The organism is Pseudomonas sp. KK4 (assembly GCF_001984065.1).
Classification (GTDB): Bacteria; Pseudomonadota; Gammaproteobacteria; order Pseudomonadales; family Pseudomonadaceae; genus Aquipseudomonas.
In genome coordinates, this window is the sequence record NZ_LYVP01000023.1 from 1 (window position 1) to 56,682 (window position 56,682).

General features: G+C 60.9%; 54 protein-coding genes (1 of these 54 only partly in view). 28 read left to right on the plus strand and 26 right to left on the minus strand.

The annotated features are described in order from the left end of the window. The first annotated feature begins 204 nt into the window (after window positions 1-204). From B0W55_RS10770 to B0W55_RS10795, 5 genes are all read left to right on the plus strand, one after another. Entirely contained in the window at window positions 205-684 is a 480-nt protein-coding gene (locus tag B0W55_RS10770) for an NYN domain-containing protein (protein WP_077045982.1), read from the plus strand. 22 nt (window positions 685-706) lie between these two features. Then, the gene (locus tag B0W55_RS10775; protein ID WP_077045983.1) at window positions 707-1,318 is read left to right on the plus strand and encodes a PolC-type DNA polymerase III; all 612 of its coding nucleotides are present in this window, start codon (window positions 707-709) and stop codon (window positions 1,316-1,318) included. Between the two features lie 538 nt (window positions 1,319-1,856). Next, the gene (locus B0W55_RS10785) at window positions 1,857-2,261 is read left to right on the plus strand and encodes a Bro-N domain-containing protein (RefSeq protein WP_256576262.1); all 405 of its coding nucleotides are present in this window, start codon (window positions 1,857-1,859) and stop codon (window positions 2,259-2,261) included. Between the two features lie 223 nt (window positions 2,262-2,484). Beyond that, window positions 2,485-3,411, plus strand: a complete 927-nt coding sequence (gene yedA / locus B0W55_RS10790; protein WP_077045985.1) for a drug/metabolite exporter YedA — start codon at window positions 2,485-2,487, stop codon at window positions 3,409-3,411. 66 nt (window positions 3,412-3,477) lie between these two features. Next, complete coding sequence (locus tag B0W55_RS10795; RefSeq protein ID WP_077045986.1) at window positions 3,478-4,815, plus strand: DEAD/DEAH box helicase; 1,338 nt, start codon at window positions 3,478-3,480, stop codon at window positions 4,813-4,815. 116 nt (window positions 4,816-4,931) lie between these two features. Here B0W55_RS10795 and B0W55_RS10800 read toward each other — a convergent pair whose 3' ends face one another. Both B0W55_RS10800 and B0W55_RS10805 read right to left on the minus strand, forming a co-directional pair. Further along, entirely contained in the window at window positions 4,932-6,173 is a 1,242-nt protein-coding gene (locus tag B0W55_RS10800; protein ID WP_175645493.1) for a TIGR03862 family flavoprotein, read from the minus strand. Window positions 6,174-6,455: 282 nt separating this feature from the next. Beyond that, a complete protein-coding gene (locus B0W55_RS10805; protein ID WP_077045988.1) occupies window positions 6,456-7,376 on the minus strand; it encodes a histone deacetylase in 921 nt (306 codons plus the stop codon). A 77-nt stretch (window positions 7,377-7,453) separates the two neighbouring features. Here B0W55_RS10805 and B0W55_RS10810 point away from each other — a divergent pair, with 77 nt between their 5' ends. From B0W55_RS10810 to B0W55_RS10820, 3 genes are all read left to right on the plus strand, one after another. Continuing rightward, window positions 7,454-8,023, plus strand: a complete 570-nt coding sequence (locus B0W55_RS10810; protein WP_077045989.1) for a GNAT family N-acetyltransferase — start codon at window positions 7,454-7,456, stop codon at window positions 8,021-8,023. A 106-nt stretch (window positions 8,024-8,129) separates the two neighbouring features. Next, the gene (gene tesB / locus B0W55_RS10815; protein WP_077045990.1) at window positions 8,130-8,999 is read left to right on the plus strand and encodes an acyl-CoA thioesterase II; all 870 of its coding nucleotides are present in this window, start codon (window positions 8,130-8,132) and stop codon (window positions 8,997-8,999) included. Next, window positions 8,996-9,589, plus strand: a complete 594-nt coding sequence (locus tag B0W55_RS10820) for an HAD family hydrolase (RefSeq protein WP_077045991.1) — start codon at window positions 8,996-8,998, stop codon at window positions 9,587-9,589. Before tesB ends, B0W55_RS10820 begins: the two co-directional genes overlap by 4 nt. Window positions 9,590-9,699: 110 nt before the next feature. On the opposite strand, the gene B0W55_RS10825 is transcribed toward B0W55_RS10820, so the two are convergent. The 5 genes from B0W55_RS10825 to B0W55_RS10845 form a co-directional block, all read right to left on the minus strand. After that, a complete protein-coding gene (locus B0W55_RS10825) occupies window positions 9,700-10,659 on the minus strand; it encodes an alpha/beta fold hydrolase (RefSeq protein WP_077045992.1) in 960 nt (319 codons plus the stop codon). Beyond that, a complete protein-coding gene (locus tag B0W55_RS10830; RefSeq protein WP_077045993.1) occupies window positions 10,660-11,553 on the minus strand; it encodes a neutral zinc metallopeptidase in 894 nt (297 codons plus the stop codon). A gap of 147 nt (window positions 11,554-11,700) precedes the next feature. Next, complete coding sequence (locus B0W55_RS10835) at window positions 11,701-12,525, minus strand: neutral zinc metallopeptidase (RefSeq protein ID WP_077045994.1); 825 nt, start codon at window positions 12,523-12,525, stop codon at window positions 11,701-11,703. Between the two features lie 96 nt (window positions 12,526-12,621). Then, the gene (locus tag B0W55_RS10840) at window positions 12,622-13,455 is read right to left on the minus strand and encodes an aldo/keto reductase (protein WP_077045995.1); all 834 of its coding nucleotides are present in this window, start codon (window positions 13,453-13,455) and stop codon (window positions 12,622-12,624) included. Further along, window positions 13,439-15,187 (minus strand): FAD-dependent oxidoreductase, encoded by a 1,749-nt coding sequence (locus B0W55_RS10845; protein WP_077045996.1) that lies wholly within the window; start codon window positions 15,185-15,187, stop codon window positions 13,439-13,441. The genes B0W55_RS10840 and B0W55_RS10845 overlap by 17 nt, the downstream gene beginning before the upstream one ends. Window positions 15,188-15,360: 173 nt before the next feature. On the opposite strand from B0W55_RS10845, the gene B0W55_RS10850 reads away from it, so the two are divergent. The 3 genes from B0W55_RS10850 to B0W55_RS10860 all read left to right on the plus strand — a co-directional run bounded on the left by B0W55_RS10850 (window position 15,361) and on the right by B0W55_RS10860 (window position 18,099). Continuing rightward, window positions 15,361-16,137 carry an IclR family transcriptional regulator gene (locus B0W55_RS10850; protein ID WP_077045997.1) on the plus strand — a complete coding sequence of 259 codons (777 nt, stop codon included), beginning with the start codon at window positions 15,361-15,363 and terminating at the stop codon, window positions 16,135-16,137. A gap of 231 nt (window positions 16,138-16,368) precedes the next feature. After that, window positions 16,369-17,184 carry a sugar phosphate isomerase/epimerase gene (locus tag B0W55_RS10855; RefSeq protein ID WP_077045998.1) on the plus strand — a complete coding sequence of 272 codons (816 nt, stop codon included), beginning with the start codon at window positions 16,369-16,371 and terminating at the stop codon, window positions 17,182-17,184. 36 nt (window positions 17,185-17,220) lie between these two features. Next, window positions 17,221-18,099 (plus strand): DMT family transporter, encoded by an 879-nt coding sequence (locus B0W55_RS10860; protein WP_077045999.1) that lies wholly within the window; start codon window positions 17,221-17,223, stop codon window positions 18,097-18,099. A gap of 131 nt (window positions 18,100-18,230) precedes the next feature. Here B0W55_RS10860 and B0W55_RS10865 read toward each other — a convergent pair whose 3' ends face one another. Further along, window positions 18,231-19,568, minus strand: coding sequence for an MFS transporter (locus tag B0W55_RS10865; RefSeq protein ID WP_077046000.1), 1,338 nt, complete (start codon window positions 19,566-19,568; stop codon window positions 18,231-18,233). 315 nt (window positions 19,569-19,883) lie between these two features. Here B0W55_RS10865 and quiC point away from each other — a divergent pair, with 315 nt between their 5' ends. Together quiC and B0W55_RS10875 are read left to right on the plus strand one after the other, a co-directional pair. Then, window positions 19,884-21,785: a 3-dehydroshikimate dehydratase QuiC gene (quiC, locus tag B0W55_RS10870; protein ID WP_077046001.1), complete on the plus strand. Its 1,902-nt coding sequence runs from the start codon at window positions 19,884-19,886 to the stop codon at window positions 21,783-21,785. Between the two features lie 102 nt (window positions 21,786-21,887). Next, complete coding sequence (locus B0W55_RS10875) at window positions 21,888-22,565, plus strand: TetR/AcrR family transcriptional regulator (RefSeq protein ID WP_077046002.1); 678 nt, start codon at window positions 21,888-21,890, stop codon at window positions 22,563-22,565. Between the two features lie 59 nt (window positions 22,566-22,624). Here B0W55_RS10875 and B0W55_RS10880 read toward each other — a convergent pair whose 3' ends face one another. The 3 genes from B0W55_RS10880 to B0W55_RS10890 form a co-directional block, all read right to left on the minus strand. After that, window positions 22,625-23,479 carry a shikimate dehydrogenase gene (locus B0W55_RS10880; protein WP_077046003.1) on the minus strand — a complete coding sequence of 285 codons (855 nt, stop codon included), beginning with the start codon at window positions 23,477-23,479 and terminating at the stop codon, window positions 22,625-22,627. Then, window positions 23,476-23,925 (minus strand): type II 3-dehydroquinate dehydratase, encoded by a 450-nt coding sequence (gene aroQ / locus B0W55_RS10885; protein ID WP_077046004.1) that lies wholly within the window; start codon window positions 23,923-23,925, stop codon window positions 23,476-23,478. Before aroQ ends, B0W55_RS10880 begins: the two co-directional genes overlap by 4 nt. 139 nt (window positions 23,926-24,064) lie before the next feature. Next, a complete protein-coding gene (locus B0W55_RS10890) occupies window positions 24,065-24,976 on the minus strand; it encodes a LysR family transcriptional regulator (protein WP_077046005.1) in 912 nt (303 codons plus the stop codon). A 116-nt stretch (window positions 24,977-25,092) separates the two neighbouring features. Between B0W55_RS10890 and B0W55_RS10895 the strand changes: the two genes are divergently transcribed. The 3 genes from B0W55_RS10895 (at window position 25,093) to B0W55_RS10905 (ending at window position 26,381) form a co-directional block, all read left to right on the plus strand. After that, window positions 25,093-25,299, plus strand: a complete 207-nt coding sequence (locus tag B0W55_RS10895; protein WP_047533558.1) for a 4-oxalocrotonate tautomerase family protein — start codon at window positions 25,093-25,095, stop codon at window positions 25,297-25,299. A 204-nt stretch (window positions 25,300-25,503) separates the two neighbouring features. Continuing rightward, on the plus strand, window positions 25,504-25,932 hold the full coding sequence (locus B0W55_RS10900) for a DUF4160 domain-containing protein (protein ID WP_077046006.1): 429 nt from the start codon (window positions 25,504-25,506) through the stop codon (window positions 25,930-25,932). Then, window positions 25,929-26,381: a DUF2442 domain-containing protein gene (locus B0W55_RS10905; protein WP_077046007.1), complete on the plus strand. Its 453-nt coding sequence runs from the start codon at window positions 25,929-25,931 to the stop codon at window positions 26,379-26,381. Before B0W55_RS10900 ends, B0W55_RS10905 begins: the two co-directional genes overlap by 4 nt. A 56-nt stretch (window positions 26,382-26,437) precedes the next feature. Here B0W55_RS10905 and trmA read toward each other — a convergent pair whose 3' ends face one another. Together trmA and B0W55_RS10915 are read right to left on the minus strand one after the other, a co-directional pair. Beyond that, entirely contained in the window at window positions 26,438-27,517 is a 1,080-nt protein-coding gene (gene trmA / locus B0W55_RS10910; RefSeq protein WP_077046008.1) for a tRNA (uridine(54)-C5)-methyltransferase TrmA, read from the minus strand. Further along, entirely contained in the window at window positions 27,514-28,809 is a 1,296-nt protein-coding gene (locus tag B0W55_RS10915) for an NCS2 family permease (RefSeq protein ID WP_077046009.1), read from the minus strand. The genes trmA and B0W55_RS10915 overlap by 4 nt, the downstream gene beginning before the upstream one ends. A 219-nt stretch (window positions 28,810-29,028) precedes the next feature. On the opposite strand from B0W55_RS10915, the gene B0W55_RS10920 reads away from it, so the two are divergent. Both B0W55_RS10920 and B0W55_RS10925 read left to right on the plus strand, forming a co-directional pair. Further along, on the plus strand, window positions 29,029-29,466 hold the full coding sequence (locus B0W55_RS10920; protein WP_077046010.1) for a DUF4879 domain-containing protein: 438 nt from the start codon (window positions 29,029-29,031) through the stop codon (window positions 29,464-29,466). Between the two features lie 94 nt (window positions 29,467-29,560). After that, a complete protein-coding gene (locus B0W55_RS10925) occupies window positions 29,561-30,112 on the plus strand; it encodes a DJ-1 family glyoxalase III (RefSeq protein WP_077046011.1) in 552 nt (183 codons plus the stop codon). A 6-nt stretch (window positions 30,113-30,118) separates the two neighbouring features. Here B0W55_RS10925 and B0W55_RS10930 read toward each other — a convergent pair whose 3' ends face one another. Next, window positions 30,119-31,357, minus strand: a complete 1,239-nt coding sequence (locus tag B0W55_RS10930; protein WP_077046041.1) for an MFS transporter — start codon at window positions 31,355-31,357, stop codon at window positions 30,119-30,121. Window positions 31,358-31,841: 484 nt separating this feature from the next. Here B0W55_RS10930 and B0W55_RS10935 point away from each other — a divergent pair, with 484 nt between their 5' ends. From B0W55_RS10935 to B0W55_RS10945, 3 genes are all read left to right on the plus strand, one after another. Continuing rightward, window positions 31,842-33,278, plus strand: a complete 1,437-nt coding sequence (locus B0W55_RS10935) for a cytochrome ubiquinol oxidase subunit I (protein WP_077046012.1) — start codon at window positions 31,842-31,844, stop codon at window positions 33,276-33,278. A 3-nt stretch (window positions 33,279-33,281) separates the two neighbouring features. Beyond that, entirely contained in the window at window positions 33,282-34,289 is a 1,008-nt protein-coding gene (gene cydB, locus B0W55_RS10940; RefSeq protein WP_077046013.1) for a cytochrome d ubiquinol oxidase subunit II, read from the plus strand. An 80-nt stretch (window positions 34,290-34,369) separates the two neighbouring features. Further along, window positions 34,370-34,537 carry a DUF2474 domain-containing protein gene (locus B0W55_RS10945; protein WP_077046014.1) on the plus strand — a complete coding sequence of 56 codons (168 nt, stop codon included), beginning with the start codon at window positions 34,370-34,372 and terminating at the stop codon, window positions 34,535-34,537. Between the two features lie 72 nt (window positions 34,538-34,609). Here B0W55_RS10945 and B0W55_RS10950 read toward each other — a convergent pair whose 3' ends face one another. Together B0W55_RS10950 and B0W55_RS10955 are read right to left on the minus strand one after the other, a co-directional pair. Beyond that, entirely contained in the window at window positions 34,610-35,734 is a 1,125-nt protein-coding gene (locus B0W55_RS10950) for a methyltransferase (RefSeq protein ID WP_077046015.1), read from the minus strand. Between the two features lie 160 nt (window positions 35,735-35,894). After that, window positions 35,895-36,626: a LuxR family transcriptional regulator gene (locus tag B0W55_RS10955; RefSeq protein WP_077046016.1), complete on the minus strand. Its 732-nt coding sequence runs from the start codon at window positions 36,624-36,626 to the stop codon at window positions 35,895-35,897. Between the two features lie 349 nt (window positions 36,627-36,975). On the opposite strand from B0W55_RS10955, the gene B0W55_RS10960 reads away from it, so the two are divergent. Next, entirely contained in the window at window positions 36,976-37,752 is a 777-nt protein-coding gene (locus B0W55_RS10960) for a ferredoxin--NADP reductase (protein WP_077046017.1), read from the plus strand. 113 nt (window positions 37,753-37,865) lie between these two features. On the opposite strand, the gene mscL is transcribed toward B0W55_RS10960, so the two are convergent. Further along, window positions 37,866-38,279: a large-conductance mechanosensitive channel protein MscL gene (gene mscL / locus B0W55_RS10965; protein ID WP_077046018.1), complete on the minus strand. Its 414-nt coding sequence runs from the start codon at window positions 38,277-38,279 to the stop codon at window positions 37,866-37,868. Continuing rightward, the gene (locus B0W55_RS29885) at window positions 38,263-38,463 is read right to left on the minus strand and encodes a hypothetical protein (RefSeq protein ID WP_139340893.1); all 201 of its coding nucleotides are present in this window, start codon (window positions 38,461-38,463) and stop codon (window positions 38,263-38,265) included. The genes mscL and B0W55_RS29885 overlap by 17 nt, the downstream gene beginning before the upstream one ends. 422 nt (window positions 38,464-38,885) lie before the next feature. Here B0W55_RS29885 and radA point away from each other — a divergent pair, with 422 nt between their 5' ends. Further along, the gene (radA, locus tag B0W55_RS10970; RefSeq protein WP_077046019.1) at window positions 38,886-40,253 is read left to right on the plus strand and encodes a DNA repair protein RadA; all 1,368 of its coding nucleotides are present in this window, start codon (window positions 38,886-38,888) and stop codon (window positions 40,251-40,253) included. Between the two features lie 129 nt (window positions 40,254-40,382). On the opposite strand, the gene B0W55_RS10975 is transcribed toward radA, so the two are convergent. Then, complete coding sequence (locus B0W55_RS10975) at window positions 40,383-40,751, minus strand: PilZ domain-containing protein (protein ID WP_077046020.1); 369 nt, start codon at window positions 40,749-40,751, stop codon at window positions 40,383-40,385. A 156-nt stretch (window positions 40,752-40,907) separates the two neighbouring features. Here B0W55_RS10975 and B0W55_RS10980 point away from each other — a divergent pair, with 156 nt between their 5' ends. From B0W55_RS10980 to yjiA, 3 genes are all read left to right on the plus strand, one after another. Then, on the plus strand, window positions 40,908-42,974 hold the full coding sequence (locus B0W55_RS10980) for a carbon starvation CstA family protein (protein WP_077046021.1): 2,067 nt from the start codon (window positions 40,908-40,910) through the stop codon (window positions 42,972-42,974). Between the two features lie 14 nt (window positions 42,975-42,988). Beyond that, complete coding sequence (locus B0W55_RS10985) at window positions 42,989-43,186, plus strand: YbdD/YjiX family protein (RefSeq protein WP_077046022.1); 198 nt, start codon at window positions 42,989-42,991, stop codon at window positions 43,184-43,186. Window positions 43,187-43,347: 161 nt separating this feature from the next. Continuing rightward, complete coding sequence (gene yjiA / locus B0W55_RS10990) at window positions 43,348-44,319, plus strand: GTPase (RefSeq protein ID WP_077046023.1); 972 nt, start codon at window positions 43,348-43,350, stop codon at window positions 44,317-44,319. A 62-nt stretch (window positions 44,320-44,381) separates the two neighbouring features. Here yjiA and B0W55_RS10995 read toward each other — a convergent pair whose 3' ends face one another. The 4 genes from B0W55_RS10995 to B0W55_RS11010 all read right to left on the minus strand — a co-directional run bounded on the left by B0W55_RS10995 (window position 44,382) and on the right by B0W55_RS11010 (window position 51,035). After that, window positions 44,382-44,948: a hypothetical protein gene (locus B0W55_RS10995; protein WP_077046024.1), complete on the minus strand. Its 567-nt coding sequence runs from the start codon at window positions 44,946-44,948 to the stop codon at window positions 44,382-44,384. A 22-nt stretch (window positions 44,949-44,970) separates the two neighbouring features. After that, complete coding sequence (locus B0W55_RS11000) at window positions 44,971-45,501, minus strand: hypothetical protein (protein WP_077046025.1); 531 nt, start codon at window positions 45,499-45,501, stop codon at window positions 44,971-44,973. Between the two features lie 203 nt (window positions 45,502-45,704). Beyond that, window positions 45,705-46,958: a serine hydroxymethyltransferase gene (gene glyA / locus B0W55_RS11005; protein WP_077046026.1), complete on the minus strand. Its 1,254-nt coding sequence runs from the start codon at window positions 46,956-46,958 to the stop codon at window positions 45,705-45,707. A gap of 228 nt (window positions 46,959-47,186) precedes the next feature. After that, a complete protein-coding gene (locus tag B0W55_RS11010) occupies window positions 47,187-51,035 on the minus strand; it encodes a bifunctional diguanylate cyclase/phosphodiesterase (protein WP_077046027.1) in 3,849 nt (1,282 codons plus the stop codon). A 285-nt stretch (window positions 51,036-51,320) separates the two neighbouring features. On the opposite strand from B0W55_RS11010, the gene ettA reads away from it, so the two are divergent. Next, the gene (ettA, locus tag B0W55_RS11015) at window positions 51,321-52,985 is read left to right on the plus strand and encodes an energy-dependent translational throttle protein EttA (protein ID WP_077046028.1); all 1,665 of its coding nucleotides are present in this window, start codon (window positions 51,321-51,323) and stop codon (window positions 52,983-52,985) included. A gap of 373 nt (window positions 52,986-53,358) precedes the next feature. Further along, complete coding sequence (gene gdhA, locus B0W55_RS11020; RefSeq protein ID WP_077046029.1) at window positions 53,359-54,696, plus strand: NADP-specific glutamate dehydrogenase; 1,338 nt, start codon at window positions 53,359-53,361, stop codon at window positions 54,694-54,696. On the opposite strand, the gene B0W55_RS11025 is transcribed toward gdhA, so the two are convergent. From B0W55_RS11025 to B0W55_RS11035, 3 genes are all read right to left on the minus strand, one after another. Continuing rightward, window positions 54,693-55,187 (minus strand): GreA/GreB family elongation factor, encoded by a 495-nt coding sequence (locus B0W55_RS11025; protein ID WP_077046030.1) that lies wholly within the window; start codon window positions 55,185-55,187, stop codon window positions 54,693-54,695. The genes gdhA and B0W55_RS11025 overlap by 4 nt on opposite strands. 70 nt (window positions 55,188-55,257) lie before the next feature. Next, the gene (locus B0W55_RS11030) at window positions 55,258-55,611 is read right to left on the minus strand and encodes a hypothetical protein (protein ID WP_077046031.1); all 354 of its coding nucleotides are present in this window, start codon (window positions 55,609-55,611) and stop codon (window positions 55,258-55,260) included. A gap of 96 nt (window positions 55,612-55,707) precedes the next feature. Then, on the minus strand, window positions 55,708-56,682 hold the 3' portion of the coding sequence (locus B0W55_RS11035; RefSeq protein ID WP_077046032.1) for a DUF4105 domain-containing protein. It continues 879 nt past the right edge of the window; only the last 975 of its 1,854 coding nucleotides appear in the window; its start codon lies beyond the right edge, outside the window — the gene reads right to left on this strand; its stop codon occupies window positions 55,708-55,710.

Consider the following 56,682-nt stretch of genomic DNA (forward strand, 5'->3'; position numbering starts at 1 on the left):
GAGCGGGGGCCGCTTCGCGACCCAGCGCGAGCAAGCTCGCTCGCCACAAGTTTCATCTTCAGGATGTGATTCACAGCCTGCCATTCGTCCGACCCACCCAACCTCTTCAAGCCGATTATTCGCGGAACATTCCTCCAGGCTGGCATACTGGGCGACTTTCGGGCCGGGTGCCTGAGCCTGCCTGCGCGCCAAGGGGATGTTGCGGTGAAGAAAATCGCTGTGTTCGCCGATGTCCAGAACCTCTATTACACCGTGCGCCAGGCTTATGGCTGCCACTTCAACTACGCCGCCCTGTGGGCTGAAATCAGCAAGCAGGGGCAGATCGTCGAGGCGTACGCCTACGCCATCGATCGCGGCGACAGCAAGCAGCAGCAATTTCAGCAGATCCTGCGCAACCTGGGCTTCACCGTGAAGCTCAAGCCCTACATCCAGCGCAGCGACGGCTCGGCCAAGGGCGACTGGGACGTGGGTATCACCCTGGACATCATGGACGCCGCCGACCACGTCGACGAAGTGGTGCTGGCCTCCGGCGACGGGGATTTCGACATGCTGCTCGAGCGCATCATCGCCAAGCACGGCGTGCAAGCGGTGGCCTATGGCGTGCCGGGCCTGACCGCCAATTCGCTGATCCGCGCCGCCAGCCGTTACGTGCCGATCGAAGGCGCATTGCTGCTCAAGAATTGATTTTTACGGAGTTGAAACAGGTTTGGAACGCATCGCAGTCATCGACTTTGAAACCACCGGGATCTCCCCGAGCAGCAGCTGCCGGGCCACGGAAATTGCCGTGGTCATCCTTGAACAGGGGCGCATCGTCGAGCGTTACCAGAGCCTGATGAACGCCGGCGTGCGGGTGCCGGCCTTCATCGAACAACTCACCGGCATCAGCAACGCCATGTTGCGCACCGCGCCCTCGGCCGAGCAGGTGATGAACGAGGTCAACGAATTCGTGGGCATCACGCCGCTGCTGGCGCACAACGCCGCGTTTGACCAGAAGTTCTGGGACTTTGAGCTGGGGCGCATCAAACGCACCCGTCTGCAGAACTTCGCCTGCTCGCTGTTACTCGCTCGCCGCCTGATGCCCGCGGCGCCGAACCACAAGCTCGGCACCCTCACCACCTTCGCCAACCTGCCCCACACCGGCAAGGCTCACCGGGCCATGGCCGACGCCGAAATGGCCGCCAACCTGACCGCGCACCTGGCCGACGAACTGCGCCAGAAGCACGGTTTGCGCGAGTTGTCCCATGACCTGCTGTGCACGTTGCAGAAAGTGCCGGCGGCGAAAGTGGGCGAACACCTCAAGCGCTACCGCGAGTTTTGAGTCAGAGATAAACCCTGTGGGAGCGGGCTTGCTCGCGAAGGCGGTCTGTCATTCAACATTGATGTTGCCTGACACTCCGTCTTCGCGAGCAAGCCCGCTCCCACAGGGTTGGTGTGCGGTTTTATTTCTGTGTTTAACGACAGTTCGGAATCGACGATCCATCCTACCGAAACTTCAGGATTGTCTGTCTTGCTCGCCCTGAGCCTGCTCTCTAACCTGTCGGTGTCGCTGCCTATGCAGCGATCGGGACTGCAAGCCCGCCGACAGTTTGATAGGCAACTACAGCCGCACCTATAATCGCGTCGCTTTGGCGACCATCGATTTATGGTGGCTGTGTGGGGGAGACCTTCGGGTCTGCCGGGGTTGCCTATTGACTCGGTCTTGCAGACCTTCACACAGCTGCCACCCATCATCTGCAAGTGATGAAGGCAGTTCCAACTTTCAATAGGAATGTCGTCATGATCAAAGTTACCCCCACCCCCCCAGAACACTTCACCCCCAAACCTTCATCCGTCATCACATCCAACTGCGTGCACTTGTGCTGCACGCCGAAGCCTGGTTCTGCGCCCGCGACATCGGCCGGCTGATGGGGGTGGATATCAACGGCAGGCACGCGCTCAAGCTCGACGCGGATCAGCGGCGGGTGATGGTTTTATCCGGACGTGAGGACTCGCAAGAAACCCTGATGCTCAGTGAATCCGGCGTGTACGCGATGCTGGTCTATCACTACTGCCCGGAAAACCGCCATCTGCGGCGCTGGTTGACCCATCACGTCATCCCGATGTTGCGCGAGGGGGCTGGAGCGGTTTCCCATCAAGTCCCGAGGGTGCGTTCGATGGAGTGGACGGGCGGGACGCTGAAACTGCTGCACTGGCGCAAGGAACCGTGGATACGCCTGCGGGATATGCCGGGGTTGCTGTCTGCCGGCTACAGCGGCGCCTGATACAACCCCTGTGGGAGCGAGCCTGCTCGCGATAGTGGTTGATCATTCAACAGTGATGTCGACTGACACTTCCTCATCGCGAGCAGGCTCGCTCCCACAGGTGGTGGCCATGTCGTTCAAATTCTGAAAAGTGTACCGGCGCTATAAACACGTTTTGTAACTTAATTTCCGCCCTTCGCCTTCCTAAAATAGCCGCTCTTGTCCTGCCCTCGAGCTGCCCCTCATGCCCGGGCTACGTCGCTTTCCCCTGCCGCTGATCGCTGCCTTTTTTGCCTTGTACGTGATCTGGGGCTCGACTTATCTGGTGATCCGCATCGGCGTGGAGTACTGGCCGCCCTTGCTGCTCGCCGGTATCCGCTTCGTCATCGCCGGCACCTTGATGTACGCCTTCCTGCGCTGGCGCGGGGCGCCGGCACCGACCTGGGCGCAGTGGAAGGCCGCGGGCATCATCGGCATTTTGCTGCTGGCGGGCGGTAACGGTGGGGTCAGCGTGGCCGAACACATGGGGGTGGCGTCCGGTGTCGCCGCGCTGGCGGTGGCGACGGTGCCGCTGTTCACCTTGCTGTTCGGTTACTTCTGGGGCGCGCGCAACACTCGCCTGGAATGGGCCGGCATCGCCCTCGGGCTGATCGGCATTGCCATGCTCAACCTCGGTTCCAACCTGCAATCAAGCCCCTTGGGCGCGCTGCTGCTGATTCTGGCGGCGGCCAGTTGGGCGTTCGGTTCGGTGTGGAGCAAACATCTGCCGCTGCCCCAGGGCGCAATGGCCAGTGCCGTGCAAATGCTGGTCGGAGGGGCGGTGATGCTGATCGGCAGTGTTGCCAGCGGCGAACACCTTGAGCAAATACCGCCGGTCGAAGGCTGGATCGCCCTGGCTTATCTGACGATCTTCGGCTCGATCATCGCTTTCAACGCCTACATGTACCTGTTGAAAAACGTACGACCGGCGGCCGCTACCAGTTACGCCTACGTCAACCCGGCGGTGGCGGTGTTGCTGGGGATCGTGTTTGTCGGCGAGACCATCGGTATCGAAGAGGCCTTGGCCATGCTGGTGATCATCAGCGCCGTGGTGCTGATCGGTTTGCCGCAGTGGCGGCGGGCGCCCGTTCGACCGGTTGCCGCGGCGCCCACAGAATCCCGTGTGAATTAGGGTAAACTGCGCGCCATTGCACACTCGTTTCGCACAACCGCGCTGAATTTTTCCTACGGTAATCCCATGACTTTCGCCACCCTTGGCCTGATCGAACCCTTGCTGCGCTCCCTCGAGACGCTCGGCTACCAGACTCCGACGCCGGTTCAGGCGCAAGCCATTCCGGCGGTGCTGGCCGGTCGCGACCTGATGGCCGCGGCCCAGACCGGCACCGGCAAGACCGCCGGTTTCGCCTTGCCACTGCTGCAACTGCTGGCCATGGAAGGGCCGAAAGTCACTGCCAACTCGGTGCGTGCGCTGATCCTGGTGCCGACCCGCGAACTGGCCGAGCAGGTTCACGAAGCCGTGCGCCAGTACGCCGAGAACCTGCCGCTGCGCACTTATGCGGTGTACGGCGGCGTGAGCATCAACCCGCAAATGATGAAGCTGCGCAGCGGCGTGGATTTGTTGGTGGCGACCCCGGGCCGTTTGCTCGACCTGTTCCGCCAGAACGCACTGAAGTTCAACCAGCTGCAAACCCTGGTGCTGGACGAAGCCGACCGGATGCTCGACCTGGGCTTTTCCGAAGAGCTGGCGAACATTTACCGCGCCCTGCCGAAGAAACGTCAGACGCTGCTGTTCTCCGCGACCTTCTCCGATGACATCCGCCTGCTGGCCGGGCAGATGCTCAACGACCCCCTGAGCATCGAAGTCAGCCCGCGCAATGTGGCGGCCAACACCGTCAAGCAGTGGGTGGTGACGGTGGACAAGAAGCGCAAGCCGGAACTGTTCGTGCACCTGATGCGCAAGGGCAAATGGAAGCAGGTGCTGGTGTTCGCCAAGACCCGTAACGGCGTGGACGCGTTGGTGGAAAAGCTTCAGGGCCTGGGCATCAACGCCGACGGCATTCACGGCGACAAACCCCAGGCAACCCGTCAGCGCGCGCTGGACCGTTTCAAGGCCAGCGACGTGCAGATCCTGGTGGCCACCGACGTCGCGGCCCGAGGCCTGGACATCGAAGACTTGCCGCTGGTGGTCAATTTCGATTTGCCGATCGTGGCCGAGGATTACATCCACCGCATCGGCCGCACCGGGCGCGCGGGCTCCACCGGCGAAGCGATTTCGCTGGTGTGTGCTGATGAAGTGAATCTGTTGTCGGCGATCGAGATGCTGACCCGCCAGACGCTCAAGCGCCAGAACGAACCGGACTTCGAGCCCGAGCACCGGGTGCCGGACACCGATGCCAGCGGCCAGGTGATCAAGAAGCCGAAAAAACCGAAGAAGCCCAAGACGTCCGGTGGCGGCGGCAAGCGCAACCTCGGCAAGTGGGTGGACAGCGGCGAAGTGGCGCCGGCGGAGCCTTCGGTCAAGCCTGTGCGTAAGGTGCCGGTGTTCAATACTGGGCCGCGTAAGCGTAAACCTTGATGTACTGCGGCGGCTGTTAGGCCGCCTTCGCGAGCAAGCCCGCTCCCACATTGGATTTGTATACGACGCAGATCAAATGTGGGAGCGGGCTTGCTCGCGAAGGGCGCGCCACGGTCTCAAGCCTTGCGCTGTAACCATTCAATGATCCCCAACCCCGCCGCTCGCCCGCTGGCAAAACACGCCGTCAGCAGATACCCCCCGGTCGGCGCTTCCCAATCCAGCATTTCCCCCGCACAGAACACCCCCGGCAACGACTTGAGCATCAATCGCTCATCCATCGCTTCGAACAACACACCGCCCGCGCTGCTGATCGCTTCGTCCAATGGCCGGGTTTTTACCAAGGTCAGCGGCAAGGCTTTGATCGCCTGAGCCAGCCGCGTCATGTCTGTGAAGGTTTCCGCATCTGTGAGCTCGCGCAGTAAAGCCGCCTTCACCCCATCAATCCCCAACTGACTGTGCAAATGCTTGGCCATCGAGCGTGAGCCTCGAGGCTTGCTCAGCGCGGCCTGGATTTTATCCACAGGCCGGCCCGGCAGCAGATCGATATGGATGGTCGCCGAGCCTTGTTGATTGATGGCCTCGCGGATTGGTGCCGACAGGGCGTAAATCAAACTGCCTTCGATGCCGGTGGCGGTGATCACGCATTCGCCCAGCCGTGGAAGGTCATCGTTCAAGCCGATGGCGATGTTTTTCAACGGCGCGCCGGCGAATTTGCTGACCATCAAGTCGCTCCAGGCCTGCACCTCGAACCCGCAATTGCTCGGTTGCAGCGGCGCCAGTCCTACGCTGCGCTGCTCCAGGGGCAGCATCCACGCGCCGTCGGAACCCAGGCGCGCCCAACTGCCGCCGCCGAGGGCGAGCAGGGTGGCGTCGGCCTGGACGGTTTTTTCGCCGTCGGGGCTGTGGATAAGTAAATCACCCTGGGCATCCCAGCCGAGCCAGCGGTGGCGGGTGTGGATAACCACGCCGCTGTCTCGCAGGCGCTTGAGCCAGGCGCGCAGCAGGGGCGCGGCTTTCATGTCGGTGGGAAACACCCGGCCGGAGCTGCCGATGAAGGTGTCGATGCCCAGGGTGTGAATCCACTGGCACAGCGCGTCGGCGCCGAACGCGCGCAGCAGCGGCGCGATCTGCGGGGCGCGTTCGGCGTAGCGCGAGAGGAAGGCCGGGTAGGCTTCGGAGTGGGTGATGTTCATGCCGCCGACGCCGGCGAGCAGGAATTTACGCCCCACCGAGGGCATGCCGTCGTACAGGTCGACCTTGATCCCGGCCTGGCTCAACACTTCGGCCGCCATCAGGCCGGCGGGGCCGCCGCCGATGATGGCGACGCGGGAAGGGGAAGAGGTCGAGGGCTGGGTCATGGTAGGCGCTGCGGTCTGGCGGGATAAGGCGCGCATTCTACCAGCACGAATCCCTGTGGGAGCGGGCTTGCTCGCGAAAGCGGTGGTTCAGCCGGCATCCGTGTTGAATGTGAAACCCCATTCGCGAGCAAGCCCGCTCCCACAGGGGGCTACGGTGGAGTTGAAAGGGTGATTAAAAAACAACCAGCGCTCTGTAACCCACACCCGACATGGCCTGCAGTCCCTTTCACTCAGGTTATCCACAGGCGGTTCCACAGCCATTGTGGGTAAAGCATCCACACCTCAGTGACAACCTGATGACGTCCACACCCGCTGGGCGCTGTGATGGAGGATGCCGTGACGCCGGGCCAGGGCCTTGCGGTCCTTGCTGTAGCCGCCGCCGATCACCCCGACCACCGGAATGTCACGGCCCAGGCAATGGCGCATCACGCTTTCATCCCGGGCGGCGACGCCTTCGTCCGTCAGCTTCAGATACCCCAGCGCGTCATCCTTATGCACATCCACCCCGGCGTCGTACAACACCAGGTCCGGCTGATAAAGCGGCAGCAGGTAGTTGAGCGCATCGTCCACCACCTTCAGGTAATCGGCGTCGCCCATGCCGTTGGGCAACGGGATGTCCCAGTCACTTTCGGCTTTGCGTGCAGGAAAATTCTTTTCGCAGTGCAGGGAAACGGTAATCGCCTCCGGGGTGTTGTGCAGGATGCGTGCGGTGCCGTCGCCCTGGTGCACGTCGCAGTCGAAGATCAGCACGCGGTTGACCCGGCCGCTTTCCAGCAGGAAATGGCTGATCACCGCCAGGTCATTGAAGATGCAGAACCCCGCCGGGTAATCGTAATGGGCGTGATGGGTGCCACCGGCCAGATGACAGGCCAGGCCATGTGCCAAGGCTTGCTCGGCGGCCAGCAAGGAGCCCCCGACCGCCCGCACCGTGCGCCGGGCCAGGGCTTCGCTCCAGGGCAGGCCCAGGCGCCGCTGATCTTCGCGGGACAATTCACCGCTCATGTAGCGCTCGATATACGAAGGGTCATGGGCGAGGGCGAGAATATCCGCAGGGCACAGCTCGGGGCGCAGCAAATCGGCGTCGCGGGTCAGGCCGCTCTCGACCAGGTGATCACGCAACAAGCGAAACTTGTCCATCGGGAAGCGGTGATCCGCCGGAAACTCGGGGCTGTAGTCTTCGTGGTAAATCAGCGGTAACGGCATGGTCATTTCATACAGGAATGAGTGAAGGATCCTACCAGCGTTGTAGACTTGCGGCATGGAAATGGGGGAGGGGCACGATGGAGCCGATACTGGAACTGGAGAGCGCACGGCTGGTGATGCGCCAGTGGCGGGACGAGGATCTGCCGGCGTTCGCCGCCCTGTGCGCCGACCCGCAGGTGATGCGCTATTTTCCGGCGCCTTTGACTCGTCTGGAAAGCGCTTCGGTGATCGGGCGAATCAGAGGCCATTTTGCCGAGCACGGCTTCGGCCTATGGGCGCTGGAGCGCAAGGACACCGGCCAGTTCATCGGTTTCACCGGGCTGGGCGTAGTGGGCTTCAATGCGCCGTTCACCCCGGCCATCGAAATCGGCTGGCGCCTGGCGCGCCAGCACTGGGGCCTGGGCTATGCCAGTGAAGCGGCATGGACCGCTCTGCGCTGCGGGTTTGATCGGTTGGCCGTGAATGAGATCGTCTCGTTCACCGCCGACAACAACCTGCCCTCGCAGAAAGTCATGCAGGCAATCGGCATGCACCATGACCCGGCCGATGACTTCGAGCATCCCAAGCTGGCGGTCGATCATCCGCTGCGTCATCACGTGCTCTATCGCATCAGCCGCGAACAATGGCTGCAAACCTTGCATGGATAACCTGTCACGGACGTTTACAATGGCCCTCAAGTTGGCCCGGGCCAGCACCTGAATCGACCGACGCAGCCAAGACTGCGCGGCCATGCGTTGTGTGAGGAGAGTCTGAATGAGCCAAGTGTTGGAAGATCTGGTGGACCTGCTGAGCCTGGAACCGATCGAAGAAAACCTGTTCCGTGGCCGCAGCCAGGACCTGGGTTTTCGTCAATTGTTCGGCGGCCAGGTGCTGGGCCAGTCGCTGTCGGCGGCCAGCCAGACCGTCGAAGAGACGCGCCACGTGCACTCCATGCACGGCTATTTTTTGCGCCCGGGCGACGCCAAGTTGCCGGTGGTGTATTCCGTTGACCGGGTGCGCGACGGCGGCAGTTTCAGTACCCGCCGGGTGACCGCGATTCAGAAGGGCCAGCCGATTTTCACCTGCAGCGCCTCGTTCCAGTACGACGAAGAAGGCTTCGAGCATCAGACCGAGATGCCGCAAGTGGTCGGCCCGGAAAACCTGCCCTCGGAGCTGGAGCTGACCCAGCAACGCGCGCACCTGATCCCGGAAAAAATGCGCGAAAAGCTGCTGTGCCCCAAGCCGATCGAATTTCGCCCGGTGACCGCGGAAGATCCCTACAACCCGCAAGCCAGTGATCCGATCAAGTACGTCTGGTTTCGCGCCGACGGTCCTTTGGCCGATTCCCCGGCGCTGCACAAATACCTGCTGGCCTATGCCTCGGACTTCGGCCTGTTGACCACGTCGATGCAGCCCCATGCCAAATCGGTTTGGCACAAGGACATGCAGGTCGCCAGCCTCGACCATGCGCTGTGGTACCACGCCGACCTGCGCGCCGATGATTGGCTGCTGTATGCGATGGACAGCCCATGGGCCGGCAACTCTCGCGGGTTCTCCCGGGGCAGCGTGTTCAACCGCGCCGGCAAACTGGTGGCGTCAGTCACTCAGGAAGGGCTGATCCGTCATCGCAAGGATTGGGCATGAGCCTGGCCGACGTTCGTCATTGGGTGTTCGACATGGACGGCACCCTGACGGTGGCCGTGCATGACTTCGCGGCGATTCGCGTGGCGCTGGCGATCCCGCCGGAAGACGACATCCTGACCCACTTGGCGGCGCTGCCGGCCGATGAGGCGGCGGCCAAACATGCCTGGCTGCTGGAGCACGAGCGTGATCTGGCGCTGGGCTCGAAGCCGGCGCCAGGCGCTGTTGAGCTGGTGCGTGAGCTGGCGGGGCGCGGCTATCGGCTGGGCATTCTCACCCGCAATGCCCGGGAGTTGGCGCATGTCACGCTGGAGGCGATCGGCCTGGCCGAGTGCTTTGCGGTGGAGGATGTGCTGGGCCGTGATGAAGCGCCGCCCAAGCCGCACCCCGGTGGTTTGCTGAAGCTGGCCGAGGCCTGGAAGGTGCCGACCCGCGAGATGGTGATGGTGGGAGATTACCGCTTCGATCTGGATTGCGGGCGAGCGGCGGGGGCTCGGACGGTGTTGGTGAATCTGCCGGATAACCCGTGGCCGGAATTGACCGATTGGCATGCGGCGGATTGTGGGGTGTTGCGGCAAATGCTTTCGGCTTGAGGGCATTGTCGTCTGATCAAGCGCTTTCGCGAGCAAGCCCGCTCCCACCTGTTGATCTCAACTGTGGGAGCGGGCTTGCTCGCGAAGAGGCCCTCCCAGGCACTTGAAACCTACTGACCAAACAAAACCTCCTGCCCCTGCGGCGACGTAAACATCCCATCCCCGTCATGCCCGACCCCGGGTACCTCCACCCACTGCTGCTTCAGCCCTTGAGGCGCGAACCGCTTCAGATAATCAAAATAAAACCGTCCCCGCGCCAATCGATACGGCCCCTGCGCCTTGGCCTCGCAGCTTTTATCCAGCGCCGGATGATTGGGATCAATGTCCTGCTGGCCCAACAGATAAACCACGTCGCGCTTGAGGTATTTTTCCTGCAACTGCGCGGCGGTTTGTCCTTCGGCATACGCGGGTAAATCCGTCAGCCCATACTTCCAGCGATTGAAGTTCGGACAGGCTGCATGATTGAACGCCACCGGCCGGCGCTCATCGAAATACGCGTAGGAAGACGGGTTGGCGATCACGTAGCGCACCTGCACGCCGGCCGCTTCCAGGGCCGGCTGGTCGTGGCCGAGCAAGGCGTAGCGCTGCACCACCTGGGCGCCGCCGGAGTGACCGGCGATGACGATTTGCTTCACATCCGGAAACTGCTGGCGATCACCCAGCCTGGCGATGATTTCGTCGAGGGCTTCAAAAGAACTCAGGCGAAACGGCGCGGTGGATTCGCCGCCGGCCATCCATTCATTGCCTTGCCAGCGCAATACGGTGTCTGCCACAGGGTGTAGCGCGACGTCGGTTTCATTGAGAAATTGCGGCGCGATCACCAGGGTGTTTGCGCTCTGCCCGGCCAGTTCGGCGGCGTGTTCGCCACTGTGCAGATAGGTTTGCGCATTGCGCAGGCGACCGTGGACGATGACCAGCACCCGTTCGATTTTGCTCGGTGCGGGGCTGATGCCGACCGCCATTTCGCCGGACTTCAACAACAGCCGCCCCGGACTGAGTTCCTTGACCCCATGCTCGGCGGCCCAAGTGCTTGCACAACTGAACAGCAATACCCACAACCACTTTTTCATTTACAGATTTTTCGCCGCAAAGGTATCGCACTGGCCGACCTGGCCCTGGGCGAATCCGGTTTTGAACCAGCGCACCCGTTGCGCCGACGTACCATGGGTAAACGAGTCCGGCACCACTCGGCCCTGACCCTGTTGTTGCAGTCGATCGTCGCCAATGGCATTGGCGGCGTTCAACGCTTCTTCGATGTCGCCCGGTTCCAGCCAGTTCAAGCGCTGCTGCGCATTGTTGGCCCAGACCCCGGCCAGGCAGTCGGCCTGCAGTTCCTGGCGAACCAGCAAGCCGCCGTCGCCTTCCATTTGCCGACCCTGCTGGCGCGCGGCCTGAATCTTCGCCGAAACACCCAACAAGGTTTGTACGTGGTGGCCGACTTCGTGAGCAATCACGTAGGCCTGGGCGAAGTCGCCAGCGGCCGCAAAGCGTTGTGACATCTCCTGGAAGAAACTGGTGTCCAGGTAGACCTTCTGGTCTGTCGGGCAATAGAAGGGACCTGTCGCCGATGTCGCCAGGCCACAGGCCGAGTTGACCCGATTGCTGAACAGCACCAGGGTCGGGTCCTTATATTGACGGCCGGCCTGCTGGAAAATCTGCCGCCAGGTGTCTTCGGTATCGCCCAGGATCGAACGCACGAATTCGGCGGTTTCATCGTTGGCCGGCGGCGCCTTGCGGGTCTGGTTGCTGGCCGGAGCGGTTTGTTGGCCCATTTGCCCGGTGAGCTGACCCAGGATCTGCATGGGGTCCTGGCCGGTGAGCCAGCCGATGCCGACGATCAGAACGATTGCGGTCAGGCTCAGGCCCTTGCCGCCCCCAAAGCGCATCCCGCCGCCGCCACTGCCCATGTCATCGCCGCGAGCATCGACCACGTTGTCGCTGCGTCGGCCTTTTTTCCATAGCATGTGGGAATCCTCTTCTGTTCTGGGTAAAGCTCTGTGCGATGAGTGTTGCTGCTGTGTGGGAGCGGCGCCAGTCCGGTCGTCAGACAGCCCGTGGCGCCAAGGGTTCGCTCGGGGGCCGGTGGGCATGCAGTGAGCGCGCTGACAGGCCTAAAGGTCTGTGGCGCCGAAGGTGTCACAGGCGTCGGTGCGGCCACTATCGAAACCGGTCCGGAACCAATACACGCGCTGCGCTGACGTGCCATGGCTGAACGTCTCCGGTTGGACCGTTGCGTTGCGCAAACGCTGCAAATGATCGTCACCAAACACTGCAGCCGCATGCAAGGCCGCCTCGATATCCCCAGGCTCCAGCCAGTTCAAGCGCTGCTGCGCATGATGGGCCCAGACCCCGGCCAGGCAATCGGCCTGCAACTCCGAGCGCACCTCCAGACCGCCGTCGCCGACGACAGGCTCCTGGTCCAGCAAGGCCTGTTCGAACGGTTCGGACATCCCCAATTGCAACTGCACGTGATGGCCGACTTCGTGGGCGATGATGTACGCCCGGGCGAAGTCTGCGACCACGGCAAAGTGCTGCTCCAATTGAGCGAAGACGCCCAGATCGAGATAGACCTGCTGATTGCCTGGGCAATAGAACGGCGCACTGGCCGGGGTGGCGGGGCCGCACGCAGAGGTCGTGTCGGTGTCGAACAGCACCAGCGTGGGCGGTGGGTAGTGTTGCCCGGCCTGGGCAAACAGTTGCTTCCAGGTGTCCTCGGTTTCGCCCAGCACGGACTGCACGAAAGACAACTGCGGATCCTTGTCGGGCACCCGCGGATGTTCGGTCGGTGTGTTGTCCAGGGTCGAATAAAGCCCGGCACTGGCCAGTGCGAGGGCGGCAAGGCCCGCGCCGAGTTTTATCCCTGTGCTCGTGCGGGCCTTCTTGCCCTGTCGAGTGTCGTTCACGTTATTGCTGGGTCTAGCTTTTTTCCAAAGCATGGTTGCGGTCTCTCATGGATTGATGGGCGGGTATCGCCGGGTCCATGAATAACCGCAATCGCAAGGCGCGGTGGGATACATATGTAGGGGGCGCGATTACTCGTCGAACGCATCCCACACGGGCGCGAAATCCGGGTTGACCTGGCGCTCGCGCTTGGACAGGCCGGCGATCAGGCGCCGATCCTCATCATCGAGTCGCACGTTCAGCGAGGCCAGATTGGCCCTCTGATTGGCCTCGCTGCTGGCCTTGGGAATTGCCGCCACATTGGGTTGGTCCAGCAACCATTTGAGCGCGACCTGAGTGGGCAGCACCCCATGTTTGGCCGCGATCTGCTGGATCGCCGGAATGTCCGAGACCTTGTTGCGCGCCAGTGGCGTGTAAGCGGTCAGGGCCATGTCGTGTTGGCGGGCGTAGTTCAGCAGGCCGTTTTGCCCGAGCAGCACGTGGTACTCGACCTGGATCGCCGACAGCGGCACCCCCATTTCCTCGACGACCTTGCGCAGCAGCGGCAGCGGAAAGTTCGCCACGCCGATGTTGCGCGCCAGGCCCTGTTCCTTGAACGACACCAGGGTGTCCAGGGTGCGCGACAAGTCCCAGTCCCTGGCCGGCCAATGGATCATGAACAGGTCGAGGTAATCACTGCGCAGGGCCTTGAGGCTGCGGTCCATGGAGTGGCGCATGGCATCGGGTTGCAACTGATCCCACCAGACCTTGCTGGTGACGTGGATCTGTTCGCGGGGTGTCGGACTGTTCACCAAGGCTTGTCCGACCGCGTCCTCGTTGTTGTAGGCCGCCGCCGTGTCGATGTGCCGATAGCCCAGCGCCAGCGCCTGTTCCACGGCGCGGGTGCATTCGTCACCCAGCATCGGCCAGGTGCCGAGGCCGAGTTTCGCCATGTTCAATCCCTGTGCATTAACAATGTGCTGCATGCTCGATCTCCTGTTCGTCAGCGGTAATGCCTGCAATGTGCCGGGCGGCGATGTAGCCGAAGGTCAGCGCCGGGCCGATGTTGATGCCGCCGGCGGGGTAGTGCCCGCCCATGATGCTGGCCATGTCGCCACCCGCCGCGTACAGCCCGGCGATGACCTGGCCCGAGTCGTCCAGGACCTGGGCGTGGGGGTTGACCTTGAGCCCGGCGAAGGTGCCAAAGCAGCCGGGCTCGACCTTCACGGCGTAGAACGGACCCTCTTCGATGGGCGCCACGCACGGGTTGGGCTGCTGCAACGGGTCACCCTGTTTACGGTTGTAGGGCGTCGAACCTCGGCCAAACCGTGGGTCTTGGCCATTGACGGCATGGCGGTTGTACTCGGACACGGTCTGGCGCAGGCCTGCCGGGTCGATGCCGCAGGCCGAGGCCAATTCCTCAAGGGTGTTGCCGGTTTTCAGATAGCCGCTGCGGATAAAGGATGACAGCGGTACCGGAAACGGCCGAGAGATGCCCAAGCCATAACGCCGTTGAAAGGCGTGGCTGCAGATCAGCCAGGAGGCGACTTCCTCGCCCTCCGGCGCTGCTTGCACCATGGCGGTGACGTAGTCGTAATAACCGTTGGCTTCGTTGACGAAGCGCTGGCCGTTGCGCAGCACGCCGATGATGCCGGGCTTGCCGCGCTCGATGATGTGGGGAAAGTGGCCGGTGCTGCCGTCGCGGTGGGGCACCCGCGATACCGGTGCCCAGGCCACGGCGGATTGCAGGTCGCTGTTCACTCGGGCGCCGACGCTTTCACCCAGGCGCAGGCCATCGCCGGACACGCCGAGCGGGGGCAGGGCCAGGTGTTCATGGCCGGTGGGCGTGCGTGGGAACAGGGCCTTGCGTCGTTCGATGTCATTGGCGAAGCCGCCGGCTGCCAGTATTACAGCCTTGCGCGCCTTGATCCGGACCGCCCCTTTGGCGGTACTGACAACCGCGCCTTGCACCTGATTGCCCTCTTGCAGCAGGGCGGTGACCGGCGCCGATTCCCAGAGCAATACGCCAAGGTCTTCGGCGGACTTTGCCAGGCGCGCCACCAAGGCCACGCCGTTGACCAGTTGCATCGCCCGTCCGTGGACGGCGAGATCGAGCAGATGACGGGTAAAGCGCCGGGTGACGTGCCAGGCTGCCGACAGCGAGCGGGTCAGGTTGAGAAACGCGCTGAGGTCGGCGCCGGCCATGATCGGCATGCCCATGAAGGACGTTTCGCGCAGGGTCGTACGCAAACGCCTGAGCAGCTTGCCGACTTTTCGCCCGTCGTAGGGCGCGGCGATCACCGAGCGGCCACCGGTGCCGGCGCCTGGGGTGTCGCCGTGAATGTCGGCAATCCCGTTGCCGTCGGCAAATTGCAATGAGGTGTGCTGCTCGAAGAACGCCACCATCCGTGGCCCGGCCTGCAGGAAGGCGTCGATCATCGGCCCGTTGAAGTGTTCGCCCAGCTCGTGTTCGAGGTAGGTACGCGGCCGTTCGACCTCTTCGACAATCCCCGCGCGCCGGGCCAATGGGTTGCAGGGCACCCAGGCCCAGCCGCCGGACCAGGCGGTGGCGCCGCCAAACACAGGGTCCTTTTCCACCACGATGACTTTCAGACCGTGCCAGGCCGCAGTCACGGCCGCCGACAGCCCTGCCGCACCGGAGCCGACGATCAACACATCGCAGTCAACGTCGGGAAGTGAGTGCGCTTGCGCAGGCATTGTTCTGGCTCCGGTTTTATTATTTGGAATATGATTCCAGAAAATATAAGAACTCAAGACGCTACGAACAAGACTTGATGGGGTAAAGCGGGCGGTTATCGGACAGTCAGTTCCAGATTTCACGTTCTGGCGGTTGTCTTCTAGAATCGACCAAATTTTGCGGGGAAATGCCCATGGCCGGCAGTCAGATCGAACGTGTTTTCAGTGTGCTTGAAAGTCTCACCAGCGACCCCCGGGGCCTGCCGATGCAGACCCTGGCCGAGCAACTGGACATTCCCAAGAGCGCCACGCATCGCCTGCTGGCCGAACTGATTCGCCTGGGCTACGTGCGGCAGAATCCGGACAACCTGCGTTATCACCTGTCGACCAAACTGGTGGCGATGGGGTTCCGCTACCTGTCGAGCAGCGGGGCCGACATCGTGCAGCCGGTGCTCGATCGGCTGGCCCAGGAAACCGGTGAACTGGTGCGCCTGGGGGTGATCGAGGGCGAGCGCCAGACCTGGATCGCCAAGGCCCAGGGCGCCCGCTCCGGCCTGCGTTACGACCCGGACATGGGACGCGATGCGCCGCTGTTCTACACCGCCTCCGGGCATGCCTGGCTAGCGTGCATGAGCGATGCCCAGGCCCTGGCGCTGGTGGAGCAACAGGCGGCGCAGCGGCCGGCGGAATTGGGGCCGAATGCACCGCGCTCCAACATCGAACTGCTGGAGCGCCTGCGCCTGGCACGTGAGCAGGGTTATGCCTGTGTCGAAGAGAGCTCAGCGGTGGGCACCTCGGCGATTGCCGCGGTGGTGCGTCATCCTGCCGATGGGCGGGTGATCGGCGTGCTCAGCATCGCCGGCCCGAGTGCGCGGATGCCGGGGGCGCGGTTGCACGAGTTGGCGCCGTTGTTGCTGACGTTCACTCAAGAGTTGGGGGCGGCGAGCGTGGCATCCGACCTCTTCAACTGAGCCTGCGCATTTCCAGTGTGGGAGCGGGCTTGCTCGCGAAAGCGGTAGGTCAGTCAATGAATATGTTGGCTGATCCTCCGCCTTCGCGAGCAAGCCCGCTCCCACCTTTTGGTCATCGATCATCCCTTAAAGATGTGCGCTGTTCGCACACTTTTACCTCTGGCCTATACTGGATATTGGAACTCGGTTCTAAATTATTGATTCCAATCATTCAAACAAGAGAACAGCCCCATGCCGGAGCGCATCTTTTCCCTGGCCAGCCTGACAGTACTGGAGCTGTCACCACCCGACATGGTCGAGGTCGCGGCACGGGCCGGCTACAGCCATATCGGGTTGCGCCTGGTGCCGGCAACGCCGGAAGAACATCACTTCGCCTTGGTGGCCGACAACGACTTACGCCGAAGGACGCTGGCGCGCCTGCGGGACACCGGTATCGGTGTGCTGGATGTGGAAATACTTCGGCTGAAACCGGACACCGTCGTGGCCGAATTCGAACCAATCCTGGCGGTCGGTGCCGAATTCGGTGCCAGCGAATTGCTGGTGGCCGGCAACGATCCGGACGAGCAGCGAATGACCGAACATTTTGCCGAACTGTGTGATCTGGCGGCGTCTTATGGGCTGCATCCGCATCTGGAGTTCATGCCCTGGACCGATGCGCGCGATCTTGCACAAGCGGTGCGCGTGGTCGAAGGCGCGGGGCGCGAAAACGGTGCGGTGCTGGTGGATGCGTTTCACTTCGACCGTTCCGGTTCACGGCTGCAAGACCTCGCCAGGGTTACGCCTTCGCGGTTACGGTATGCGCAGTTGTGTGACGTCGCGGGGCCGAGGCCCACGGACATGGCCGAGATTTTGCGTCAGGCGCGCAGCGAGCGACGTTTTCCCGGGGAGGGTGATGGCGATTTGTCGGGGTTGTTGCGTTGTTTGCCGGCTAACATTCCATTGAGCCTGGAGATTCCCACGGTCCATCTGCTGGAACGGGGCGTGACTGGGCTGGAGCGGGCGCGGATGGCGTTGGACAAGACCCGGGATGTGTTGGCGCGGATATGAAGCTTTTTTGATTTCGATGTAAACAAAGGAAAACCAATGACTGTCAGCACCCCGCTTTCCGGCGTCAATCAGCCCTTCAAAGGGATTCTGCTGATCGTTTGTGCAACCTTCCTGTTTTCCAGCCATGACGCGTTATCGAAATACCTGTCTGGCTTTTATCCGATCGTCATGGTGGTGTGGGCGCGGTATGTGGTTCACACCCTGTTGATGGCCGGGATTTTTCTGCCGCAATCCGGGCTGCGGGTGTTGCGCACCAAGCGACCGATGCTGCAGTTGATCCGCGCCCTGTGCCTGCTGGGTACCAGCCTGTTTTTCACCACGGGGCTGATGTACATCCCGTTGGCCGAAGCCACCTCGGTCAACTTCCTGGCACCGGTGCTGGTCACCGCGCTGTCGGTACCGCTGCTCAAGGAGCGGGTGACGCGCGGCCAATGGCTGGCGGTGATCTTCGGCTTCAGTGGGGTGCTGATCATTGTCCATCCCGGTGGTGAACTGTTCACCCCGGCGGTGCTGCTGCCGTTCTGCTCGGCGCTGTTTTTCTGCTTCTATCAGTTGCTGACGCGCAAGCTCAGCGAGATCGACAGCCCGACCACCAGTAACTTCTTCGCCGGGCTGTGCAACACCCTGGTGATGAGTGCGCTGGTGCCGTTCTTCTGGCAGGTGCCGACCTTGGTGCACGGGGCGATGATGCTGGCGCTGGGGGCCTGCGGGATGACCGCGCACCTGTTCCTGACCCAGGCCTTCCGCCATGCCGCACCGGCCCTGCTGGCGCCGTTCAGTTATTGCCAGATCGTGTTTGCCGGGCTGCTGGGCTGGTTGCTGTTTTCCCACACGCCGACCCTGACCACGGTGATCGGGATTGCCGTGATCTGCTGCAGTGGGTTGGCGGCGGCCTGGCAGCAGAGCCGCAAATAACAAGATCACCGGAAACGATTGTGGGAGCGGGCTTGCTCGCGAAGGCGGTGTATCAGACAACATCAATGTTGAATGAAAGTCCGCTTTCGCGAGCAAGCCCGCTCCCACAGGGGGGGGTAGTGCGTTGAACGTTACTCGGTAACCGTCGGAATCTTGCGCGGTGCCATGAAGTACATCCAGATCAGCGCGATGAAGTACATCGCCGGGATCAGGGTGAACAGCACGGTGTAGTTGTTGTTGGTGGCGGTCAGGATATGGCCCACCAACTGGGTCATGAACATCCCGCCGATCGCCGCACACATGCCGCCAAAACCGAACACCGTGCTCATCATGTGCTTGGGCGTGTAGTCCATCACCAGGCTCCAGATGTTGGCGGTCCAGGCCTGGTGCGCGCCGATGGCCAGGGAAATTGCAAACACCGCCACCCACAGGCTGCTGGAGCCGGCCGCCATGATCACGCCGACGATGCAGCAGGCGAACAGGAACATCGACAGCAGTCGCGCCTTGATCGGGTTGACACCGCGGCCGATCAGGAACGAAGACAGAATCCCGCCGCCGACACTGCCGAAGTCGGCGGTCAGGTAGATGATGATCAGCGGAATGCCCATCTGGGTCACGTTGATGCCCAGGTTGTATTGCTGATTGAGGAACGGTGGCAGCCAGTACAGATAGAACCAGAACACCGGCGCGGTCATCGAGTAGGCCAGGGCGAAAGCCCAGGTGCCACGCATGCGCAGGATTCGCGAGAAGGGCACGCGGGTCTGTTCCGGCTCCACTTCGTTCTGGATGTACTCCAGTTCCGACTGTTTGACCCGTGGGTGATCTTCCGGGTTGAAGTATTTCAGGCCCCAGCAGATCAGCCAGATACCGCCCAGTGCCGACATGCACAGGAACGCCGCCTGCCAGCCCCAGGCATGGAGGATCAGCGGCAGCAACATCGGCGTGAACATCGCGCCGACGTTGGTCCCGGCATTGAAGATGCCGGTGGCCACGGCACGCTCGCCGGCGGGGAACCACAGGCGCGTGGTCTTCACGCAGGCCGGGTAGTTGGCGGCTTCGGTCAGGCCGAGAATGAAACGGCAGACCATGAAGCCGACCGCCGAAGTGGCCAGGCCATGGGCACCGGTGGCCAGGCTCCAGAGCAGCACCGCGCAGAAGAACACGCGCTTGACGCCGACCCGGTCGATCAAGCGGCCCTGCAGCACGAAACCGATGGCGTAGCCGACCTGGAACCAGAAGTTGATGTTGGCGTAATCCATCGCCGTCCAGCTCATTTCCTTGGCCAGGATGGGCTGCATGACGCCCAGGGCGGCGCGGTCGATGTAGTTCAGGGTGGTGGCGAAAAACACTAGCGCCAGCATGCCCCAACGGGTTTTGCCGACGGCCATGGCGCCGCGGATTTTGTCGCCGATACCGCCGTTGGCGGCACTCATGGCCGGAGCCATGCGAGAGCTTTGAGAAGGAGTCATGTAGGCACCCGATTGTTTTTATTTGGTGTGCTGCGTCGTTGGTGACCGAGACCGGCAGTTCACGACCGGACCCAATGTGATGTTGATGTTGCGCAGTGAACAAAAAATCGTCAATTCGCCAAGGGGCATTTTGTTCGATAATCGCACGGAAAACTAACTGGGTAGTACACTTTAATTTGCTGTGTTGGATTGTGAAGCGAATAATTCACTTCATGAAAATGCGATCCCTGTCGCCGTTGGCCAAGCCTGCGGCGACACACAGTGAAAGCGTGCAGTGCCTCTAACAAAATTGCCTCCACCACCGGGAGTCGAAACATGCAGCGTTCCATTGCCACCGTATCCTTGAGCGGTACCCTGCCGGAAAAACTCGAAGCCATTGCCGCCGCCGGTTTCGACGGCGTGGAGATCTTCGAGAACGACCTTCTGTACTACGACGGCAGTCCCCGGGAAATCAAACAGATGTGCGCCGATCTCGGGATCGCCATCACTCTGTTCCAACCGTTCCGGGATTTCGAAGGTTGCCGCCGTGACCGCTTGTCGCGCAATCTGGAGCGAGCCGAACGCAAGTTCGACCTGATGCAGGAGCTGGGCACGGACCTGGTGCTGGTGTGCAGCAACGCCTCGGCCGACTCCCTCGGTGATGAACACATTCTAGTCGACGACCTGCGCCTGCTGGCCGAACGTGCGGGTGCGCGTGGTTTGCGCATCGGTTACGAAGCGCTGGCCTGGGGCCGCCATGTGAACACCTGGCAGCAGGTCTGGAACATCGTCCGCCAGGCCGATCATCCGAGCCTGGGTGTGTTGCTCGACAGCTTTCATACCCTGTCGCTCAAGGGCGATCCGAGCGCGATCGCCGAGATTCCCGGCGACAAGATCTTTTTCGTGCAAATGGCCGATGCGCCGATCCTGGCCATGGACGTGCTGGAGTGGAGCCGGCATTTCCGCTGCTTCCCGGGCCAGGGCGAGTTCGATCTGCCGGGCTTCCTGGCGCCGATCATCAAGAGTGGCTACACCGGGCCGCTGTCGCTGGAGATCTTCAACGACGGCTTCCGCGCCGCGCCGCCACGGGCCAATGCCGCCGACGGTCTGCGTTCGTTGCTGTACCTAGAAGAGAAGACCCGCGAGCGCCTGGCCCGGGAAGCCGCGCCTGCGGCCAAGTCCGAGATCCTGTTCGAAACGCCCAAGGCCAGCGAATACAACGGCATCGAGTTTCTCGAATTCGCCGTGGACGAAAGCCTCGGCGCCAAGCTGTCCAACTGGCTGGAGCGCCTGGGTTTCGTCAAGGCCGGCCAGCATCGTTCCAAGAGCGTCAGCCTGCTGCGCCAGGGCGATATCAACCTGATCCTCAACTCCGAGCCGTATTCGTTCGCCCACAGTTTTTTCGAAGCCCACGGCCCATCGCTGTGCGCCACGGCCGTGCGGGTCAAGGACAGTGCCAGCGCCCTGGCCCGCGCCGTGGCCTACAAAGGCCAACCCTATCGCGGACTGGTCGGCCCCAACGAACTGGAGCTCGCCGCCGTGCGCGCGCCGGATGGCAGCCTGATCTACCTGGTGGATCAGGAGGCCGACGTCTATGGCACCGACTTCAACCTGCTGCCAGGCGCGGTGAGCAGCGGCGGCCTCAAGCGCATCGACCACATGGCCATGGCGCTGCCCGCCGACAGCCTCGACAGTTGGGTGCTGTTCTACAAGAGCCTGCTGGATTTCGAGGCCGATGACGAAGTGGTCTTGCCTGATCCCTACGGTCTGGTGAAAAGCCGCGCACTGCGCAGCCGCGACAGTTCGATTCGCCTGCCGCTGAACATTTCCGAGAACCGCAACACCGCGATCTCACACGCGCTGTCGAGTTATCGCGGTTCCGGTGTGCATCACATCGCGTTCGATTGCGACGACATCTTTGCCCAGGTCAGCCGGGCGAAGGAGGCGGGCGTTCCGCTGCTGGACATTCCGCTCAACTACTACGATGACCTGGCGGCGCGCTTCGATTTCGACGATGAATTCCTCAGCGAACTGGCCTATTACAACGTGCTGTATGACCGCGATGCCCAGGGCGGTGAGCTGTTCCACGTGTACACCGAACCGTTCGAAGGTCGGTTCTTCTTCGAGATCATCCAACGCAAGAACGGTTATGCCGGCTATGGCGCGGCCAACGTGGCGGTGCGACTGGCGGCCATGGCCAAGTCCCGAAGCGGCGCCGTCCGTCAGGCAAAGTTGTAGGAAAATAGTAATCAGCTCGACAAACCGTAGCCGCACGGCTTCCTTCAGTGTGCGGCGCGGCTCATAATCGCCAGCCTGTGCAGTGATGGCCGTGAGCCCGCAATGACAATGACTTCAGACTTCCCCGCAGCGCCCGACCAGCCACTTGCCGAACCACGCAAGAGTCGCAAGAACAACCCGGAAAAAACCCGCGAGAATATTCTGCAGGAGGCGATCGTCGAGTTCGTCCAGCAGGGGCTGTCCGGCGCCCGCGTCGACGCCATCGCCGAGCGCATCCACACCTCCAAGCGCATGATCTATTACTACTTCGGCAGTAAGGAGCAGCTCTACGTCGAGGTGCTGGAAAAGCTCTACGGCGATATCCGCAACACCGAGAACCGCTTGCACCTGGCCGAACTGGCGCCGGTGGAAGCGATTCGGCGCCTGGTGGAATTCACCTTCGATCACCATGACCGCAACGTCGATTTTGTGCGAATCGTGAGCATCGAGAACATTCACAACGCCGAGTACGTGAAGCACTCCGATACCATCAAGGCGATGAACAACACCATCCTTGATTCACTGGGCGAGATCCTGCGCCGCGGCGTCGAGGAGGGCGTGTTCCGCCCGGGCCTCGATCCACTGGATGTGCATTTGCTGATCAGTTCGTTCTGTTTCTATCGGGTGTCGAACCGCCACACCTTTGGTGCGCTGTTCCAGATCGACCTGCCGGACGAGAGCATCAAGCAGCGTCATCGGCAGATGATTTGCGAGTCGGTGTTGCGGTATTTGCAGGCTTGACCTGTGGCGACGGGGATTGATCCCCGATGGGCTGCGAAGCAGCCCCCTTCCATTTTCGCTTAATCATTCATGCCCTGAAAATGCGCCAGCATCCGCTGCGCATCCGGCACCACGCCGCTGAACAATTCAAACGCCTTCACCGCCTGGAACACCGCCATGTTGCCGCCATCGAGCGTGCGGCAACCCAAGGCGCGGGCATTGCGCAGCAGTTCGGTTTCCAGCGGGAAATACACGATCTCCGCCACCCACAACTCGGCGCGCAACAGCTCGACCGGCACCGGCATCCCCGGCAGCTTTTTCATGCCCATCGGCGTGGTGTTCACCAGGCCGTCGGCCTCAACCATGGTTGCAGCCAGATCATGGCCGGCCACGGCGCGGCCCTTGCCGAAATGTTGATTGAGGTTGTCGGCCAGGCTCTGGGCGCGACTGATGTCCACATCGAAAATGCTCAGTTGCTGAACGCCTTCGCTCAACAACGCGTGGGCCACCGCTGCACCAGCACCACCGGCACCCATCTGCACCACACGTTCCACGGCGACGCCCTTGAGCCCGCGACGAAAACCCTCGGCAAACCCCAGGCAATCGGTGTTGTGGCCGATGCGTTTGCCGTCCTTGAGCACCACCGTGTTGACCGCACCGATGCCCCGCGCTTCCGGCGACAGTTCGTCCAGCAGTGGGATGATCGCTTGCTTGCACGGGAAGGTGATGTTCAGCCCGGTGAAGCTCATGCGTTCGGCGGCCGTCAGCAGGTCCGGCAGGGCATTGCTGTCCAGTTGCAGTTGATCGAGGTCGATCAGGCGATAGAGGTAGCGCAAACCCTGGGCATCGCCTTCATGTTCGTGCAGCGCCGGAGTGCGTGAAGCCTGAATGCCGGCACCGATCAGTCCGGCCAAAACCGTTTGAGTGCGGCTCACGATGTTTTCCCCTGCAGGCGTTGGCTGAAGTGCTCCAGCGCCAGGCGATAGCCGTGGCTGCCGAACCCGGCCATCACGGCAGTGGCGATGGCGGAGACGAAGGAGTGATGGCGGAAAGGCTCGCGGGCGTGGACGTTGGACAGGTGCACTTCGATCACCGGCAATTCAGCGGCCACCAGCGCATCGCGGATCGCCACCGAGGTGTGGGTCCAGGCCGCGGGGTTGATCACGATCCCGGCGCAGCGGCCGCGTGCGGCGTGAATCCAGTCGATCAACTCGCCTTCGTGGTTGGTCTGGCGAAACTCGACCGTCAGGCCGAACTCTTCGGCGGCCCGGCCGCACAAGTTTGAAATATCGGCCAGGGTCTCATGGCCGTAATTGGCCGGTTCGCGGGTGCCGAGCATGTTCAGATTCGGGCCGTTGAGCACCAGAATGATGGGGGACATCGGAGTTTCTCCACTTATTATTTTTGGCATTGGCTGAGGTTTCCAGCCTGTGGAGATAAATTGTACTAGCTAGTTAGTTTGGTCAATTGGAGCGACGGTTCTCTGGCTTAATGTGTGCGGTGATCGGACACTTTTGTGATCAGCGGGGCAGATGCTCCACCAGAAAATCAATGAACGCCCGCACCCTCAACGGCATGTGGCGACTCTGTGGATACAGCAAAGTGAACGGCCGCGAACGTCCGCCATAGGGCTTGAGCACTTCCACCAGCGAGCCGTCGGCCAGTTCTTTTTCGACGATGAAGCGATAGGTCTGGAACAGCCCCGCGCCGTTTTTCGCCAGGGTCACGCCCCCCAGGACATCGTCGGAACACACGAAATTGCCTTCGGCCAGAATCTCGCGCTCCACGCCGTTTTCATTGAACAGCCAGGCGATGCGCCGGCCGCTGCTGGGCAGTTCGTATTGTATGCATTCGTGCTGCTGCAGATCGTCGAGGGTTTGTGGGGTGCCAGCGTGCTTGAGGTAGTCGGGGCTGGCGATCATCACCAGCGCGGCATCTTCCAGTGGCCGGGCGATCAGCCCGGAGTCGGGAATCGCCCGCACGCGAATCGCCATGTCATAGCCTTCGCCGACGAAATCGATGTTGCGATTGCTGATGTGCGACTCGACTTTCACCGCCGGGAACCGCGCGCGAAAGGCCGGCATCAGTGGCAGGATCCGGTGGTGGGCATAGGTGGTCGGAATACTGATGCGCAGCGTGCCGGATGGCACTTGCTGCTGACCCATGACCTCGCGCTGGGCTTCCACCAGTTGCGCCAAGGCCTGACGGCATTCTTCGTAGTAGCGCCGGCCGCTGTCGGTCAACTTGACGCTGCGGGTGGTGCGCGCGAACAACCTCACGCCCAGGCGTTCTTCCATGCGCGACACCGAGCGACTCACCGCCGCCGGCGTAACCCCTGCCACCAGCGCTGCTGCGGTGAAACTGCCGGCTTCGGCGGCCAGGCAGAACAGCTCGATGCTGCCCAGTTGAAGATCGTCAAATTGTCGCTGCATGATTGATTACACCAAGGATCAAATGAAGTGTCGGATCACTATTTATCAGAAGCCCGCACGCGGATACAGTGATCCAGCGGTAAGCCTTCCTTAATCAGCCGAGCAGGAGACGCAGCATGCCTTTCGTCAGCGTACGCATTACCCGCGACGGCGTTACCCGGGAACAGAAAGCCCAGGTCATCGCCGAAATCACCGAGACCCTGCAGCGCGTCCTCGGCAAGCCCCCGGAACTGACCCACATCGTGATCGAGGAAATCGACACCGATAACTGGGGGTACAAAGGCATTACCACCACGGAATATCGAAAGAATCTGCCGGGGTGATTCGGTTGAGATGCAAAAAAGCCGTCATTGCGACGGCTTTTTTGTGGGCGTTGGGAAAGGATTTTTTACGAATCTTTAATTTTTCTTACGGGGCCGGAGCAATAGGCTCGGACGCGCAGTTTCAGTTTGGCGATGGGTGCCTGGGTTCAAGTTTCAAATGGAATGTCGAGTTTTCGGATTCATTAACCTAACGGATGGGTTAGCATGAAGGTATGCAACTACAAGGGGCTTTCGGTGGTGATCATGTTACGTGACGAGCATTGTCCGCCTCATGCTCATGTGGAAGCGGGCACTTGGACTGCGAGATTCAGGTTCAGCTTCTGGCACAACGGTGTAGAGCTCTGGGATGTTGTCCCGATTTCGCGACGGCCACCGTCGGCGACGCTGGACGGCGTGCTTCGATCGCTCAGACAACCTGCCAATTTGCTGCGTGCTCGTGGCATCTGGTGGCGAAAATTACAGACCGTTTGCCTTGAAAATCAATTGTGGGACTGGCACAGCAACGAAGTCGTAGCAGTGAAAAAAGTAGTCAGCACGACCAACATGATTGGAACGGCTTGCTACGAACCCGAAACGAACACGACGCGGCTGTCCCTTATAGGTGCACAGAAATGTGTGGAGATCGAGTTATGAAAACCGTGAAGATCAAGGCCAAGGTTCAGGCTGATAGGCCAGTGACGGAAAGTCGCCTGGACGAAGCCATCAAGCGTGGGCAATTACGTACCAGAAACAGCCTGCATGCTACAGCGGTCACCTTTCTTGCCCCGTGCCTGGCCGTCAGCTTCGAAGACGGCTGCGGAGTCCTGTTGCCTGTGGCGAATTATCCGGAGTTCGATGATTTTGAGGTGAAGGATTTTGCAGGGCTGAACGTCGGCTTTTCCGGAACTGCACTGTGCCACGAAGGCAAAGACCTGCATGTATCGATCGCCGGAATGATCTCGGCGAGCAAGTCGCTCGTGACCATGGCGGCTTCAGTGGTTGCATCACACAATGGTCGTCAAAGCAGTGCGGCCAAGGCTGAAGCTGCTCGGGTCAATGGCAAGAAAGGCGGGCGGCCGCGCAAGGTGGATGTTGTGCTTTGATACACCCACAAAAAAGCCGTCATTGCGACGGCTTTTTTGTGGGCGTCAAACAGGCTTCAGCGCCGGGTCAACAACACCCCGGATTCCATGTGATGGGTCCACGGGAACTGGTCGAACATCGCGCATCGGGTGATGCGGTGGGTGTCGTGCAGTTGGGCGATGTTGGCCGCCAGGGTCTCCGGGTTGCAGGAGATGTAGAGGATGTTGTCGAAGCGCCGGGTCAGTTCGCAGGTGTCCGGGTCCATGCCGGCGCGGGGCGGGTCGACGAAGACGCTGCCGAATTCGTAACTTTTCAGGTCGATGCCGTGCAGGCGGCGGAAGGGCCTTACTTCGTTGAGCGCTTCGGTCAGTTCTTCGGCGGACAAACGCACCAGGGTGACGTTATCCACAGCGTTTTCACTGAGGTTGCTCAGCGCTGCGTTGACCGAGGTCTTGCTGATCTCGGTGGCCAGCACTTTGCGCACGCGGGTGGCCAGCGGCAGGGTGAAGTTGCCGTTGCCGCAATACAGTTCCAGCAGGTCATCCGCACGGTCGCCGAGTGCGTCGTAGGCCCAGTTGAGCATCTTCTGGTTTACCGTGCCATTGGGCTGGGTGAATGCGCCTTCGGGTTGGCGATAGCTGAAGGTGCGACCGCCGACTTCGAGTTTTTCCACCACGTAATCGTGGCCGATGACTTCGCGCTTGCCCTTGGAGCGGCCGATGATGCTGACGTTCAAGTCCGCCGCCAGCTTAGTCGCCGCCGCGTGCCAGTGCTCGTCCAGCGGGCGGTGGTAGCACAGGGTGATCATCGCATCGCCGGCCAGGGTGGTCAGGAACTCCACCTGAAACAGCTTGTGGCTCAGGGCCGAGCTGGCCTGCCACGCCGCTTTGAGCTGGGGCATCAGTTGGTTGATGCGCAGGCTGGCAATCGGGAATGCTTCGATGAGGATCGGCGTGCGTTTGTCTTCCTGGGAAAACATTGCGTAGTGACGCTCGCCGGCTTCACGCCACAGGCGGAATTCGGCGCGCAGACGGAAGTTCTGCAACGGCGAATCAAAGACCGCCGGCTGTGGTGCATCGAAGGGGGCCAGCAGGTCACGCAAGCGCGTGACCTTGTCTTCGAGTTGGACGGCGTAGGCCTGGGAATCAAAAGTCATGCGTTGAACCAACCCAGCTTGATCACGAACAGGATCGACAGAATCACTAGCGCCGGGTTCAGCTCACGGCCGCGACCGGACATCAGCTTGATGGCGGTCCAGGCGATGAAACCGAAGGCGATGCCGTTGGCGATGGAATAGGTGAACGGCATTGCCAGGGCGGTGATGACCACCGGCGCGGCAACAGTGATGTCGTCCCAGTCTATTTCCGCCAGGCCCGAAGTCATCAGCACGGCGACGAACAGCAGTGCCGGCGCGGTGGCGAAGGCTGGAACGCTGGACGCCAGTGGCGAGAAGAACAGCGCCAGCAGGAACAGGATCGCCACCACAACGGCGGTCAGGCCGGTGCGGCCGCCGGCACTCACGCCAGCAGCGGACTCGATGTAGCTGGTGGTGGTAGAGGTGCCCAGCAGGGAACCGGCCATCGCAGCGGTACTGTCGGCAACCAGAGCACGACCCATTTTCGGCATGTGACCGTCCTTGCCCATCAGGCCGGCGCGCTTGGCGACGCCGATCAGAGTGCCGGAGTTGTCGAACAGATCGACGAACAGGAAGGCGAAAATAACGCTGACCAGACCGATGTCCAGCGCGCCCTTGATGTCCAGTTGCAGGAAGGTCGGCGCCAGCGACGGCGGCATCGACATCACGCCGCCGAACGGGGTGAAGCCCATCACGATGGAGATGATGGTCACCACCAGAATGCCGATCAGCACCGCACCGCGCACGGCCAGGGCTTCGAGGGCGACGATCAGGGCGAAACCGAGGGTGGCGAGGATCGGTGCCGGCTGTTTCAGGTCGCCCAGGCCGACCATGGTCGCCGGGTTGCTGACCACGATGCCGGCGTTGTGCAGCGCGATCAGCGCCAGGAACAGGCCGATACCGGCGGCAATCGCCGAGCGCAGCGGCAGCGGGATGCTGTTGATGATCCATTCGCGGATGCGGAAGATCGACAGCAGGAAGAAACACACTGCCGAGATGAACACCGCGCCCAACGCCACTTGCCAGGTGTGGCCCATGTGCAGGACCACGGTGTAGGTAAAGAAGGCGTTCAGGCCCATGCCCGGGGCGAGGGCGATCGGGTAGTTGGCGATCAGGCCCATGACCGTGGAGCCGATGGCGGCTGCCAGACAGGTGGCGACGAACACTGCGCCCTTGTCCATGCCGGTCTCGCCGAGGATGCTCGGGTTGACGAACAGAATGTAGGCCATGGCCAAAAAGGTCGTGACGCCCGCCAGGATCTCGGTACGTACGTTGGTGTTGTGTGCCTTGAGTTGAAACAGCCTTTCCAGCATGTCTGCTCCCCGTGGCGCGCCCGGCGCCGTGAATGTATCGACCTCAACAGCAAAGCACAGACCGCTGCAGGCGCCTGGGAATTTTCTGTGGGTCGGAAAAAGCCGCGCATCATACCAGCCGCACAGGGTTATGGCTGCTTATGGCGGTGATCGTCGTCGAATGTTTTGCCTTTGGCCGGAGTCAGCCATACTGCGCGCTGATTTTTGGGGGGATGTTGCATGAAAAATGGGCTGTTGATCTTGCTGGCGCTGGTCTTGGGAGCACCGCTGGCCCAAGCCGCCTCGGCGCCGCCGCTGACCCAGGTGAAAGTGCTCAAGGTTGAATCCCCGGGCTGTGGCTTTGAGTCCATTGACGAAGGCCAGGCGCAGACGCGCTGCAATCACAGCGGCCCGAACATCAGGATCTACGTGCTGGAAGTGGGCTATGGTCGCAGCCAGCCCCACGTCGGGCTCGATGGCTTCGACATCAACGGCACCCGCACACCGGTCTGCGCCTTTGATAACGGCAACCTGACCGATTGCACCGTCGGCCGCAAAACCGTCGGCTATCTGTATGTGTTCGATATGGCCGGCAAGCAGGAAGGCACCTTCACCTTCAGCAACACCTCGATCAATGCCCCGGGCAACACGATGTCGACGCAGCTCTACATCAAGTAGCTTTTCATCGAGCCTTGCATCGAGAAAACGCGGGTCATGAACAAGGGTAACGAAAGCTGACTACGCTTTAAGGATCATTACCTGGATGACGCCAATGACCTTTAGAGCCTTGATCACCCTTGCCGAGGGCATCGACGACCTGCAAGCCGTGACCCTCATCGATGTGCTGCGTCGCGCCAAAGTGGAAGTGGTGGTGGCGAGCATCGAGGGCCGGCGCATGCTCACCTGCGCCCGCGGCACCCGCCTGACCAGCGACGCGATGCTGGTGGACCTGCTGGCCCAGCCCTTCGACCTGATCGTCCTGCCTGGCGGTGCCGTCGGGGCGCAACACCTGGCGGCCCATCAACCCCTGCAGCAACTGATCAAGGACCAGGCCGCTGCCGGCCGCCTGTTCGCCGCCATCGCCGAAGCCCCGGCGCTGGCCCTGCAAGCCTTCGGCGTACTGCGACAACGGCGCATGACCTGCCTGCCCTCGGTCAGTCATCAACTTTCAGGCTGCACTTTCGTCGACCAACCAGTGGTGGCCGATGGCAACTGCATCACCGCCCAAGGCTCGGGCGCCGCCCTGACCTTCGCCCTGACGCTGGTGGAACAGCTGTGCGGGAAAGCCGCGCGGGCAGCGGTGGCGGGGGAGTTGTTGGTTTAGGCCGGGTCAGGCTTTAACGTCCTCCACCGGCACATGCATCCGATCCCGCTGCGCCAACGTCGGGAACAGCTTGATCCACGTCCCGGTCACCACCAGCGTGCCGATGCCGCCCATCACCACTGCCGGCACGGTGCCGAACCAGTGGGCGGTCAGGCCGGACTCGAATTCGCCGAGCTGGTTCGATGCGCCGATAAACAGGCCGTTGACCGCGCTGACGCGGCCGCGCATTTCGTCCGGGGTTTCCAGTTGCACGAAGGACGCGCGGATCACCATGCTGATCATGTCGGCCGCGCCGAGCACCACCAATACCGCCAGGGAGAACCAGAACGAGGTCGACAGGCCGAAGGCGATGGTGGCCACGCCGAATACGCCCACGGCGGTGAACATCACGCGGCCGACATTGCGTTCCACGGCGAACCTGGCCAAAAACAGCGACATCAGCAACGCCCCCACCGCCGGTGCCGAGCGCAGCAGGCCCAGGCCCCAGGGGCCGGTGAGCAAGATGTCCTTGGCGAACACCGGCAGCAACGCCGTGGCGCCGCCGAGCAGAACCGCGAACAGGTCCAGGGAGATCGCCCCGAGAATGTCCGGGCGGCTGCGAATGAAGCGAATGCCCGCCAACAGCGAATCCAGAGTCGCCTTGCCTTTGTTCAACGGTGTCTGCCGGGCCGGCAGGTTCAGCATCAACGAGCAGGCGATGACATACAGCAGCACCGTCGGGCCGTACACCCACACACTGCCGAAGGCATACAGCAAGCCGCCCAGCGCCGGGGCGACGATGGTTGCCGATTGCTGGGCCGATTGTGCGGCGGCCACGGCCCGGGGGAACAGGGCGCTGGGCACGATGCTCGGCAGCAAGGCCTGGGTGGTCGGCATCTCGAAGGAGCGCGCGGCGCCTAGCAGGAAGGCGAGGATGAAGATCATTTCCCGAGTGACATGGTCAGTGGCGCTGCCGATGGCCAGCGACAGGGCGATCAGCGCTTGCAGGGACTGACAGATCGCCGCGACCTTGCGCCGGTCGTAGCGGTCGGCCACGTGCCCGGTGTGCAGCATGAACAGCACCCGCGGCGCGAACTCCACCAACCCCACCAGGCCCAGGTCGAGCACGTTGCCGGTCAGTTGGTAGAGGTTCCAGCCAATGGCCACGGTCAGCATCTGAAAGCCGCTGGCGGTGAACACCCGAGCCAGCCAGAACGCAAGGAAAGGACGATGGTGACGTAACAGCAAAGGCTCTTGGCTGGGCATTTGAAGGCAGATCTGCGGCAGGAGACGGAAGGGCGAGATTATCATCAACCTGTAACAGGAAGTTGCCATGAAGGAAAATTCAGTTAGCCAGACATCGATTTTCGCAACACATCAAATCCCCTGTGGGAGCGGGCTTGCTCGCGAAGAGGCCGGCACACTCAACATCGATGGCGACTGACACTGCGCCTTCGCGAGCAAGCCCGTTCCCACAGGGGATGGTTTTGAGCCAGATATCGTCCATGAGGCAACTTGTCACGCGGCAAAAGACCACGCGGTTCATCCGCGCAAATGGGACTACTCTTTCAACGTTGCTTGATCCAGATCAAGGCCCGCAAGGATTGATCTGGCGCCGCAAGGCCAGACTCCCTGCGTTGCGATGCGTGTAAAAAAAACAACAAACAGCGATTCGCCACACTCCATATCCGTGGGGACCGTGGATGCAGGCCTCCAGCCGGCAGCCGTACTACCTGACAGAGGAAGACTTATGTTCGGTTTAGAGGCACTTGATCTCGCCCGAATCCAGTTCGCGTTCACCATCTCGTTCCACATCCTGTTCCCCGCCATCACCATTGGTCTGGCGAGTTACCTGGCGGTGCTCGAAGGCCTGTGGCTCAAAACCCATAACGATACGTACCGCGACCTCTACCATTTCTGGTCGAAGATCTTCGCGGTCAACTTCGGCATGGGCGTGGTGTCGGGGTTGGTCATGGCCTATCAATTCGGCACCAACTGGAGCCGCTTCTCGGACTTCGCCGGATCCGTGACCGGGCCGTTGCTGACCTATGAAGTGCTGACAGCGTTCTTCCTCGAGGCCGGTTTCCTGGGCGTGATGCTGTTCGGCTGGAACAAGGTCGGGCGCGGCCTGCACTTTTTCGCCACCGTCATGGTCGCCATCGGCACGCTGATTTCGACCTTCTGGATTCTGGCTTCCAACAGTTGGATGCAGACCCCTCAGGGCTATGAAATCGTCAACGGCCAGGTGATTCCGGTGGACTGGCTGGCGGTGATCTTCAACCCCTCGTTCCCCTATCGCCTGATGCACATGGCCACGGCGGCGTTCGTCGCCACTGCGTTCTTCGTCGGCTCCTCGGCGGCCTGGCACCTGCTGCGCGGCAAGGACAACCCGGCGATCCGCAAGATGCTCTCGATGGCGATGTGGATGGCGTTGATCGTCGCGCCGATCCAGGCTGTCATCGGCGACTTCCATGGCCTGAACACGCTCGAGCATCAGCCGGCGAAAATCGCCGCGATCGAAGGCCATTGGGAAAACAAAGGCAGTGAGGCGACCCCGTTGATCCTGTTCGGCTGGCCGGACATGAAGGAAGAAAAAACCAAATTCGCCGTGGAAATACCCTACCTGGGCAGCCTCATCCTGACGCACTCCCTGGACAAACAGGTGCCGGCGCTCAAGGAGTTCCCGCCTGAAGACCGGCCGAATTCGACCATCGTGTTCTGGTCGTTCCGGGTCATGGTCGGCCTGGGCTTGCTGATGATTTTCACCGGTCTGTGGAGCCTGTGGCTGCGCAAGAGCGACAAGCTCTACACCGCACGCCCGTTCCTGTACCTGGCGTTGTGGATGGGACCGTCCGGCCTGATCGCGATCCTCGCGGGCTGGTTCACCACGGAAATCGGGCGTCAGCCGTGGGTGGTCTACGGCCTGATGCGCACGGCGGACGCCTCTTCGAACCACAGTGTCATGCAGATGAGCATCACCCTGATCCTGTTCGTCGTGGTGTATTTCGCGCTGTTCGGTGCGGGCCTGGGCTACATGATGCGCCTGGTGCGCAAGGGGCCCAAGATCGACGAAGGCAAGGAAACCAACGACGGTGGCCCCGGCCAGAAACGCACGCCGGCCCGTCCGTTGTCCGCTGCCGACGACGAACACGCCGATGCCGACCACACCGTGACCAAGGAGATTTGAATCATGGGTATTGATCTTCCGCTGATCTGGGCCGTGATCATCATCTTCGGCATCATGATGTATGTGGTCATGGACGGCTTCGATCTGGGCATCGGGATCCTGTTCCCGTTCATCCCGGGCAAGACCGATCGCGACGTGATGATGAACACCGTCGCGCCGGTCTGGGACGGCAATGAAACCTGGTTGGTCCTTGGCGGCGCGGCGTTGTTCGGCGCCTTTCCGCTGGCCTATTCGGTGGTGCTCTCGGCATTGTACCTGCCGCTGATCTTCATGCTGATCGGGCTGATCTTCCGTGGCGTGGCCTTCGAGTTCCGCTTCAAGGCCCGGGACGAAAAGCGCCATCTGTGGGACAAGGCGTTCATCGGCGGTTCGGTGGCGGCCACCTTCTTCCAGGGCGTGGCACTGGGGGCCTTCATCGATGGCCTGCCGGTGGTCAACCGGCAGTTCGCCGGTGGTTCCCTGGACTGGTTGACGCCGTTCACCCTGTTCTGCGGTGTCGCGCTGGTGGTGGCTTATGCGTTGCTGGGTTGCACCTGGCTGATCATGAAGACCGAAGGCAAGTTGCAGGAGCAGATGCATGACCTGGCGCGGCCGTTGGCGTTCGTGCTGCTGGCGGTGATCGGTATCGTCAGCATCTGGACGCCCTTGGCCCACGCCGAAATCGCCGCGCGCTGGTTCACCCTGCCGAACCTGTTCTGGTTCCTGCCGGTGCCGATCCTGGTGTTGGTGACGCTGTATGGCCTGATCCGCGCGGTGGCCCGCAATGCCAACTACACGCCGTTCGTGCTGACGCTGGTGCTGATCTTCCTCGGCTACAGCGGCCTGGGGATCAGCCTGTGGCCGAACATCGTGCCACCGTCGATCTCGATCTGGGACGCCGCTGCACCGCCGCAGAGCCAGGGCTTCATGCTGGTGGGCACGCTGTTCATCATCCCGTTCATCCTGGGCTACACCTTCTGGAGTTACTACGTGTTCCGCGGCAAGGTGACCCACGAAGACGGGTACCACTAGAGCCTCCCACGGAACCTGTAGGAGCCGAGCTCGCGATGGCGTCTTCACAAACGCCATCGCCCTTTTAGAGGATCGATGCAGTGACCAACAAACCTTCCCTGCACGACATTCAAGAAGCCGAAAAAAAGCCGCTGTGGCAGCGGCTCGGCTGGCTGGCCCTGATCTGGGTCGGCAGTGTCGGTGCGCTGTTCATCGCGGCCAGTGTGATGCGAATGTTCATGAGCGCCGCGGGCCTGACCACGCACTGAACACCAGACATCCCTCCCGTCGCCTTCGGGCGCGGATTCAACCCTCCGACCGGAGGGTTTTTTTACCTCGCCTTACTTGCGAGCCTTGAGAATCACGAACTTTGGCGTCGCCGCCACCTGCTCGACGCCGCGGAACAACCGGGCCAGTTTGCTGTGATAGCCCAGGTGGCGGTTACCGACGATGTACAGCGCACCGCCCACCACCAGCGCTTCCCGGGCTTGCTGGAACATGCGCCAGGCCAGGAAGTCGCCGACCACCTGTTGCTGGTGAAACGGCGGGTTGCACAGCACCACATCGAGCGACTGAGGATCCTGCCCGGCCAGGCCATCGCCGGCCCTCACCACAACATCACGCTCACCCAGGGCCGCACGCCAGTTTTCGGCGGCCGATTGCACGGCCATGAATGATTCGTCCACCAGCGTGTAATGTGCGTCCGGGTTTTGCAGGGCACTGGCGATCGCCAGTACACCGTTGCCGCAGCCCAGGTCCGCCACTCGGGCTGAGCCGAGGTTTTTCGGCAGGTGCGGCAAGAATGCCCGGGTGCCGATGTCCAGGCCTTCGCGGCAAAAGACGTTGGCGTGGTTGAGCAATTCGATGGCCGGCGCGTCGAGCCGATAGCGCGTCGGATAGGGAGAGGCGAGCGGTGCTTTGTCTTGCGCGGTGGCAATCAGCAATCGGGCTTTCTTCACCGCCAGCGACGCCTGCACCGGCCCGATATAACGCTCGAGCAGATCCCCCGCGGCCCTTGGCAGGTGCTTGATCATTGCCCCGGCGACCACTTGCGCCCCTGGGGCCAATTGGCCTTGCAGGCGGATCAGTTGTTCTTCCAGCAGGGCCAGGGTTTTCGGCACACGGATCAGCACCCGGTCAAAAGGGCCTGTGGCTGTTTCGCTGGCCGGTATGAACGGCACCGCATCGAATGCCTGACCATTGCGCGCCAGGTTCTTTTCCAGCCCCTGGAAAGCCAGGAACGAATCGCCGCTGCTGGTCACCTCGACGTTGCCGAGCAGGCTCGCCGCCAGGGCACCGAAACTGTCGTTCAGCACCAGGACCCGAGTGTTGATCGAGGGCTGTTGCTCGGCCAGATGGTTAAGCAGGTACTCGTCCGCCGCATCGAAGGCTTGCAGCGGTTCGTTCTGCTGTTCGGGTTGACGGATCAGGTCGAGGCTGGCGAAAGGCGTTTCGAGCAAAGGCATGGGGCGGGGCTCTGGTAATCAACGGAAATCCCGCGCCCAGGAGTGTCGTGGCGGGCGGGGCCGTCCGCAGTGGATAGGCGTGGAGGGTTCACACGTCATCACTGCGGAGGAGGCGCCGATGGTACTTTTTTTCGGCTCGGATTACCCGCGGGTTTTCGACTCAGCGCATCGCATCGCTATTGAGATAGCCCGCCTTCGCGGCGGCAATGACCGCCGAAACCTTGTTATTGACCCCGAGTTTGCGGATGGCTTCCTGAACATGGAAATTCACGGTACGTGCGCTGAGATTGAGAATCCGCGCGCTCTCATAGGCCGTTTTGCCCGTTGCCGCAAGATTCAGTACGTCGACTTCCCGATCTGACAGGTTCGTCGCGCAGACTTTTTTCGCTTCCTGGGGCAGGGTCCGGGCAACCAGATCATGCAGATGGTGGGCAATGAAGGTGGTGAAGCCGAGGTTTTCATACAGCTCCCATGCGCTGATCGGGCAATGGCTTCTGGCCAGACTCAGGATGCTGCACAACCCGCTTTCCTCATCGTGCACCGCTTGAGACCAGCCATGCTGGATACCTTCGCGCTCCAGCGCGTTCCAGATCCATGGCGTATTGCAAAAAAGGTCCTCGCTCCATAACACGGGCAACGTAGATTGATTGCAATGTGCTACTACCGGGTCGGCCGCGACCAGTTTTTTCTTTTCATATTCGCGGCTCCAGGCAACCGGATAATTGTTGAACAAAGGTTTATGAAAATGCTCGGTTTTCGTCGGGCATGTAGTTGAAAATGCAAAAAATTTGAAGCCGATGTTTTTCACGAAGCCCAAAGATGTCTGGAAGGCATTTCCAAGGTCTGTTGTGGATGATATCTGTTCAAGTTGGGACTCCTTCCACCGTTCCATCATCTAACTCCATGCGCGGGATTAAACAAAAATCTTGGATCCAGAATGCTCTTGCGATTTGGAGTGTAGGATTAATCCTATCGTCATGCTGAGATTTTTTTGAATGGTTGCCTAACTAAAAGCCGGCAATAGAGTTCTAACGCGATTGAATGGAATCAAACATATTGAATGTCGCTGTTAATATTAACCGTCTGATCCGTATTCAGGCCATTGAACTGCCGCTGATACGTAAAGACTAAAGTGTTAATTATATGAGAAGAGTACTTGCTCTAAAGACACTACAAATCACCGGTGTTTATCAGATGAGCTTTGCGAGACACTGCGGTCATGGGTTTTATTGGAGCCGCACATGACCGCCAGCGAAGAAAAATTTACCCGCCAGACCTTGCTCGACGTCCAGCCATTGACCCCGAATCTGTTCACCTTGCGGGCCACCCGGGATCCGGGCTTTCGCTTCCGTGCAGGGCAATTCGCCCGGCTGGGAGTGACCAAGGCTGACGGCAGCACGGTATGGCGCGCTTATTCCATGGTGTCGTCGCCCTTTGACGAGTATCTCGAGTTCTTTTCCATTGTCGTGCCGGGCGGCGAATTCACCAGTGAACTGAGCCGGCTGGGTGTCGGCGATACGTTGCTGGTCGACCGCCAGGCCTTCGGATATCTGACGCTCGATCGTTTTGTCGATGGGCGCGACCTGTGGCTGTTGTCCACCGGCACCGGCCTGGCGCCGTTTCTGTCGATCCTTCAGGACTTCGAGGTGTGGGAGAAATTCGAGCGAATCATCCTGGTCTACAGCGTGCGCGAAACCTGCGAGCTGGCCTACCAGGCACTGATTGCAGGACTGGCGGAGCGTGAGTATCTGGCCGAATACGCGCACAAACTGCAGCTGATCAACACCGTGACACGAGAACAGCACCCGGGTGCGTTAAACGGGCGAATCACCACGCTGATCGAAAATGGCGAACTGGAGCGGACGGCCGGGGTTGAACTGACGCCCGAACATTCACGGGTCATGCTGTGCGGTAACCCGCAAATGATCGATGACACGCGCAAACTGCTCAAACAGCGCGACATGCATCTGAGCCTCAGCCGCCGACCGGGTCAGGTGGCGGTGGAAAACTTCTGGTAAGGACGACACCTGTACCTGCAGGAGCGAGCTTGCTCGCGATGCACTCGAGAACGCCGCGGGGTCCCGCTTTATCGTTCAAGACCATCGCGAGCTCGCTCCTGCAAGAGGAGGGCTCAGGGCCTTGTGTTCTGAGCTTTGAGCAAATCTCGGATCTCACCCAGCAACACTTCTTCCTTGGTTGGAACAGGCGGCAGGGTGGGGGCCACGGACTCTTCGCGCTTGAGACGGTTGATGGCCTTGACGCCCATGAAGATCGCGAACGCCACGATCACGAAGTCGATCATGCTCTGGATGAATTTACCGTAAGCCAGCACCACCGCCGGCGCGTCTGCGGTAGCGGCCTTGAGCGTAATGGCCAGATCACTGAAGTCTACCCCCCCGATCAACAGCCCTATTGGCGGCATGATCACGTCGCCGACGAACGAGGTGACGATCTTGCCGAAAGCGGCACCGATAATGATCCCGACGGCCATGTCGACCACGTTGCCTTTGACCGCGAAGGCCTTGAACTCACTTATCACGCCCATAGGTTATTTCCTTGTTACAGATGAGGTTGGTGAAGGCAGTGTAAATCAGCAAGGTGCATCCTGCTCGATACGCCTGCCCCGAGAGCTTGCCTGCAATCGACCGGACACGCGCTGAAAAGTTTAGACCGTCGGCGCTTTTGGACTTGGTGATCGCTGTTGGGGCCTGCATCGACTGATGGGTCATTTATATCCGCCTCTGATTTTTTACAGTCGAGTGACAGCCAAGGATAATATCGCTGGCGACAGGTCGGTGAATATAGATAGGGTTGTACCAATCAGTGGTTTCAAGCAAATACTCTAAGTTTAAACAGAGGTTTGAATGTAGGGTTGATGATTCAGTCTTTTAAATAAAGTTATACGAATGATCTTTCTCATATAAGGTTTGTACAGATTTCAGCGACACTTGTAGGTTATTGAATGGCGCAAGTCGCGAGTTGCTTGTACAGAGCCGTTTGTTCAGACAGGCCTGTTCAAACACTTCAAACAGGCTATTTATGATTGCACCGATTGCAAGAACGATATTCTTTGTATTTAAGTCCCTTCGTTGGCTGCCCGCCCCGAATGCATTCGTCTGAGCTATCATCGCGGTTTTTGCCGGGGGTTCAGATGGCCAAGGCCAAGCGCATGTACGGCTGCACCGAGTGCGGCTCAACCTTCCCGAAATGGGCCGGTCAGTGCGGCGAATGCGGCGCCTGGAACACACTGACCGAAACCATGGTGGAAAGCGGCGGTGCCGCGGCACCGACCGGGCGCACCGGTTGGGCAGGCCAGCAGGCACAGATCAAGACCCTGGCCGAAGTCAGCGTCGAAGAGATCCCGCGTTTTTCCACCGCATCCGGTGAACTGGACCGGGTGTTGGGTGGCGGCCTGGTCGACGGCTCGGTGGTGCTGATCGGCGGTGACCCGGGCATCGGCAAGTCGACCATTTTGTTGCAAACCCTGTGCAACCTGGCCAAGAGCATGCCGGCCCTGTACGTCACCGGTGAAGAATCCCAGCAGCAAGTGGCCATGCGCGCGCGGCGCCTGGGGCTGCCCCAGGATCAACTGCGAGTGATGACCGAAACCTGCATCGAAACCATCATCGCCACGGCCCGGCAGGAAAAGCCCAAGGTGATGGTGATCGACTCGATCCAGACGATTTTCACCGAGCAGTTGCAATCGGCACCGGGCGGTGTCTCCCAGGTGCGCGAAAGTGCGGCGCTGTTGGTGCGCTATGCCAAACAAAGCGGCACGGCGATCTTCCTGGTGGGCCACGTGACCAAAGAAGGCGCACTGGCCGGTCCGCGGGTGCTGGAGCACATGGTCGATACGGTGCTGTATTTCGAAGGCGAGTCCGATGGTCGCCTTCGCTTGCTGCGAGCGGTGAAGAACCGTTTCGGCGCGGTCAACGAACTGGGCGTGTTCGGCATGACCGACAAGGGTCTGAAGGAAGTCTCCAACCCTTCGGCGATTTTTTTGACCCGCGCCCAGGAAGAAGTCCCGGGCAGTGTGGTCATGGCGACGTGGGAAGGCACCCGACCCATGCTGGTGGAAGTCCAGGCGCTGGTCGATGACAGCCATTTGGCCAACCCGCGTCGGGTGACCCTGGGCCTGGACCAGAATCGCCTGGCAATGTTGCTGGCGGTGCTGCACCGCCACGGCGGCATCCCGACCCACGATCAGGACGTGTTCCTCAACGTGGTGGGCGGTGTGAAGGTACTGGAAACGGCCTCGGACCTGGCGTTGATGGCCGCGGTGATGTCCAGCCTGCGCAACCGGCCGCTGCCCCATGACTTGCTGGTGTTCGGTGAAGTCGGTTTGTCCGGCGAGGTGCGGCCTGTGCCGAGCGGTCAGGAGCGTCTGAAAGAGGCGGCCAAGCATGGTTTCAAGCGTGCCATCGTGCCCAAGGGCAACGCGCCGAAAGAGGCGCCGCCCGGGTTGCAGATCATTGCGGTAACCCGGCTGGAGCAGGCGTTGGATGCATTGTTCGAATAGTCACTGACAGTGCGGGGACCCATTGTGGGAGTGGGTTTGCTCGCGAATGCGGTTTGCCAGATGGCTGAACGTTGGCTGATTCACCACCTTCGCGAGCAAGCCCGCTCCCACAGTGGACCGGTGCTGGCGTCAGACTTCGATCAGGGCCCCCAGCTCTCGCTCCAGCTCCTGCGGATCGGCCAGATTAAGCTCGATCAGGCGCCTTAGCCGCTGGATCGACTCCAGGCTGATGTGCCGGCAGACAAACCCCAATTGACCATGGTCCTCATGGCTCAACTGCACGTCCATTTCGATATCGACGTCTTCGCTCAGATGTATATCGACGAAAAAATCCTGTTGTGGGTCGCCCAGCCAGGGTTCCGGTCGCTCGATGAGCAACCCCTTGAGCGACAGATCGATCAGTTTCACCGGCCAGATGAACTGCCCCTGGCTCAGCTCGGTTCTGGCATCGAACGCAATACGTTTGAAGCGGCGACGATCGGCGGGGTGCTCGCTCATGGCGCAATCCTCTGGATGTTCGCTGACTATAGACCCGCATCGTTTGAACCCGCCACCAGGACAGGCTCTGGACCAACGTCGGGGTATGGTCTTTACCGTCAGGAGAGCTAAACTCGGGGTGGCTGTCTTTCTGTCCACTCTGGCTGGAATAATAAAATGAAAAATAATAATAGCCCGCTACGCCATCTACCCTGGCTGGTGCTGGCAATCATAGGTGCGTGCGCCTTGGGTGTCGTGGCATTGCGCCGAGGCGAGGCAATCAACGCGTTGTGGATTGTGGTCGCTGCGGTGGCCATTTATCTGGTCGCGTATCGCTACTACAGTCTGTTCATCGCTAACAATGTGATGCAACTCGACGCACGACGGGCGACCCCCGCTGTGCTCAACAACGATGGTCTGGACTACGTTCCTACCAACAAACACATCCTGTTCGGTCACCATTTTGCGGCCATCGCCGGCGCAGGCCCGCTGGTGGGTCCGGTTCTGGCGGCGCAAATGGGTTATCTGCCCGGCACGCTGTGGCTGATTGCCGGCGTGGTGCTGGCCGGTGCGGTGCAGGACTTCATGGTCCTGTTCATGTCCACCCGCCGCAACGGTCGCTCCCTGGGCGACATGGTCCGCGAAGAGATGGGCCGCATCCCCGGTACCATCGCACTGTTCGGCTGCTTCCTGATCATGATCATCATCCTCGCGGTGCTGGCGTTGATCGTCGTCAAAGCCCTGGCCGAAAGCCCGTGGGGCATTTTCACGGTCATGGCGACCATCCCGATCGCGATGTTCATGGGCGTTTACATGCGCTATATCCGCCCGGGGCGTATCGGTGAGATTTCCGTCGTCGGCGTTCTGTTATTGCTCGGGTCGATCTGGCTCGGCGGGCAGATTGCCGCGGATCCGGTCTGGGCCAAGGCGTTCAGCTTCACCGGGATCCAGATCACCTGGATGCTGGTCGGCTACGGTTTTGTCGCGGCGGTGTTGCCGGTGTGGCTGATCCTGGCACCGCGGGACTACCTGTCGACCTTTCTGAAAATCGGTACCATCATCGCCCTGGCGATCGGCATCCTGGTGACCATGCCCGAGCTGAAAATGCCAGCGCTGACCCAGTTCACCGACGGCACGGGACCGGTGTGGAAGGGCGGTCTGTTTCCGTTCCTGTTCATCACCATCGCCTGTGGTGCTGTTTCGGGATTCCATGCACTGATTTCTTCCGGCACCACGCCGAAGCTGCTGGATAACGAAGTCAACTCCCGTTACATCGGTTATGGCGCCATGCTGATGGAGTCCTTCGTCGCCATCATGGCAATCGTAGCCGCCTCAGTGATTGAGCCGGGCGTTTACTTCGCGATGAACAGCCCCGCGGCCGTGGTCGGCGGTGATGTGGTGGCGGTCGCAACGGCAGTCAGCAACTGGGGCTTCGCCATTACCCCCGAAGCGCTGCAAGCGGTGGCCCACGACATCGGCGAAACCACCATCCTGGCCCGTGCCGGCGGTGCGCCAACGCTTGCGGTGGGTATCGCGCAGATCCTGCACAGTGTGTTGCCGGGTGAAAACACCATGGCGTTCTGGTACCACTTCGCGATCCTGTTCGAAGCGCTGTTCATCCTGACGGCCGTGGACGCCGGTACCCGTGCCGGTCGTTTCATGCTGCAGGACTTGCTCGGCTCGTTCGTGCCGTCGCTCAAACGCACGGAATCCTGGACCGCCAACCTGATCGCTACTGCAGGCTGTGTGGCCATGTGGGGCTGGCTGCTGTACCAAGGCGTGATCGATCCGTTGGGTGGTATCAACACCTTGTGGCCACTGTTCGGCATCTCCAACCAGATGCTGGCCGGTATCGCCCTGATGCTGGGCACCGTGGTGCTGATCAAAATGAAACGCCAGCGCTACATCTGGGTGACCTTGCTGCCCGCCGCCTGGCTGCTGATCTGCACCACCACCGCCGGTTTCATCAAGCTGTTCGACGCCAACCCGGCGATCGGCTTCCTGTCCCTGGCGAAAAAATACAGCGATGCCCTGGCCAATGGTCAGATCCTCGCCCCGGCCAAGGACATCACGCAAATGCAACACGTGATCTTCAACGCCTACACCAACGCAACGCTGACCGCGCTGTTCCTGTTCGTGGTGTTCAGCATTCTGTTCTATGCACTCAAGGTCGGCATTGCCTCCTGGGGTAAAAAAGAACGCACGGATAAAGAATCGCCCTTCCAGGCCCTGCCGGATGCGTAATCGAGGATTGCAGCATGTTCAATGACCTCAGTCGCCTCGGTAAATACCTCGGTCAGGCCGCACGCCTGATGGTCGGCATGCCCGATTACGACAACTACGTCGAGCACATGCAGAACAAACACCCGGACAAACCGGTGATGAGCTACGAGGCGTTCTTCCGCGAACGCCAGGAGGCCCGTTACGGTGGCAAGGGTGGGCCCAAGTGCTGTTGATGCAACGGCCTGATTGACGCAATACCCTGTGGGAGCGGGCTTGCTCGCGAATGCGATATGTCATTCAACGTTGTGCTGACTGACACGCCGCCTTCGCGAGCAAGCCCGCTCCCACATTTGTTCTGTGTTGTTTTTTAACTTTGTGAAACAGGAGATTCCAGTTGCCCTCTCCCATCCCGGTCACGATCCTCAGCGGCTTCCTCGGCGCCGGCAAGACCACGCTCTTGCGCCATCTGCTCAAGGCCGAACATGGCCTGAAGATCGCCGTGATCGAAAACGAATTCAGCGACGCCGGTATCGACACCCAGTTGTTGGGTGCCGAGCCGGTGCAAGTGATGACGCTGTCCAACGGCTGCGTCTGCTGCACCATCCACACCGACCTGACCAAGGCCCTGTACCTGTTGCTCGAGCGGCTGGACAGCGGCGAAATCGCCTTTGACCGCCTGGTGATCGAGTGCACCGGTCTGGCCGATCCGGCACCGGTGGCGCAGACCTTCTTCATCGACGAAGAACTGCGCGAGCGTTACATCCTGGACGGCATCATTACCCTGGTGGACGCGGCGCACGCCGATCAGCACCTGACTCAAACCATCGCCCAGGCCCAGATCGGTTTTGCCGATCGCCTGCTGGTGAGCAAGCGCGACCTGGTGGATGAGCCCGCCTTCAAGGCCTTGAGTGAACGCCTGACCCGCATCAACCGACGGGCGCCGATCCGTCTGGTCGACCATGGCCGGATCGACCTGGCCGAACTGCTCGATGTACGTGGTTTCAATTTGAATGCCGACCTGGGCGGCGGCGTGAGCTTGCGTCCGGTCAGCACCGCGCCTTCAGTCGATCGTATTTCCAGCCTGGTACTGCGCACCGACAGGCCGCTGGATATCGACAAGCTCAGCGAATTCATGAACGAACTGCTGGAAGATCATGGCAAGCAGTTGCTGCGCTACAAAGGGGTGTTGAACATCCTGGGCGAGCCACGGCGCATGGTGTTCCAGGGCGTGCTGAAGCTGTACGGTTTCGATTGGGATACCGAATGGGCGGACGATGAGCCGCGCGAAAGTGTGATCGTGTTCATCGCCGATGATCTGCCGGAGGAGAAAATCCGTGCAGGGTTCGCCAGGGTGGCGGCGGATTGAACCCTGGCACCGGGCGGGCACGACGTTCAAGTCGAAGCCCGCCGGTTGCGGATCCCTGCGCATCACACCTCGTCGGGGTGATTAAGGTAGGGGGCGTTTCTTTCCAGAATGTTCAGCGTGAACGGCAGCGGTATTGCGCCTTTATCGGCGATAAAGGTGTAATCCGAATCATGGGTTTTATGAGGATGAATCAGTCCCGAGTCTCTGACCTGTAAATATAGAGTCGGGGTGTCCGTTTTTATATGATCAAGGTTGATACGTTCGCAATTGCTGTTCAATAACATGAAGCTCGTTGATTCAGGTTCAGGGAATGCGCCTATCAACCCTTCTTTATTGACATGGATGCACTTACCGTAGTGATGTCCTTTTGAGCGTATATACAGCGTGTACCCAAATCGGCTGTGCCTGAAATAAAGCGTTAGTGGAGGGTGCACTTTTGTAGTCGCTTCCTCATGTAATCCAAGCAAGTGCGAAACTTCGTATTTTTGTCGCCGTCCACTGAAAAAGCCACCACTGACCAGGTTCGACGTAATGAATGCCTTTTCACCCAGCAGGGCGTCAAGACAGTGGAGTTGGTTGTTGCGTGTACCCAGGGTCGCAATGAAGGACTTTTGTCTATCGGTACTCATGAACGGCTCCCTGCCGAAGTGATCAAGCCGCGCCGCGACTCAGGATGTCGAGCTTGAATTCCAAGGGCTTTGCACGGGCTGACTCTGTGCAGACCAGGCCGCCGACCTTGGTGTTGCCGCGCACGCTCAGCAGGCTGCCACCTTTGGTCCGGATCCTGACGACGGGTTGATCAGAGTCGAACTGCTCCGGGGTGATGATCCGCCCTTGGCGGTCGAGCAGGTTGTAGGTGGTTTGCTTTCGATCAGGCGCGAAGGCGCCGATGAAGTCCTTGTCTTCGTTGCTGAGTGCCTGACGGTGATAAAGACCGTCGGTAAGCAGATAGATAGAATAGTAGTCTTCGATGCAATAGAAGTAGAACTTTATCTGCCCCGGAGGTGCATCCGGTTTTACGCAAAGATAACTGGAAACATCCATGTTGGCTTCAAATGACCACGTGTCGTAATCCAGTTTTTTTACGAGGGTGGTTTTGCCGTAGGTGAGTTTGGGTAAGTGCAAGTTGCCATGGCTGGTTTTGATGGTGGCAACAAAGGAGCGTTCTTTATTCTGGCTCATGTCGTTCATTCCATTGTTTGTCTGATTTAACAGTGCCGAAATGAGTTCGGCTGTTAATTAAGCTATCAGCAAAAAAGTTGGAGTGATCGGTCGACTTGGTGATTGGATGTTTCAGTTGTTGATGGTGCGATTAGCGGGCTGTTCAGCGAAGTGACCGGCAAAAAAAACCGGCCGAAGTGGCCGGTTTTTTCAATTGTCTACGATCAGGCGCCGTATACCGGCAGCTTCTTGCAGATGGCTTTGACTTTCTCACGAACGGCGTCGATCACCGCTTCGTTGTTCAGGTCCGCCAGGATGTCGCAGATCCAGCCGGCCAGTTCCTTGCACTCGGCTTCCTTGAAGCCGCGAGTGGTCACCGCCGGGGTGCCGAAGCGCAGGCCGGAGGTGACGAACGGGGAGCGTGGATCGTTTGGTACGGAGTTCTTGTTCACGGTGATGAAAGCCTTGCCCAGTGCGGCGTCAGCATCTTTACCGGAGATTTCCTGCTTGATCAGCGACAGCAGGAACAGGTGGTTCTGAGTACCGCCGGACACCACGTCGAAACCGCGCTCGATGAACACGCTGGCCATGGTCTGGGCGTTTTTCACCACTTGTTGCTGGTAGGCCTTGAACTCAGGCTGCAGCGCTTCCTTGAAGCAGATGGCCTTGGCGGCGATCACGTGCTCCAGCGGGCCACCCTGGGCGCCCGGGAATACGGCGGAGTTCAGTTTCTTCTCGATGTCGGCGTTGGCGCGAGCCAGGATCAGACCGCCACGTGGACCGCGCAGGGTCTTGTGGGTGGTGGTGGTCACGACGTCGGCGAATGGCACCGGGTTGGGGTAGATGCCGGCGGCAACCAGGCCTGCCACGTGGGCCATGTCGACGAACAGTAAAGCGCCGACCTTGTCAGCGATTGCACGGAAGCGCGGGAAGTCGAGGATCTGCGAGTAGGCAGAGAAACCGGCCACGATCATTTTCGGCTTGTGCTCGACCGCCAGGCGCTCGACTTCGTCGTAGTCGATCAGGCCGTTGCCGTCGATGCCGTACTGAACGGCGTTGTACAGTTTGCCCGAGGACGAAACGCTGGCACCGTGGGTCAGGTGACCACCGTGGGCCAGGCTCATGCCCAGGATGGTGTCGCCGGCCGACAGCAGGGCCAGGTAGACGGCGCTGTTGGCCTGGGAACCGGCGTGCGGCTGGACGTTGGCGTAATCGGCGCCGAACAGTTGCTTGGCGCGGTCGATGGCCAGTTGCTCAACGATGTCGACGTACTCGCAACCGCCGTAGTAGCGCTTGCCCGGATAGCCTTCGGCGTACTTGTTGGTCAATACCGAGCCTTGAGCTTCCATCACCGCAGGGCTGGTGTAGTTTTCCGAAGCGATCAGCTCAATGTGCTCTTCCTGGCGCTGAGCTTCTTGCTCCATGGCGGCAAAGAGATCGGCGTCGTACTTGGCAATAGTCAAATCACGGCTGAACATGGCGGTCCTCAAGGATCGGGGGCAGAAAAGGGGGGCATTCTACCCCAACGGGTTTTGGAAGGCATATGAAAGGACATCATGTCGCAGACAAGTGGGCTTCATGACGGGATCAGCGGTGAATGTGCCGCCCTCTTCGCGGGCAAGCCTCGCTCCTGCACGCTGTGTACACCACAAACCCGTAGGCGCGAGGCTTGCCCGCGAAGGCGTTCTGATTGTCGGAACAAGGCTTCAGTCGAACATGAATAACGCATCATTGCTGAATTGCACTTCGAACCTGTCCGCCGGCATCGGTCGCCCGAAAAGATACCCCTGAACCTCATCGCAGCCATGCTCCCTCAGGAAGTCCAGCTGCTCCTGGGTTTCCACACCTTCGGCGATCACCGCCAGGTTGAGGCTGTGGGCCATGGCGATGATGGCCCGGGCGATCTGTGCGTCCTGTTCGCCCGACGGCAGGCCGTCGACGAACGTACGGTCGATTTTCAACACGTCGATCGGGAATTGCTTGAGGTAGTTGAGTGACGAGTAACCGGTGCCGAAGTCGTCGACCGCGATGCTCAGGCCGAGGTTTTTCAGGCCGTCGAGAATCTGCATCGCCTCGCTCACTTCGCGCATCAGGATGCTTTCGGTCAGCTCCAGCTCCAGGCATGCCGGTGGCAGGCCGGTGTCCTTGAGGATGGTGGCGATCCGGGTGCCGAGCTGGCCGTCGGAGAACTGGCGTGCCGAGATGTTCACCGAGACTTTCGGTACCCGCATCCTGGCCAGGTGCCAGGTCTTGAGCTGGCGACAGGCCTGGCTGATGACCCAGTCGCCGACATCCACCACCAGTCCAAGCTCTTCGAGCACCGGGATGAAGTCACCGGGCGGCACCAGGCCACGGCGCGGATGACGCCAGCGCAGCAAGGCCTCGGCGCCGGTCAAACGTTTGCCATCGCCGCTGAACTGCGGTTGGTAATACAGCACGAATTCGTCCTGCTCCAGGGCGTGGCGCAAATCGCTTTCCAGCTCCAGGCGCTCCAGGGCGCTGGCGTTCATGTCCGCCTGATAGAACTGGAAGTTGTTCTTGCCGCGTTCCTTGGCGTGGTACATCGCGGTGTCGGCGTTCTTCATCAACTGGCTGAGTTCGTTGCCGTCCTGCGGGCTCAGGGCGATGCCGATACTGGCCGTGACGAAGAACTCGCGGCCTTCCAGTACAAAGGGTCTCACCAGGCTGGCGAGAATCTGTTCGGCCACGTGAATCGCCCGGTTCAAGGCAATTTCACGGTTGGCCCGCGGTTGCAGGAGCAAGGTGAATTCGTCGCCGCCCATGCGCGCCACGGTGTCGTCATCGTCGACGCAACCGAGCAGACGCGTGGCCATTTCCTTGAGCATGCGATCGCCCGCGGCGTGGCCCAGGGAGTCGTTGATCGGCTTGAAGCGGTCGAGGTCGAGGAACATCAGGACTACCCAGGACTTCTGCCGCTCGGCCGCTTGCAGCGCGGTGTGCAGGCGATCCTGGAACAGCGTGCGGTTGGGCAGGTGGGTCAGCGCGTCGTAGTAGGCCAGGCGATGAATCCGTTGTTCACTGGCCTTGCGCTCGCTGATGTCGCTGAAGAAGCACACGTAACTGGCCAGGTCGCCTTCGTCGTCCAGCACCGCGGTAATGCCGACCCACGCCGGGTAATGCTCGCCATTGCGGCGCTTGAGCCAGACCTCGCCTTCCCAGGTGCTGTTCTGGTTCAACTGCTTGAGCACGTAGCGCAGGTGGGCTTCCTGCTGCTCGTCGACCGTCAGCATGTTCGGCAACTGGTCCAGCACCTGTTCCACCGCATAACCACTGACACGGCTGAAGGCTTCGTTGGCCTGGACGATGTAACCGGCCGGGTCGGTGATCAGGATCGCCGAGGTCGAGTGCTCGAATACCGTGGCGGCCATGCGCAGGTCTTTTTCCGCGCGGCGCTGCTGGCTGATATCGCGACCGACGCCCAGCACGCCTTCGAAGGCGCCGTGTTCGTCCCAGACCAGCACCAGGCGCAGCTCGATCGGAATCTTGCGCCCGTCGGCCCGCAGGCAGTCGAACAGGAACAGTTGGGTCTGCACCTGGCTGCGCAGCAACGCCAGCTGATCGGGTTTGTCCAGGGCCTTGCTGACCCGCTCCATCAGGCTGTAGATGCCGGTCAGTTGCTGCGGGTTGGCGATGGTCGATTGCCAGCCGTTCTGGAAAATCCACTCGGCGTCATAGCCCAGCACGGCTTGCACCGAAGGGCTGACGTAATTGAGGGTCATGCGGTTGTCGGTGGAGAAAATCACGTCGCTGATGCTTTCGGCGAGCATCCGGTAGCGCTGCTCGCTGTCACGCAGCGACTCGCTGGCTTCGATCTGCTCGGTGACGTCCTTGGCCACGCCAATGATACGGATGACCTGGTCGTGCTTGTCCCGGGTCAGGGCCTGTTCACGGATGTCGAAGCGCCGCCACTTGCCATCTCGGTGGCGGAAGCGCAGTTGGCATTGCATCAACTGGCTGTAGCCGTCCTGGCGCTGGCTCTGACGCGAGCGGTGGTAGTAGTCGGCATCATCGGGGTGCAGGAGGATTTCCCAGAAATACTCACCCATCTGCTGCAGTTCGGCGCGGTTGTAACCCAGGGTCTGGCCCAGGTGGTGGTTGCTGAAAATCATCCGCTGGCTGATCACGTCCTGCACGTACAGGTGATCGGGCACGGTACGCACCACGTCGGACCAGAAGCCTTCGCGCTCGACCAGCGACAGCTCGATGAGCTTGCGACTGGTGATGTCGGTGATGCTCAGGATTACCGCCTTGAAGTCTTCGGGACTTTGCGGCAGGCGCAGCACCAGCCACAGGTGCTGATCGCGACCCGCAGCGTCCTGGAGTTTGATTTCCAGTTCCAGTTGCTGCTGTTGATTGAGTACCGCTTCGAGGATCTGATTGCCGATGGCGCTGCCGTCGAGCGGGTTGCCATCGATCAGCAGGTCCCAGGCCTGAATGGAGGTACTGACATTGAGCAGTTGCAAAGCCACCTGGTTGACTTCTGCAATGCGCAGCGCCTGCAGCAATTGCCGACGCTGATCCGGCTCTTGCAGCCACGCTTGCAGTTGTTCGTTGTTGTGCAGTCGTGCTTTGTCAAAGGCGCTCTGCAGGCCGGACATGTCCAGAACACACAGGGCGACACCCGTGCCTTCGAAAATCTCCTGATAGCGACGGCGACCTTCATGCAGTTGGCGCTGACGCCGGCGCATGTTCAGCAGGACGATGAATGGCAGCATTGAAAAGGCCAGGCCCAACAGGCATTTGCCAATGAAGGCCGGCAGCAGTTCTTCCAGCACCCGCTGGCGATCGAACAGCCCGCGCAGTTGCCAGTCGCTGCCGCTCAGTGGAACGGTCAGCACGCTGTTGCTCAGATCGTCCTGGGTCAGGGTGCCCGGGTTGACCAATGGGAGCGCTTCGTCGCGGCTGATGATCTGGTGATTGAAGCGGTTTTCCACCAGCCACTGCGGACGGCCATCGGGCTCGCTGAGTTTGGTCAGGGACGAGAAGAACGTCGGCTTCATGCGCAACGCCCAGTAGCCGCGCGTGCTGCCGCTGGCCTGATGCAACAGCAAATGCACCACCGAACCGTCGATGGCATTGCTGAAGTAGTGCGGCTGGGCACGGCTGCGCCGCACCAGTTCGCTCAGGTAGTCGGCGTCATCGCTGTTGGGCGCGCTGTCTGTCAGGATCGTTCCGGACGGGCTGAGCAGGGCAATGCTGGTCAGATCGGGCAAGGACTTCTGCAGCTTGCGCAGCAACTCCTGCTGTTCTTCGGTGCTTTGCGGTTGTTCGACGATGGGCAGCAGGTTCAGGGCGATACGGGCGTTGAGCGCCATGTTCAGGCTGACTTGCGCGGCCAGGTCGGCGGTGTAGTCGATGGTGAATTGGCGCTGGCTTTTCTGGGTTTCGCGCAACTGGTCCAGCAGTTGCCAGAACAGCAGTGCGAGCAGCAATAGCACGAGGGTCGCCAGCGCGCCTTTGAGTGTTCCGCGCAGGGGCGAGCCGGGCGCCGCTGTCGGTGCACTGGAGGTCAGGGACGGAGGGACGTTGGACAAACTGTAATCCTGCGGTTTGGCTGGACTGGCGCGACGTGCACTATAAGCCGGACGCCCGAAGGGCGGCTAGCATGCCTTGACTTGTGGCAAAGTGCCAGCCCCGCTCGGCTGGACGGCCATCTGTCATTCAGGTAGCTTTGCCGGTTACGCAGGGGCGTTCCAGCTCCTAGAATCAGACTTTTTCAGCGCATCCGCATTGAACCTCTTCAAACGGATGACGCGCACGGTCTGGCCAGGCATCGTCTGCGCTTTAATCATTCATCTGTCACTGACCCTAGGTTCTCCATGGCTCAATACGTATTCACCATGCATCGGCTGGGCAAAGTTGTGCCGCCGAAGCGGGAAATCCTGAAAAACATCTCCTTGTCCTTCTTCCCCGGCGCCAAGATCGGCGTGCTCGGCCTCAACGGTTCGGGTAAGTCCACGCTGTTGAAAATCATGGCGGGCGTCGACACCGAGTTCGAAGGTGAAGCCCGTCCGATGCCGGACCTGAACATCGGTTACCTGCCGCAAGAGCCGCAGCTGGACCCCTCCAAGACCGTGCGTGAAGTGGTCGAGGAAGCGGTCAGCGTGATCAAGGACGCCCAGGCGCGCCTGGACGAGGTCTACGCGGCCTACGCTGATCCGGATGCCGACTTCGACAAACTGGCCGCCGAACAGGCCAAGCTCGAAGCGATCCTGCAGGCCAGCGACGGACACAACCTGGAGCGCCAACTGGAAGTCGCCGCCGATGCGCTGCGTCTGCCGGCCTGGGATGCCAAGGTGGAACACCTGTCCGGTGGTGAAAAGCGTCGTGTGGCCCTGTGCCGCCTGCTGCTGTCGGCCCCGGACATGCTGCTGCTCGACGAACCGACCAACCACCTGGACGCCGATTCCGTCGCCTGGCTGGAGCACTTCCTGCACGACTTCCCGGGCACCGTGGTTGCGATCACGCACGACCGTTACTTCCTGGACAACGTCGCTGGCTGGATCCTGGAACTCGACCGCGGCGCGGGCATTCCTTACGAGGGCAACTATTCGGGTTGGCTCGAAGCCAAGTCCGATCGTCTGGCCCAGGAATCCAAGCAGCAGTCGGCCCATGAAAAAGCCATGAAGGAAGAACTGGAGTGGGTGCGCAAAGGCGCCAAGGCCCGTCAGTCCAAATCCAAGGCGCGTCTGCAACGCTTTGAAGAAATGCAATCGCAGGAATTCCAGAAGCGCAGCGAAACCAACGAGATCTACATCCCGGCCGGTCCGCGCCTGGGCGACAAGGTCATCGAGTTCAAGAACGTCACCAAGGGCTATGGCGATCGCGTGCTGATCGACAACCTGTCGTTCTCCATGCCAAAAGGCGCCATCGTGGGTGTGATCGGCGGTAACGGTGCCGGTAAGTCGACCCTGTTCCGCATGCTGATGGGCAAGGAAACGCCGGATTCGGGGAGCATCGAAGTCGGCGAAACCGTGCAATTGGCCTGCGTGGATCAGAGCCGCGAAGATCTGGACGGCAGCAAGACCGTGTTCCAGCAGATCTCCGACGGTTCCGACCAGATCCGCATCGGCAACTACGAGATCCCGTCGCGTACCTACGTCGGTCGCTTCAACTTCAAGGGCGGCGACCAACAGAAGTTCGTCAAGGACCTGTCCGGTGGTGAGCGCGGCCGTCTGCACCTGGCGTTGACCCTCAAGGAGGGCGGCAACGTCCTGCTGCTCGACGAACCGTCCAACGACCTCGACGTCGAAACCCTGCGTTCCCTGGAAGAAGCCCTGCTGGACTTCCCGGGCGCCGCCATTGTGATCTCCCACGATCGGTGGTTCCTTGACCGCGTCGCGACCCACATCCTGGCGTACGAAGACGACTCGCAGGCAGTGTTCTTCGAAGGCAACTACACCGAGTACGAAGCCGACCGTAAAAAGCGCCTCGGCGAAGCGGCGGCCCAGCCACACCGGGTACGCCACAAGAAGCTGGCCTGATATCGGGTTGGCTGCATGAAAAAAACGGAGCCTTCGGGCTCCGTTTTTTTTTGGTGCTTCAGTGAGACCGCAGCGCGCCATTCGCGAGCAAGCCCGCTCCCACATTGGACCTCGCCGTGCGCGAATTCTGAGTGCCACACCGATCCAACTGTGGGAGCGGGCTTGCTCGCGAAGGCGTCCACACTATTGGTGCATGGTCTGAAGTGCGAATCCCTTTCAAGGTGCACAAAAGAGCCGAAATCCCGTCAAATTTATATCATGTGCACCATTTAATTTCATAAAGGCGACACTTTGCCCTGTTCCTGTGCGCAAATCGTTTGTTACAGTCCGGCTCAATCTCTCCCAACGACAATAAATTTGCCGAGACTTTTCCATGATCGAATCCGTTGAATCCTTCCTTGCCCGCCTGAAACAACGCGACCCTGACCAGCCTGAATTCCACCAGGCTGTCGAAGAGGTCCTGCGCAGCCTGTGGCCGTTTCTGGAAGCCCATCCGCACTACCTGACCTCGGGCATTCTCGAGCGCATCTGTGAGCCGGAGCGGGCGATCGTGTTTCGGGTGTCCTGGGTCGACGATCATGGCAAGGTGCAGGTCAATCGCGGTTTCCGCGTGCAGATGAACAGCGCCATCGGCCCGTACAAGGGCGGCTTGCGCTTCCATCCTTCGGTGAATCTGGGCGTGCTGAAATTCCTCGCCTTCGAGCAGACTTTCAAGAACTCCCTGACCTCGCTGCCCATGGGCGGCGGCAAGGGCGGTTCGGACTTCGATCCCAAAGGCAAAAGCGATGCGGAAGTCATGCGTTTCTGCCAGGCGTTCATGAGCGAGTTGTACCGGCACATCGGTGCCGACGTTGACGTGCCCGCCGGTGACATCGGCGTCGGCGCCCGGGAGATCGGCTTCCTGTTCGGTCAGTACAAGCGCCTGAGCAACCAGTTCACCAGCGTGCTGACCGGCAAGGGCCCCAGCTACGGGGGCAGCCTGATTCGCCCCGAAGCCACCGGTTTTGGTTGCGTGTATTTCGCCGAGCAAATGCTCAAGCGGCGTGGCGAAGCCGTCGAAGGCAAGCGCGTGGCGATCTCCGGTTCCGGCAACGTCGCGCAATACGCGGCGCGCAAGGTCATGGACCTGGGCGGCAAGGTGATCTCGCTGTCCGACTCCGAAGGCACGTTGTATTGCGAGAGCGGTTTGACCGAAGCGCAGTGGCAGGCGCTGCTGGAGCTGAAAAACGTCCAGCGCGGGCGCATCAGTGAACTGGCCGCTCGTTTCGGCCTGGAGTTCCTCGCCGGGCAGCACCCGTGGGGCCTGAGTTGCGACATCGCGCTGCCGTGCGCCACGCAAAACGAGCTGGACGTCGACGCCGCTCGCATGTTGCTGCGCAATGGCTGCGTCTGTGTCGCGGAAGGCGCGAACATGCCGACCACCCTTGAGGCCGTCGACCTGTTTATCGAGGCGGGCATCCTGTTCGCGCCGGGCAAGGCATCCAATGCCGGTGGCGTTGCCGTGAGCGGGCTGGAGATGTCGCAGAACGCCATGCGCCTGCTGTGGACCGGTGGCGAAGTGGACAGCAAGCTGCACGCGATCATGCAGTCGATCCACCACGCCTGCGTGCATTACGGTGAAGAGAACGGACAGGTCAATTACGTCAAGGGCGCGAACATCGCCGGTTTCGTCAAGGTCGCCGATGCCATGCTCGCCCAGGGCGTGGTTTAAACAGGCTCCACACGGATGATTTCGATCAGTTGGTCACCGGCCGGGCGTTGCCACAGCACCTCGTCACCGAGTTGCGCCCCGAGCAACGCCCGACCCAGGGGTGACCCCCAGTTGATCAGGCCCGCCGACGCGTCGGCCTGGTCTTCACCTACCAATTGCACCGTTTGCTGGTTGTCCTGTTCATCGGCGAAGGTCACGCGGCTGCCGATCTGCACTTTGTGCGTTGAACTGGGTGCGGTGACGACCTGGGCGCTTTGCAGACGCTGATTGAAATAGCGCAAATCCCGCTCCAGATCGGCCAGGCGTTGCTTGTCGGCCTGTTCGCCTCTGGCTGACTGTTCGCTGTGCAATTGCTGCAGCCCGCTGACTTTCGCCTGCAACTGGGCCAGTCCCGCTGGCGTGACGTAATTGGGCTGCGCGCTGACCTGCCGTTCGACAGGCTGATCGGCTTGCGCGGCGGCGTTATCTTCATTGACGAAAGCGCGACTCATGGTTTCCTCCCGTTATAGGGGTTGGGCCATGGTGGCAGGCTTTTAGTTTCGGCGAATGTCTGACAGCGACCTACGGCGAGTGATAGGCCCGGGCGGTGTCCTGGTCTTTTTGCTGTTGCCAGGCTTTTTCACGCTCGTCCCAATGGTGGTTGCGATAGTCCTCGCGGTCCTGGTTCTCACGCATGGCCTGGCATTGACGGAAACCGTCGCTCCAGCCTTCGGCGTAGTTGTTGTCTTTGAGGTAACGCGGAACGTTTTTGCGGAATTCGCCGGTGATGGCGCCAGCGGCTTGCCTGCCGCTGCTGCAGCCGTCATCGAAACCGTCGGCGAAGGCGGGTGGGTAGCCTTTGGCGATCAGATCTTCGTGGGTGGTCTGGCAACCGGATATCAAAAGTACAGCCAACAATGCGCTACAGCGCCACATCACTTTCTCCTGAGCCGTTGTGCGGCTTATGGCGAAAGTCTGGACGTGGACGCGTTGGGCGTTTGTGAAAGCCGTGTGAGCGTTTTGTTCATCTGACTAATAGTGATACCACTTCACCTCAAGCATCACTTCGTTCTCCGGTGAAGCCAGGTGGCTGAATTCGCGCTGGGCGCTCAGGCGCAGGCCCAGGTTGCGCGACAATTCCCACTGCTGATTCAGGCTTAAGCTGCGGCGCACTTCGCCATTGGTGAAAAAATCACCCTTGGTTTCCAGGCTGAAATTGCCCAGGGGGTTTTTCCATAGCAGTCCAGTTGTGAAGCCCGCCGCCGGTGCGATAAAACCGGCGAAGTCATTGTTGTGTTCCACGCGCACGGTGCCCAGGGCAAAGCCCAGCAGGTCATCGGCCAATTGCCAGGTACCGCCGGCACCGCCATTGACGTGGCTGACCAGGTTTTCATCGTCATGTTTGCCCGGCACCCGCTCCAGGCCCCCGGTGACTTGCCAGGATAGCGGTTGCAACAGCTCATTGCGCGGGGTCAGGGAACGAATGGTCGCCAGGTCCAGTTGCTGCACCTGCCAGTCGTTGCCTTCGTACTGGCGCAGTTTCAGCTGCAGGATTTCGATCTGAGCGCCGAGGGGGAAACTCTCGGAATTGTCGTTGAGGTCGTGATAGGCCATGCGCAGGCCATATTCGCCAAAGGCGCGATCGCCGCGGGTGCCGATGCCGACCTGCCAGGTGCGGGATTCATGGCCATCTTCGGGCAGGCCCGGTTGCGGGATGTCCAGCTCCGGCGCCGGGTTCTGGTTGATTGCCCTCAGCAGTTCGAAGCTGCGCTGGGCTCGCGCAGGGTCTCGCTCCTGGCCGTTGGCGCGGTAGCGCTCCAGGCGATAGGCGGCATCGATGATCAGCGCCTGGCGATCCCGGGGTTGCGCCTTGAATGCCGGGGTTTGCAATTGCTTCTGGTCGGCACTGACTTTCAGTACCCATTGCTGTTCTTCGTCACTCAGCGGCTCGGCGCGGCTCAGCAATTCCCGTTCACGGGAAGGGCGGTACTGGATCGACTCCACCAG

Coding starts and splice junctions, on each gene's coding strand:
- yedA (WP_077045985.1), top strand. CDS start 2,485: ATGCCCGGGCTACGTCGCTTTCCCCTGCCGCTGATCGCTGCCTTTTTT.
- B0W55_RS10795 (WP_077045986.1), top strand. CDS start 3,478: ATGACTTTCGCCACCCTTGGCCTGATCGAACCCTTGCTGCGCTCCCTC.
- B0W55_RS10800 (WP_175645493.1), bottom strand. CDS start 6,173: ATGACCCAGCCCTCGACCTCTTCCCCTTCCCGCGTCGCCATCATCGGC.
- B0W55_RS10805 (WP_077045988.1), bottom strand. CDS start 7,376: ATGCCGTTACCGCTGATTTACCACGAAGACTACAGCCCCGAGTTTCCG.
- B0W55_RS10810 (WP_077045989.1), top strand. CDS start 7,454: ATGGAGCCGATACTGGAACTGGAGAGCGCACGGCTGGTGATGCGCCAG.
- tesB (WP_077045990.1), top strand. CDS start 8,130: ATGAGCCAAGTGTTGGAAGATCTGGTGGACCTGCTGAGCCTGGAACCG.
- B0W55_RS10820 (WP_077045991.1), top strand. CDS start 8,996: ATGAGCCTGGCCGACGTTCGTCATTGGGTGTTCGACATGGACGGCACC.
- B0W55_RS10825 (WP_077045992.1), bottom strand. CDS start 10,659: ATGAAAAAGTGGTTGTGGGTATTGCTGTTCAGTTGTGCAAGCACTTGG.
- B0W55_RS10830 (WP_077045993.1), bottom strand. CDS start 11,553: ATGCTATGGAAAAAAGGCCGACGCAGCGACAACGTGGTCGATGCTCGC.
- B0W55_RS10835 (WP_077045994.1), bottom strand. CDS start 12,525: ATGCTTTGGAAAAAAGCTAGACCCAGCAATAACGTGAACGACACTCGA.
- B0W55_RS10840 (WP_077045995.1), bottom strand. CDS start 13,455: ATGCAGCACATTGTTAATGCACAGGGATTGAACATGGCGAAACTCGGC.
- B0W55_RS10845 (WP_077045996.1), bottom strand. CDS start 15,187: ATGCCTGCGCAAGCGCACTCACTTCCCGACGTTGACTGCGATGTGTTG.
- B0W55_RS10850 (WP_077045997.1), top strand. CDS start 15,361: ATGGCCGGCAGTCAGATCGAACGTGTTTTCAGTGTGCTTGAAAGTCTC.
- B0W55_RS10855 (WP_077045998.1), top strand. CDS start 16,369: ATGCCGGAGCGCATCTTTTCCCTGGCCAGCCTGACAGTACTGGAGCTG.
- B0W55_RS10860 (WP_077045999.1), top strand. CDS start 17,221: ATGACTGTCAGCACCCCGCTTTCCGGCGTCAATCAGCCCTTCAAAGGG.
- B0W55_RS10865 (WP_077046000.1), bottom strand. CDS start 19,568: ATGACTCCTTCTCAAAGCTCTCGCATGGCTCCGGCCATGAGTGCCGCC.
- quiC (WP_077046001.1), top strand. CDS start 19,884: ATGCAGCGTTCCATTGCCACCGTATCCTTGAGCGGTACCCTGCCGGAA.
- B0W55_RS10875 (WP_077046002.1), top strand. CDS start 21,888: ATGACAATGACTTCAGACTTCCCCGCAGCGCCCGACCAGCCACTTGCC.
- aroQ (WP_077046004.1), bottom strand. CDS start 23,925: ATGTCCCCCATCATTCTGGTGCTCAACGGCCCGAATCTGAACATGCTC.
- B0W55_RS10890 (WP_077046005.1), bottom strand. CDS start 24,976: ATGCAGCGACAATTTGACGATCTTCAACTGGGCAGCATCGAGCTGTTC.
- B0W55_RS10895 (WP_047533558.1), top strand. CDS start 25,093: ATGCCTTTCGTCAGCGTACGCATTACCCGCGACGGCGTTACCCGGGAA.
- B0W55_RS10900 (WP_077046006.1), top strand. CDS start 25,504: ATGAAGGTATGCAACTACAAGGGGCTTTCGGTGGTGATCATGTTACGT.
- B0W55_RS10905 (WP_077046007.1), top strand. CDS start 25,929: ATGAAAACCGTGAAGATCAAGGCCAAGGTTCAGGCTGATAGGCCAGTG.
- trmA (WP_077046008.1), bottom strand. CDS start 27,517: ATGACTTTTGATTCCCAGGCCTACGCCGTCCAACTCGAAGACAAGGTC.
- B0W55_RS10915 (WP_077046009.1), bottom strand. CDS start 28,809: ATGCTGGAAAGGCTGTTTCAACTCAAGGCACACAACACCAACGTACGT.
- B0W55_RS10920 (WP_077046010.1), top strand. CDS start 29,029: ATGAAAAATGGGCTGTTGATCTTGCTGGCGCTGGTCTTGGGAGCACCG.
- B0W55_RS10925 (WP_077046011.1), top strand. CDS start 29,561: ATGACCTTTAGAGCCTTGATCACCCTTGCCGAGGGCATCGACGACCTG.
- B0W55_RS10930 (WP_077046041.1), bottom strand. CDS start 31,357: ATGCCCAGCCAAGAGCCTTTGCTGTTACGTCACCATCGTCCTTTCCTT.
- B0W55_RS10935 (WP_077046012.1), top strand. CDS start 31,842: ATGTTCGGTTTAGAGGCACTTGATCTCGCCCGAATCCAGTTCGCGTTC.
- cydB (WP_077046013.1), top strand. CDS start 33,282: ATGGGTATTGATCTTCCGCTGATCTGGGCCGTGATCATCATCTTCGGC.
- B0W55_RS10950 (WP_077046015.1), bottom strand. CDS start 35,734: ATGCCTTTGCTCGAAACGCCTTTCGCCAGCCTCGACCTGATCCGTCAA.
- B0W55_RS10955 (WP_077046016.1), bottom strand. CDS start 36,626: ATGGAACGGTGGAAGGAGTCCCAACTTGAACAGATATCATCCACAACA.
- B0W55_RS10960 (WP_077046017.1), top strand. CDS start 36,976: ATGACCGCCAGCGAAGAAAAATTTACCCGCCAGACCTTGCTCGACGTC.
- mscL (WP_077046018.1), bottom strand. CDS start 38,279: ATGGGCGTGATAAGTGAGTTCAAGGCCTTCGCGGTCAAAGGCAACGTG.
- B0W55_RS29885 (WP_139340893.1), bottom strand. CDS start 38,463: ATGACCCATCAGTCGATGCAGGCCCCAACAGCGATCACCAAGTCCAAA.
- radA (WP_077046019.1), top strand. CDS start 38,886: ATGGCCAAGGCCAAGCGCATGTACGGCTGCACCGAGTGCGGCTCAACC.
- B0W55_RS10975 (WP_077046020.1), bottom strand. CDS start 40,751: ATGAGCGAGCACCCCGCCGATCGTCGCCGCTTCAAACGTATTGCGTTC.
- B0W55_RS10980 (WP_077046021.1), top strand. CDS start 40,908: ATGAAAAATAATAATAGCCCGCTACGCCATCTACCCTGGCTGGTGCTG.
- B0W55_RS10985 (WP_077046022.1), top strand. CDS start 42,989: ATGTTCAATGACCTCAGTCGCCTCGGTAAATACCTCGGTCAGGCCGCA.
- B0W55_RS10995 (WP_077046024.1), bottom strand. CDS start 44,948: ATGAGTACCGATAGACAAAAGTCCTTCATTGCGACCCTGGGTACACGC.
- B0W55_RS11000 (WP_077046025.1), bottom strand. CDS start 45,501: ATGAGCCAGAATAAAGAACGCTCCTTTGTTGCCACCATCAAAACCAGC.
- glyA (WP_077046026.1), bottom strand. CDS start 46,958: ATGTTCAGCCGTGATTTGACTATTGCCAAGTACGACGCCGATCTCTTT.
- ettA (WP_077046028.1), top strand. CDS start 51,321: ATGGCTCAATACGTATTCACCATGCATCGGCTGGGCAAAGTTGTGCCG.
- gdhA (WP_077046029.1), top strand. CDS start 53,359: ATGATCGAATCCGTTGAATCCTTCCTTGCCCGCCTGAAACAACGCGAC.
- B0W55_RS11025 (WP_077046030.1), bottom strand. CDS start 55,187: ATGAGTCGCGCTTTCGTCAATGAAGATAACGCCGCCGCGCAAGCCGAT.
- B0W55_RS11030 (WP_077046031.1), bottom strand. CDS start 55,611: ATGTGGCGCTGTAGCGCATTGTTGGCTGTACTTTTGATATCCGGTTGC.